Here is a 57,671-nt window from a genome sequence, read left to right as displayed (position 1 = left end):
TGATTAAACAGCTCTCTTTTGCATTCACCATTAATTCACCAGAATTGATGGTTAAAGTAAAAGATGAACCGTTACCTGTTTCTAATGTTGCAGCGGTTATGCTTGATACGCTGTATGCCTTATTAACAGAGACTCCATCATCTGCATTAAGCAACCTTCCTCTTTCTGGCTATGTTTTAGTACAGAATACAAATTCTTATCATACCGGATTATGGCTTGCACAAATCCGCGGTATTCGTGCAGGGCCTTACCTAACAGCTTAATTGGGTCACTTAATCTAATAAGATTATGATTATCTCTGTTTATCGATACAGAGGCTTTTTTCGGCGTTTCACGCCATAAATGAGAATAAAGATTTATGTTAGGTAAAATTGTAACCAAAATTTTTGGTAGTCGTAATGATCGTACAATCCGTCGTATGCGAAAAGTTGTTAATGAAATTAATAAACTAGAGCCAGAGTTTGAAAAACTCACCGACGTTGAGCTAAAAGCGAAAACAAATGAATTTCGTGAGCGTTTAAAAAACGGTGAAAAAGAAGAAGATATTTTACCAGAAGCGTTTGCGACTGTTCGTGAAGCAAGTAAACGTGTCTTTGGTATGCGCCACTTCGATGTGCAGTTAATTGGTGGTATGGTTCTAAATGAACGTTGTATTGCTGAAATGCGCACAGGTGAAGGTAAAACATTAACAGCAACATTACCTGCATACTTAAACGCGCTATCAGGTAAAGGGGTTCACGTTGTTACTGTCAATGACTATCTTGCACAACGTGACGCCGAAAATAACCGTCCTCTGTTTGAATTCTTAGGTTTAAGCGTTGGTATCAACTTGCCAAATATGGCGCCACCAGTAAAACGCGAAGCTTATAATGCTGATATCACTTATGGTACGAACAATGAATTCGGTTTCGACTATCTACGTGACAACATGGCATTTAGTCCTCAAGAGCGTGTTCAACGTAAATTACACTACGCATTAGTGGATGAGGTTGACTCAATCTTAATCGACGAAGCACGTACACCTCTGATTATTTCAGGCCCAGCAGAAGATAGCTCTGAGCTTTATATCCAAATGAACAAAGTGATCCCTCATTTGGTTTCTCAAGAAAAAGAAGATTCAGATACTTTCCAAGGCGAAGGTGATTACTCTGTTGATGAAAAAACACGTCAAGTGAATATCACAGAACGCGGTCTGGTTAAAATTGAAGGGTTATTAGCCGATGCTGGCATGATGAAAGAAGGCGAGTCTTTATACTCACCAGCTAATATTATGCTCATGCATCATGTGACAGCGGCATTGCGTGCTCATGCTCTATTTACTAAAGATGTTGACTACATCGTTAAAGATGGCGAAGTGATCATTGTTGACGAACATACTGGTCGTACAATGCAAGGCCGTCGCTGGTCCGATGGTTTACACCAAGCCGTTGAAGCAAAAGAAGGTGTGAAGATCCAAAATGAGAACCAGACATTAGCGTCAATCACATTCCAAAACTATTTCCGTTTATACGAAAAATTAGCAGGGATGACGGGTACTGCGGATACTGAAGCGTTTGAATTTAACTCTATCTATCGCTTAGAAACCATTGTTATCCCAACTAATCGTCCAATGGTGCGTAAAGATCTCCCTGACTTAGTTTATATGAATGAGCAAGGTAAATTTGCGGCCATTATTGAAGATATTCGTGAGCGTACCAAGAATGGCCAACCTGTACTTGTTGGTACTATCTCAATTGAAAAATCAGAAGAGATTTCTAAAGCGCTGACTAAAGCGAATGTTCACCATAACGTGCTGAATGCGAAATTCCACGCAATGGAAGCGGATATTATTGCTAACGCAGGTTTACCTTCAGCGGTAACTATTGCAACTAACATGGCGGGTCGTGGTACTGATATCGTGTTAGGGGGGAGTTGGCAAACTGAAGTGGCTAAACTTGAAGAGCCAACGGAAGAGCAAATCGAAGAAATCAAAGCTAAATGGAAAGAGCGCCATGATGCCGTATTAGCATCAGGTGGTTTACATATTATTGGTACTGAGCGTCATGAATCTCGTCGTATTGATAACCAGTTACGTGGTCGTGCGGGTCGTCAAGGGGATGAAGGTTCTTCTCGTTTCTATTTGTCTATGGAAGACTCTTTAATGCGTATTTTTGCTTCAGACAAAGTGTCTGGCATGATGCGTAAATTAGGCATGAATGAGACCGAAGCGATTGAGCACCCTTGGGTAACTAAAGCAATAGCAAACGCACAGCGTAAAGTAGAAAACCGCAACTTTGATATTCGTAAGCAACTGCTTGAATATGATGATGTAGCGAATGATCAGCGTCGTGCAATCTATACTCAGCGTAATGAATTACTGGATGTGGCAGATGTAAGCGAAACTATCGATAGCATTCGTCAAGACGTCTTCACTTCAATGATTGATAACTATATTCCACCTCAATCACTGGAAGAAATGTGGGATATTGAAGGTTTAACGGCATGTCTACAAAAAGACTTTGATTTAAATCTTCCAATCAAAGAGTGGTTAGATAAAGAGCCTGAATTACACGAAGAAACATTACGTGAGCGTATTTTAGAAAAATCTATCGAAGTTTATAAAGCGAAAGAAGAAATCGTTAGTGCTGAAATGATGCGTAACTTTGAAAAAGGCGTGATGTTACAAACGCTAGATTCACTGTGGAAAGAGCACTTAGCAGCAATGGATTATTTGCGTCAAGGTATCCATTTACGTGGTTATGCACAAAAAGATCCAAAACAAGAGTACAAACGTGAATCGTTCGCGATGTTTGCTAATATGTTAGAATCACTGAAATATGAAGTGATCAGCACACTAAGCAAAGTACAAGTTCGTTTACCTGAAGAAGTTGAAGAGTTAGAACGTCGTCGTCGTGAAGAAGCTGAGCGTTTAGCTAAACAGCAACAATTAAGCCATGAAGTGACAAAAGAGTCTCAAATGTCAGCAGTTGATGGTCAAGTGGCTGCAGGTAAAAAAGTGGGTCGTAATGAACCATGCCCTTGTGGATCAGGTAAGAAATTTAAACATTGTCATGGTCAGTTAGGTTAATTTATTTATCCTGATAACAAGTGTGTAATGCACGGATTAAAAAAGATCCACTCAGTCATCAGTGGGTCTTTTTTGTTATTTACAGATCGTATTCTGTTTTTTATTTTGAATTGATCTATAAAACCCGCTTATTGTAATAACAAGCGGGTTTAGTTTACAAAAGAATAGGCATTACTCTTTTATCATGTGTCTATTACTTTTCAGAAATAGACGATTTTGTATTTATTGTTTCATTAACTTTAACAGGTGATTTTAATGATAAGTCACCACCTGCAAGTTGTTTCACGAGATCAACAGCAGATGATTTCAGATCAAGATCTGCTCCGGCTTCATATTGATGGCCTTCAATATTATTTAATTGAACGCTGCTACCGCCCAAATCAACCTGGCCTTGCTCACTTTTAATTTCAGCGCCTGTAAGTTGAGTTGTACCACTTACATTTAATGAAATAGCATTTTTGCTTGTTAAGGTTGTAGTTTGGGTAACTGCATCATTATCAATATGAGAAACTTTAATATCCGCGTTCGCCGTATGGCCTTCAGCGCCTGTTACGATATTTTTGATACCATTACCTATTGTTCCAACGCCTTTATCAATTTTGGTTTTTGTTTCGCCACTGATCCCCGTTTTATCTGCGATAGCAGAAGAAAGAGAATTGTATTTATCAGAGATAACATCAGTTGCAGATTTAATACCTGAATCAATAGTTTCTTTGATAGTGTCTTCTAATAGTGATCCACCTGCTTCAGCGGTTTTATTAACTGGGCTAGATTTAGGATCATTGTTGTGGTTGTAACCAACATTTACATCAACATTAACGTGGCGATCGCTGTCTTTTTGACTCGTTACCGTAAAGTCACCGCCTACATTACCCGTTATATTATCCGCGGAAACATTTGCACCAGAAAGAGTGAGGTTTTTGTCACTATTTATAGTTAAGGAGCCAGTTTCTACGGAGGCATTTTGGTGAGTAGATTTTTGTTGATCTTCAACGTGTACTAAAACTTTGCCACCAATATTATGGATAGAGGTGGCTGGGTTTTCTTCGGTCACTTCTTTTGGCGTGGTATTGGTTTGTTTGCCATTTAAAGAGATATCTGTTCCCCAATTACTTTTGTAATCCGTGGATTGTGCTGATGTCAGTGTGGTGTCACCAGATTGAGAAGTTAATTGCGTATCTTTGCTATTAACTTTAGTTCCTTGAAGATTAACAGAGCTACCGTTAACGGTTAAATTGCCTTGATTAGCAATTGTTCCACCGTCACGAGAAACTGTTTTCTCATCTTGCTTACCAATGGCAAATTCAGCGCCACCTAACCCATTGACAGAAGAGGATTTCTCTCCCGTTTTCTGGCCAAATCCTGCTTGTAATCCGCCTGATAAGTTTTTACCTGTTTCAGTACGTTGAGATTCTGCTGCTTTGAAATCAACTTTATTCGTTGCCGTCAGAGCAACATCATTTTCACTGGTTAAATGAGTTCCTTGCAAAGTCAGATTATGACCTGAATTTAACTCAATACCTTGTGAGCCATTCACTGAACCCGCTTTCGCTATTGTCTGATCTTTTTGATGATTTGTCCCACCTGCGTTAAAGCCACCACCATAATCTTTACTGTCTGGTGTTGTACCTACTTTCAGGTTTGCACTACCATTTACATTATGTTGATTTTCAGAATGAGTATCTGTTGCTTGTGCAAGCGTTAGATCACCGCCTGCATTTATGACAGTTTTGCCATCGCGAGCGTCAAATTTAGTGCCTTCATAATGCGCATCATCACGTATATTAATATTGATATTGCCAGCTGAATTAAACTGGCTACCTTCAGCTTTTGTTGTCGTTAAACTAGTGTCAGTGGTTTTACCTTCACCTTTAATTGCTACGGTAATGTCAGAGCCTGTTTTGGTACTGACACCAACTTGACCACCTCCCGTTGTTTCATGGAAGGACTGTTGGTGTTTATTTTGCGCTGCTTCACTAGTATGAGTGTTAGCAGTTAGCGTAACATCACCTTGAGTTGATTGATAATGAGTTCCTTGGTCATGTAAGGTGTTATTGCTGTCAGTATTAATATTACTGGCAGTAATTGATGTTGAAACTGCTTGGGTATCGTTTTGTGATTTCTGGCTTCCACCACCTTTCACTCCAACTTCAACACCTACATTAGGTGCTTCTAAACTACTTAAGTTAGCAAGATTGTTAATGGCATCTTTAGCGGTGATTTTTTTATCTAAATCCGTATTACTTCCCGGTTTTGTGGTATCAATCCCGTCTTCTACAGCTTTCTTAATTGGTTTAGTAACACCACTATAATCAAGATTAACACCTACATCGATACCGATATTTAAAGTATCTGTTTTAGATGTTGCACTATCATTGGCAGCAAGGTGATTGATATTTTCACCCGATTCTTTATAAGTGCCATCAACTTTGTGTGATGCACCTTGGTGTGTTACATCATTGTTTGCAGTGATAGTTAAATCACCCGCAACTTGCGTTTCGCTACCTTTATTTTTGGTGATTTCGGTTGTTGTATGCTGTTGGTCATATTGGAAATCAGCTTTGTTACCGATTTTATCAACGCCACCGGTATAGCTAAATCCACCTGAAATGGTTCTATCTGTACTGTCAGTCTCTTTTTTGTTTTCTGTTGAAACAAAAGCAACATTGTCACCTGAAACAGTGGCATTACCTGCTGTTGTTTTTAAGTCAGAACCAGCAAAAGTGACATCTTTATCCGCTTGAACTTTAACACTGCCACCACTGAGGGTAGAACCGATTTGTTCTGTCTCTGTGCTATTGCTTTTATTGGATGTATGAGTGATATGAAAACCAGCACTATATTGTTTATCTTCGACTTCTTTAGCGTGACCAGTGATCTCTAATGATGTTTTTTCATCATTGATTTTCGTGGTTTGTTGTGCAGATTTAACGTTGATATCACCTAAAGACTCAATACCTAACTCGTCGGCACTTTTTATTAAGCTACCAATCACATTAACATCTTTGCCGCTGACCACAGTTAACTCTGCATCTGAAACTAATTCACTACCAGTTGAATGCTGTTGGTTAGTTTCATCCTTGTGGGAGTTTTTAGTGATGTTAAATGCAGTACCTGTACGTTCATCTGTTTTAGTGATGGTTTCGCTAATCGCATTATCAATAACAACATCACCTTGAGTCGTTTTAACAAATGCGCCTTGGTTGCCTTTCACTTGGCTGCCTGTAACTTTGACACTGTTATCTGCTGCAAGTAACAGTTGTCCATTAGCCGTTAATTGTGTTGAATGGCTGACTTCTTGTTTGTTGTTATTGTTCTTATTATTACCACCACCGATCCCGCCCCAAACAACATGATTGTCGGTTACGGTTTTATCATTGTTGGTATTTTGAACATTAAGATTGATGTTCTCTTTAGCGTTGACGACAACATTCTCATTAGAATGTAATTTTGCGCCTTGAGCGGTAACAGACCCTTCGGCATTTAAACCTAGTGTTTTACCTGCGGTCAGCTCACTCGCTTTTAAGGTTTCTGTTTGATGGCTATTGCTCCAACTTCCTGTCTCTAAACGAGAAGTGTGGTTACGTTTATAGCCATTTTCACTACGATTTTCTTTTTCAACTAATCCATTGATATTAATATCTTTATTGGCATTAATTGCCAGAATATTGCCTGCATTAACTTTTGCACCTTCAAGTGTGACATCACCTTTAGTCGCTGTTAATGTTGCACTATTTTTCGCCTCAATATGGCTACCAACTTGCTGTACTAGCTCTTTTTCTTTAGTGACATCATATTGCCAAGAATAGAACCAACGATTGTCGGTATCGGTGTCCTTTTGCTGTAACTGTTTGCCATCAACAGTTAAATGGGCGCCTTGTAATAAAATATCATCACCCATTAAATCAGAGGCTTTGATTTGGTTTTTATTATCAGCGACCAAAGTGATATTTTTACCTTTTAACTCTGTTTTTGTCAGAGTCTGGCTAGAACCACTGCTATTAACAGCAATTCCGCCACGGTAATTTTGATAGTTTTCACTACCCTCTTTGTCGTAACTGTCATAACGAACTTGGCTATCCGTTTGAATATTGTCTGCTCTAACACTTAATTCATTATCAGCAACAAATTTACCGGCTAATTTAACACCACTTCCTTCTGCGGTATTAATAATACGGATACGACCAGATTGCATACTTCCAAAGAAATAACTGTCTAAAGCTGACGTAGGTTTTTGTGATGAAAGAATATCAAAGCGTTGAGAGAACGTGTTTTGACCTGTTAATGCAGAAATCTCAGCTGCGGTTATTTTACCTCGGCTATCAATGCGAGGTGCAATTAAATCTAAAAGACGAGGTGCATGTAATCCATTTTTACCAATAGAAAGTAAATTTGTATTATTCAGCGTGCTATAACCTTTTAATTCACCATTTTCAAACAGTGGATTACCTACAACTAAAGAAGAGCGACTGGTATTGATAAAACCGCATCCATCACAGGTAATTCCATTTGGGTTAGAAAGTACATATTCCGCCGCTATACCAAAAACTTCTTGTTGACCTAATAAGAATGAAGGATTTCGACTAACAACTTCATTTAAAATTAAAGAAGCAGCTTGTCCATTTAAGTTACTATTGGCATTGAGTTGTCCAGCAAGCTGTGATTGCCCAGCTTCTAAGGCATTGTTAAATACGGCGCCAGGTTTGCCTACATTAAAATCTTGATATTGGTTATAAGAAATACCTTCGTTATTCGGTGTAACGATATTAATGACTTGAGTACCACCATTAACTGATGAAACATTTGGTCCTTGATTGCCCGCATCAGGAACAATACCGCCAGCATATGCATTTAGTGATACGAAAATAATCGCTAAAGATGCAGCAAGCCTACCCGAAGGAGAGAGCTTGAAGTTTTTTGATTTCATAGAGTTTTCTCCGTTTATTGCTATGAGTGTGAATCAAAATAAATATGAAAATCTAACTAACACTTGAGTAGGGTCTTTGGTTTTATTGGAATTCGTTTGGTTGTAAAGCAAATGCCCCTTAGCGACTTCGATATCGAATTGTGCTTTTTGATATTGAAGATTTAAGCCTGAACTTAGTCCATAACCACTACGCCATCCTTCATAGTTGCCATGTTGTTGAACACGACCTGCATCTAGGCCAATTCGAGGGGTGATTGAAAAGGTATTTATTCGATAAGGATAAGAAAGCGTATTGCGCAAATAGCCGCCGTTATCGCCAGAAAGTGTACTTTGATCAAAACCGCGGATCGCATTTTTATCCGTTAAACTTAGCCATTCCACTCCCGGTAAGGTGTCAGGGCTATATTGGCCAAAGAAGGCGCTATTGAATAAAAATGTAGAATTCGATATAGCAAAACGATGTTGCCAATTGGCAAAAAGCTTAACTTTTGTAAAGCGATAGTCATTACCATCGCCATTAGTAACACGAGGTGATTCGTCTGCACCAAACCAACCAATGGCTTTTTCTGCACTTAAATTCGCACTGATAACACCATTTTGAATAATATGTAAATGGTTGATACCTAGCTCTACTGTTGTAAGTGCAGGGCTACTTAAATCAAGGCGAATTTGGCTGAAATAGTTGCGTATTTGTTTATGTGTTACCTGCATATTTAAGGTATCAATCTGCTTTTGACTACGATAAAACGCGTAATCGCCCCTTAAACCAACTTGTGTTGTATCTCCAGACAAACGTACGGTACGTGTTTGTAATGCTTGATGAAATTCATACTCGGAATAGCTACCAAAAGTACTGAATGTCAATGCGCCATAAGGTAAAGAATAGAGTAGGGTGTAAGCACGATTAAAACGTGTATTGGGTTTATCAGTGGTAATGCTAGCGTTTAAGCTAACAAAATCAGATAACCCCAATGGGCTGTCTAAGCTTGCATTCGTTCGAACTAACCAGCGCCCCGAGTTTTTTTGTCCATAATTATCACTCGAAATATTTAGGTGCCATGGTGCTTGTCGCTGATTGGAGAGCTGAATAATGGAGCCACCTAATTGCGTACCAGGCAATATATCTAATTTAACTTTATTCGATTGTAAGCGGTTTGCTTGATCAAGCCCTTGATCCAATTTTGAGAGTTCAAGAGGTTCTCCTTCAATATGAGGGAAAAGTAATGCGGTGTTAACGCCTCGATCGCCACCTTCTATTTTTTCAATAAAACCTTCAATAACATACAACCCAAGTTGTTGTTCTTGATTAGGACGTAAAAATTGAATTCTGGCAGTAATATAGCCATGTTGAAGATAACGTTGAGTTAACTCTTTGATTAAACGATTAACGTCAGCACTTTTTATACATTGCTCTGGTAATGGTGTTAAGGAATCAAGATCTTTTTCATCAAGTAAAGTAATTCCTTGAACATAAACTCCATTAATAGGCAAACAATGTTCTGATTCAGTAATAAGTGTGGGGGAAGGTGAAACCTCTAATGCATTTTCTTGAAGTTGTTGATAGCGATTTTGTTCAATAAGTTGATTTATTTCACGTTGACTCTCTTGTAATGCGCGCCGCGATTCTCCCATCGAGCCTAAATAACCGGTGTCATTTGCTGTTAATCCAGTGGTTGATAATCCACTTAATAGTGTTAATAAAATAACTTTTTTTCTCATTTTACCTCAATATAAAGGTATTAATTCAAATATAAATAATATTGCTTAAATATAGAAAGATAATAATTAATGTTTTTATATTATCGTTAATTTTAGAATAATAAATACTGAGTACTCTCAATATGAAAAGAAATTAAAAATAGATGAAATAAAGATAAATTTTCATCTCTTTCGATATTAAATAGCGATATAACTAAAATGATTAACATCTCAAATTGTATTGATTAAACAAATGATTAATTTTAAGGGTGTCTAGTGTATTGATTTTCATAGTGATAATCTTCAGTGTTATTTTTCTTATTGCTTAAACTATCATCAATTCAGTAATGTTAATTAAAATTTTTTCATTTTTTATAATGAGAAGATAAATAATGAGAGGAGATTCAAAAATATAAAAATAAAGTGCTAATTAGCTTTTCATTTGTTGTTTATAAGTTTATTAATGTTTTATTTTGGAATAAATATTTCATGAATTATTATTTCATTTAAATGAATAAAATGGGGGGTTAAAAGATTAGGACTTTATTGTTAAATTACTAATCGTGTTTAACTGTTATATAAATTAGCGTGTAAATTGTACTGTTTCCTGACTATTAAGGGTTAAAGTATGTTCTCATCATTTAATGTCTTAATAATATTAAGAGGTTTCTTCAGATTGAATAAATGGTTTAATATTGATTCTCAACTCGCCTTCTTCTTTCCTGAAAAATAATCCTTTTTTATATCCATCCAAAATATATTTAATATTCTTTTTCCAGTATTATTAAAAGATAAACAAAAAGATGGAAAAGCGAAAAATCCTGTATTTATTTCTCATTTCCATTTTGACACAACAGCAGCACACGTTGAATTAAAGGTCTTGAATTCGAATATGAACCACCTGTGTTAAGACACTTTACTGCTATATTAAAACCTATCAAATAAATAATACTCCACAATAATAATGGCTCTCGTGCAATGTGATAGCTCTATCCTTATTTTAGTAAGGACTAAAAAATAGAAAATAAGTCGGTTAATAAAGAACCTTCAATTATATTGCAATTGCGTATGCAGGTACGGCTGCTTGTATCTGGGCAATTATCTGTCCTGCAGTTATGGCACTGAAAGCGCGAGATAAATTTCCCAACTCAGGCTTTAAAGTGTGGGGAGGTAAAGGATTAATTTATTCAGTTATCGCTTTTGGTGCCGTAGGGATTATTTGCCAAACATTAGCACAGTTTGGTTTGTTACCTATTTATCGTTAATTAATCAAGATAGCAAGGGAAAGAAAACCAGAGTAGCACGGTTGGATATGCGTTATAATAACACTAAGATGTTATAATGACGTTAATATTCAATAGGTTGTCTATAATGGATAAGAAGAAGCTACATATTGCTGCGGGTATTATTTGTGATCAACACAATAATGTCTTTATCACACAACGTCCTCTAAAATCGCATATGGGGGGATTTTGGGAATTTCCCGGGGGAAAATTAGAAGATAAAGAGACTCCAGAACAGGCGCTATTCCGTGAATTACAAGAAGAAATTGGTATTGATGTAACGCAATGCTCACTTTTTGAAACGGTAGAGCATGATTTTCCAGATAGACACATTACTTTATCTTTTTTCTTAGTCACGCAATGGAATAATGAGCCATATGGTAAAGAAGGACAAGAATTTAAGTGGACATCTATTGGATCGTTAAATGCTGATGATTTCCCACCTGCAAACCGCACCATTGTGGCATTATTGCAAAAGTAGAATAGTGTTAAATAAGCGTTTATAAATAAAATAGCCACTCGATTGAGTGGCTATTTTTTATGTGTAGAATTAGAAAGTTAGATGTCTTTAGGCTCATATTGCGGAGCTTCACTCCAATCATCACTATCATTAATATCACTTTGGCTTGGAATACGCTTTGATTCATCAGCCCATTCACCTAAATCAATAAGTTGGCAACGCTTACTACAAAAAGGGCGATAAGGGCTACTTTCATTCCAAACAACTTCTGTTTGACAGGTTGGACATTTTACAACTAATTCTTCGCTCATTATCTCTCCTAGATTTCATTGGTGCGATTTATGCTCATATCAATAAACATAATGTTAGCAACAAGCGATCTCAAAAGGTAGATCTAGAGGTACTGTTCCATTCTCACTATCAAGTGGTAAAAAGCGGATCGCATAGCGATTTTTGTGCCCAGAGACTTGAGGATAGATTTGGTGGTCGATGGCTATTTTAACACGTAGCAATTCAGCTTCTTCAGCACTGTCTTGATAAAAACCACGGTGACTGAGAACGGGCTTAAATGTATCTGATTGGCGAATAAGCATAAGTAAACTATTTAATGCATTTTGTAATGGCAATAACCCCGTCAGCCAGCTTTGTAATCTTTCATCACGAATTGCTTGAGGTAAGCTTAACCACAAATGTAATGCTGGTACATCAAAGTTACAACATCCACCAGGAATACTTAGGCGCTGTTTAACTAAATTGATGACTTTATCTTGTTTTAAATGTTGACCAATGCGAGGAGCTTTACTTAATACAATTGCATTTTCAGCTAATTCATCAATAATTTGAGTGACAATTGCTTTATCAACATTAGGAAATGAAAGCCATTGCTGTAATTTTTTTTGTCTTTTTTCTAATTCTTTAAGTAATTCAGCGCGGATTTCGCCACGATCAAGTACTTCAATAAATTCTGATATCGCACGGAAAAACGAGAGAGCCGTGGGTAATGAATCAATTGCACTAAAACTGTTAATTTGAATCAATGAGTTTTCAATTCTAAGCCATGAACGCATTTTTTCATTGAGGGGATGTTCGAAGATGATTGTTGTGATGTCATCACTCATGGCAATTGTCCTGTAACGCTTGTTGAGCTAATTCTAAGTAATGCTGATGAAGTTGCTTAACTTTTTCAATCATATGTTGGCTATTATCGTGATTTTCAATAATATCATCAGCGACGGCTAATCGTTCTTGTCTTTGAGCTTGAGCTTTTAAAATATTGAGAACTTGCTCTCGACTTACGCCATCTCGTTTCATGGTTCTTTCTATTTGCTCTTCCTGTGTTACATCAACAACAAGAATACGAGAGGCGAGATGCGTTAATTTATTTTCAATTAATAATGGAACAACCCAAATAAGATAGGGCGCATTAATTTGCTGTATCTGTTTTTGAGTCTCTTGCTGTATCAATGGATGGAGAAGATTGTTAACCCAATCTTTTTCTTCATTATTTTCAAAAATAATCTGGCGCAACAGCGCTCGGTTTAATGAGCCATCGGGTAGTAAAATGCAGTCACCAAAATGTTGATGCAATGCATTTAGTCCTAAGGAGTGAGGCTCTACCACTAATCGAGCAATAATATCAGCATCAACAAGAGGTACACCTAATGAGGCAAAAGCATTAGCAACGGTAGTTTTACCGCTGCCTATTCCGCCTGTAAGAGCAACCGTATAAGCCATTTGAGTTTATCTGTTTTTAATGAATTAAAATTTACTATTAGTCTAGGTATTCTAAAGCCTAATTTTGTTTTTATCACAAGATAATAACCGCAATATTTGGGTTTTATTCGGTTATTATGATAGGTGATTTTCTGCTACCCTAACATCCTACCTGATAATATGTGATAGAATTACCATCAATCAATGAGTTAGTGCAAAACATAGTAACAGCCTCTCACTCATAAAAATTGTGACTCACTGTATAGTATCACCTAACTGTAATATAGGAAGATACATAGCAATGATTAATGTACCAATAATCAATGCGATGACCGTCATAAGTATTGGCTCTAACCAAGCACTAATGGTATTTAATTGCTCATCGAGTTGATGATAAAACCAATCACTTAATTGCTGACAAAAATAGAGCAATTGCCCAGAGTTTTCTGCACAAATAATAAACTGATAACAAATAGGCGTAAAGAGTGGCTCATTTTTCATAAATAAGCTCAACGATTTACCTTGTATAATGTGATCACTCATTTTAGAAAGGAGTTGTTTATAAATAGGATGTGAAAGTTGTTCTGTTCCTATTTTTAAGCTTTGTAATAAAGGTAATCCTGCTTGTTGTGTAATACTGACTATTTGAAAAATAAGATGTAATTGCTGATATTTTAAAAGTTTACCTAAATAGGGAGTATGAAGAAGAAGAGCTTGTTCAGCGAAATAAAAGGGTGATAAAGAGTAACGAATTAAACGATAAAAAAATATTAAACCGAAGAAGATAAATGCTATCATACTGATATAATCAGTAAGCCATTGTGAAAAATTAATCAGGATTAATGTTAAATGAGGAAGTTCTGTATTAAAGGCGCTGTATAAGGACTGATATTCAGGTAAAACATAAAGCAACATAATACTGGTAATAAAAACTAATATAGTCAGTAAAAAGACAGGATATTTAAACGATTTTTTAATTTTTTTTACAATCTCTCGCTGTTTTTTTAACTGTATTATTTGCAGCGTAATTACTTCATCTAATTTTCCACTTTCTTCACCAATAAGAACAAAACGATTTAGTGAGGTCGGAAAATAAAGTGGATAGCGATTTAATTGTTTAGAAAGAGAACCTCCTTGCATTAAGTTAAAAATAATATCTTCTAATACACATTGCCAATGTGAATAACGACATTCATTTTTTAATAGTGTTAATGCAGGAAGAAGTGCCAAACCAGAATGTAGTAATAAAGCTAATTGTTCGAATAATTGAATTCGATATTGTTTATCAGCATCTTGAAATAAAACGATCTTATATAAACGAATTTTTATGGGGATTTTTTGTTGTTGAGTTAAGTTAATAAATGCTTCGTTATTCGAGGACGCAAGTATTTTTCCAGTGCATAATTCTCCTTGATAAGTTAATGCATCATAGCGATAAATTAGCTGTAATTTCATTCAATATCTCCTAGCGTTTGATAAACCTCCTCAAGTGTTGTGATCCCTTGTCTTATTAACGAAAAACCGGAATAGAATAAGTGATAAAGGGATGAATGTGTTTGTTTTGACGGCTCAAAACAGTCATAAATAGCCGTTCTTCCATTATAGCCTGAACAGCATTGCTGACAACCAACGGCTTGCCAATTTGGTAATTCGACTATTTCTTTATTGATATTAATATGCTGTTTATTGGATAAGCATATTTTACAGTGTGGACATAAACAACGAACTAATCGTTGTGAAATAATTAAACTAACACAGGAATGGATAAGATCTTTTTCAATACCTAAGTTATGTAGACGCATTATTGTAGATGAAGCCGAATTAGTATGTAAGGTTGATAATACAAGGTGCCCGGTTTGTGCTGCTTTTATTGCCATTTCGGCTGTAGATTGATCACGTATTTCACCTACCATAATAATGTCAGGATCTTGGCGTAGTAATGCTCGTAATATTGTTGTGAATGAGATCCCTGATTTTTCAGAAATTTGAATTTGATTAATCCCCTTCAAAGGTAATTCAATTGGATCTTCAACACTATTTATATTTAGGTTCTCTCTATTTAAATAGTGTAAACAACTATATAAAGTGAGTGTTTTTCCACTTCCCGTTGGCCCTGTGACTAAAATCATTCCTTGAGGTAAATTTAAATATTTTTTTAATAGCGTTAAGTGTGAAAGTTGAAAACCTAGATGATTTAATTCTGGTTGTTGTAAATTATTTATTAGTCGTAAAACAACTTTCTCACCATACAGCGTGGGAAGTGTCGCTATTCGTATTGAATATCTTTTTTCATGATAAGACCAACTAAATTGCCCATCTTGAGGTAACCGTTTTTCTGCAATATTTAAGTTAGCAAGTATCTTTAATCGAGTGACTATTTCTTCAGAGAATTCATCCGGAGGGGATGATAATAGATATAAATGATTATCTATTCTGGCGCGAACTCTTACACTGGTTTGTTGAGGCTCTATATGTAAATCAGAGACGCGTTTTAAAATACTTTCACGTAATAGATGTTCAATAAATTCTGTTGCAGAGTGTGTGATATCCATTCTTCACCTCTTTATACTTTTACTTTTTAATTTATCTGCGTTGTCTGCGATATTTAAAGTACATAATAAGAACACTCAATATGAGTGCTCTTTTATATTTAAAGCACTAATCTGATTTTAAAATTTCATTGCACTGTTTTTGCAACGTAAGATTTGTTGCTGAACATTGTATTTTCCAGACTGGAAGAAGGTCGTTAATTCTATTTTCTGGAGACATTGTAATCGTTAGACCATCAAGCTGAGATTTTCCAGTTGCACTAATCACGCCGTTTAACACATTAATATCAGACAAATATCGACTACGAAATTGTTGAGGCATAAAGGTTGAATCAGAATTGCAGTGTTGAGGCTCATTTTCATAACGACATAATTCTATTGCAGAACGATAGGGCGACAGTGTTTGCAATACATCGGTTAATGCGGCTTTTTGGATATAACCTTGATAGGCCGGAATAGCAACAGAGCTTAAAATCGAGATGATAGCAATCACAATCATAAGTTCCATAAGGGTAAAACCATTTTCATTAGAGTGATAATTAAGTACATTCATCTAGCGTCCTCCTTGAGTAATAGACACTAGAAGTATGAAAAAAAAGGACTTTATTGGCGAATAAATAAAATAAAGTTTGAGTAAAATATCGAAAAGAAAAAGGAGATATACATATTTAACCTTTATTATTGAGGGAAAGTTCGCATTTATTGATGAGTATGAGCTAATAAAGTTATTGATAATGTCTAAAACAAAATAAAAGAGGGTTGATGTGGAAATAAAACAAGGTTGGCTAATCGATGCTAGACAGGTTCCTTCACCTAATCATGATAAGAGACCTGAAGGTGAGTCTCCTTCTTTATTAATTGTTCATAATATCAGTTTGCCTCCAGGCCAATTTGGTGGGCCTTATATTGACCAACTTTTTACCAATACATTATCAGAGCAAGATCATCCTTTTTTTAGTGAAATAATCGGTTTAAGAGTATCTGCTCATTGTCTTATTCGGCGTGATGGTGAAATTGTACAATATGTGCCTTTTACAGAGAGGGCATGGCATGCTGGCGTTTCTTTATATAAAGGCAGAGAAAAATGTAATGATTTCTCAATAGGTATTGAGCTTGAAGGTACTGATGAATGCGATTTTACTCAGCAGCAATATCAGCAATTAGTGAAGATAACTCAATCGCTTATTGCTCTGTATCCTGCCATTGAAGAAAATATTACTGGGCATAGTGATGTTGCACCAAATAGAAAAACTGATCCGGGGCCTCACTTTGATTGGGCTTATTTCCGCAGTTTGTTAACAAAATAACTAGTTGAATTGAATTTTAAATCATTAATTTTAATTTTAAATTCAAAATAATATTGCTGTCACGCTTCAGTTTGACTGTTTATGTGTTTAAAAAACGTTAAAAAATTTATTTTTTGACGTTTCTGAATAATGCGATCTGGTTATCACTTTTGATGAATTTTTAAAATAATTTGTTAAAATTTGCAGGTTTTTATGATTTCGCTCAACAACTGTATGGACAGTTAGTGAATACTTTGTTACTTTATTATCCGTTATATTAAATTGGTATTACCAATTGACAACTCAATCACTAAGGTAATAGTTATCCAATAATGGCTTTCAGCAATATGGCTTATACAAAAATCCGCCAACCTAAGCTTTCTGATGTTATTGAGCAACAGCTTGAACATCTGATTTTAGAAGGTACTCTGCGTCCGGGAGAAAAACTCTTACCTGAGCGTGAACTGGCGAAGCAATTTGATGTATCTCGCCCTTCATTGCGTGAAGCAATCCAAAAATTAGAAGCTAAAGGTTTTTTACTCCGTCGCCAAGGCGGTGGTACTTTTGTTCAGCACAATCTCTGGCAAAGTTTTAGTGATCCTTTAGCTCAACTGCTTAGCGGACATCCCGAATCTCAATTTGATCTTTTAGAAACGCGCCATGCACTTGAAGGTATTGCTGCATATTATGCTGCATTACGTGGCACCGATGAAGATCTTGAACGTATCAAAGCTAGTCATGATTGCATCTTGAAAGCCCACGAAAAGGGTGATTTAGTCGCTGAATCTGAAGCGGTATTGCAATATCAATTAATTGTTACGGAAGCTGCTCATAATGTTGTTTTATTGCATCTATTACGATGCATGGTGCCAATGCTTGAGCAAAATATTCGCCAGAATTTTGAGTTTCTTTACACTCGTAAAGAGATGTTAACAGCAGTAAGTGAACATCGTAGTCAGATTTATCAGGCTATTATTAATAGAGAGCCGGAGGTAGCGCGTGAAGCTTCACATCGCCATTTGGCCTTTATTGAAGATGTTTTGTTGGATATGAGTCGTGAACATACTCGCCGTGAGCGCTCTTTGCGCCGGCTACAACAACATCCTGATTTATTTTAGTAGCACAGATCCTGACCGCTGAGTCTGTACTACCTATCGCCCTGTGATTTTCAGGGGAAGCGGTAATAACAGCAGGGCCTATCTTCCCGTCATATCAGATGGGTATAACGGGAAGATAGGCTCCCATAACCATTAAAAACAGATAACAGATAAGGAATACACCATGTCAGATATGCTGAAAAATGACGTGGATCCGATCGAAACTCGCGACTGGTTACAAGCGATCGACTCGGTCATCCGTGAAGAAGGTGTTGAGCGTGCACAGTTTCTGATTGATCAGGTATTAAAACAAGCCCGTAATGGTGGTCTTAATATCGCTTTAGGCGGTGCTGTACACAGTGATTATATCAATACCATTCCTGCTGAAGATGAACCCGCTTACCCTGGCAATCTGGAATTAGAGCGTCGTATTCGTTCTGCTATTCGCTGGAACGCAGTAATGATGGTTCTGCGTGCATCCAAAAAAGATTTGGAACTCGGCGGACACATGGCGTCATACCAGTCTTCTGCAACGTTATATGAAGTATGCTTTAATCACTTCTTCCGTGCCCATAATGACAATGATGGCGGCGACTTGGTTTATTTCCAAGGCCATATCTCCCCAGGTATCTACGCACGTGCATTCTTAGAAGGTCGTTTAACTGAAGAGCAATTAAACAACTTCCGTCAAGAAATTGGTGGTAAAGGTTTATCTTCTTATCCACACCCTAAATTAATGCCTGAATTCTGGCAGTTCCCAACTGTTTCTATGGGTCTGGGACCACTATCTGCAATTTACCAAGCTAAATTCCTGAAATATTTGAATCACCGTGGCTTAAAAGATACGACTAAACAAACGGTTTATGCGTTCTTAGGCGACGGAGAGATGGACGAGCCAGAATCTAAAGGTGCAATCACCATCGCAGTTCGCGAAAAATTAGATAACCTGTGCTTCGTTGTTAACTGTAACTTACAACGTCTTGATGGCCCAGTTACTGGTAACGGCAAAATTGTTAACGAATTAGAAGGTATCTTTGCGGGTGCTGGCTGGAACGTTATCAAAGTCATGTGGGGCGATCGTTGGGATGAGCTTCTGCGTAAAGACACCTCTGGTAAACTCATTCAATTAATGAATGAAACTCTGGATGGTGATTACCAGACATTTAAATCTCGTGATGGCGCTTATGTTCGCGAGCACTTCTTCAATCGTTACCCAGAAACTGCTGCATTAGTTAAAGATATGACTGATGATGAAATCTGGGCACTAAACCGTGGTGGTCACGATCCGAAGAAAGTCTTTGCAGCATTCCAAAAAGCAAAAGACACTCAAAACAAACCAACTGTTATTTTAGCTCAAACCATTAAAGGTTATGGTATGGGTGAAACAGCAGAAGGTAAAAACATCGCTCACCAAGTTAAAAAAATGAACATGGATGGTGTTCACCATTTCCGTGATCGTTTCAATATTCCAGTTGCTGATGAGCAAATCAAAGACCTGCCTTATATTACTTTTGATAAAGAGTCAGAAGAATACAAATATCTGCACGCACGTCGTCAGGATTTAGGCGGTTACCTACCAGCTCGTCGTCCTCGTTTTGACGAAAAACTGGATATTCCGACACTGGAAGATTTCAGCCAATTATTAGAAGAACAATCTAAAGAGATTTCTACAACTATCGCATTCGTTCGTGCACTGAACGTGATGTTGAAAAATAAATCTATCAAAGATCGTTTAGTACCTATTATTGCTGACGAAGCACGTACTTTCGGTATGGAAGGTCTGTTCCGTCAAATCGGTATTTATAGCCCGAATGGCCAACAATATACGCCTCAAGATCGTGAGCAAGTTGCTTACTATAAAGAAGACGTTAAAGGCCAAATTCTGCAAGAAGGTATCAACGAACTGGGTGCTGGCGCATCTTGGTTAGCAGCTGCAACATCTTACAGCACTAACAATCTGCCAATGATCCCCTTCTATATCTACTACTCAATGTTTGGTTTCCAACGTATTGGCGACCTATGCTGGGCAGCAGGTGACCAACAAGCTCGTGGTTTCTTAATAGGTGGTACTTCAGGCCGTACAACACTTAACGGTGAAGGTCTACAACACGAAGATGGTCATAGCCATATTCAATCGCTAACTATCCCTAACTGTATCTCTTATGATCCAGCATTCGCTTATGAAGTTGCTGTTATCATGCAGGATGGTTTAGAGCGTATGTATGGTGATAAACAAGAAAACGTTTATTACTACATCACTACACTGAATGAAAACTACCATATGCCAGCAATGCCAGCCGGTGTTGAAGAAGGTATCCGTAAAGGTATCTACAAACTAGAATCACTGGAAGGCGCGAAAGGTAAAGTTCAGTTACTGGGTTCAGGTTCTATTCTGCGTCACGTTCGTGAAGCAGCACAAATCCTGTCTACTGAATACGGTATTGGTTCTGATGTTTATAGCGTAACTTCATTCACTGAATTGGCTCGTGATGGTCAAGATTGTGAACGTTGGAACATGCTACACCCATCTGAAGCACCGCGTGTACCTTACATCGCTCAAATTATGAATGATGCACCAGCTGTAGCCTCTACTGACTATATGAAACTGTTCGCTGAACAAGTTCGTACTTATGTACCAGCAGATGATTACCGCGTATTAGGTACAGATGGTTTCGGTCGTTCTGATAGCCGTGAAAACCTGCGTCACCACTTCGAAGTTGATACTTCTTATGTGATTGTTGCTGCATTAGGTGAATTAGCTAAACGTGGTGAGATTGATGTGAAGGTTGTTGAAGAAGCAATCAATAAATACAACATCAACCCTGAAAAAGTAAACCCACGTCTGGCGTAAGAGGTAAAGTGAATGTCTATTGAAATTAAAGTCCCAGATATCGGTGCGGATGAAGTTGAAGTCACCGAAGTGATGGTGAAAGTGGGCGACCGTATTGAGGAAGAACAATCCTTAATTACTGTAGAAGGCGACAAAGCTTCTATGGAAGTCCCATCACCACAAGCGGGTGTAGTGAAAGAGATCAAAATTGCTGTGGGCGATAAAGTTCAAACCGGTTCTCTTATCATGATTTTTGAAGCAGAAGGTGCTGCGCAAGCTGCACCTGCTCAAGCTGAAGCACCTGCACCAGCCGCTGCGCCTGCGACAGCTGAATTAAAAGAAGTTCATGTACCTGATATCGGCGGTGACGAAGTTGAAGTTACCGAGGTGATGGTAAAAGTGGGTGATAGCGTTGCTGAAGAACAATCACTGATCACTGTAGAAGGTGATAAAGCTTCTATGGAAGTTCCAGCTCCATTTGCTGGTGTAGTGAAAGAAATCAAAATCGCAACGGGTGATAAAGTGAGCACAGGCTCTCTTATCATGGTGTTTGAAGTTGCAGGTAGCGCACCTGTTGCTCAGGCAGCACCAGCTCCAGCAGCATCTGCACCAGCAACATCTGCTGTGAAAGAAGTGAATGTACCAGATATCGGTGATGACGAAGTTGAAGTGACTGAAGTGATGGTTAAAGTCGGTGATTCCATCTCCGAAGAACAATCACTGATCACCGTTGAAGGTGACAAAGCTTCTATGGAAGTTCCAGCACCATTTGCAGGTGTGGTTAAAGAGATCAAAATTGCGGTGGGCGACAAAGTGAAAACTGGCTCACTGATCATGATGTTTGAAGTTGCAGGTGCAGCACCTGTTGCTCAAGCACCAGCGGCAACTGCACCAGCACCAGCAAGTTCTGCACCGGCAGCACCTGCTAAAGCACAAGCGACTGCACCAGCGGCGAAAGAAGAATTCGTTGAAAATGATGCTTACGTTCATGCAACACCGGTTATTCGTCGCTTGGCGCGTGAATTTGGTGTGAATTTAGCGAAAGTGAAAGGTACTGGTCGTAAAGGCCGTATCTTACGTGAAGACGTCCAGTCTTACGTGAAAGAGTTAATTAAACGTGCTGAATCTGCACCAGCGAATGCAGGTGGCGGATTACCAGGCATGTTACCTTGGCCGAAAGTTGACTTCAGTAAGTTCGGTGAAATTGAAGAAGTTGAATTAAGCCGTATCCAGAAAATCTCTGGTGCTAACTTAAGCCGTAACTGGGTGATGATCCCTCACGTAAATCTGTTCGATGAAGCAGATATCACTGAGGTTGAAGAATTCCGTAAACAGCAAAATAAAGAAGCAGAGAAGAAAAAACTGGATGTTAAGATCACTCCGTTAGTCTTTGTGATGAAAGCAGCAGCAAAAGCACTGGCCGATATGCCACGCTTTAACAGCTCTATCTCTGAAGATGGACAGAAACTGATCCTGAAAAAATACATCAATATTGGTATTGCTGTAGATACACCTAACGGTTTAGTTGTTCCTGTTTTCAAAGATGTTAACAAAAAAGGCATTATCGAACTGTCTTATGAGTTAGCTGAAGTTTCTAAGAAAGCACGTGCAGGTAAACTGACAGCTGCAGATATGCAAGGCGGATGTTTCACTATTTCTAGCCTTGGTGGTATCGGTACTACCGGTTTTGCACCGATCGTTAACGCACCAGAAGTTGCGATTATGGGACTTTCCCGTTCTTCTATGAAACCAGTATGGAATGGTAAAGAATTCGTACCACGCTTGATTCTACCAATGTCACTCTCTTTCGATCACCGTGTGATCGATGGTGCTGACGGTGCTCGATTCATCACTCTGATTAATCAGTACATGAGCGATTTACGTCGTTTGGTAATGTAATTATTTAAACCGGTGCTTAGCGCCGGTTTCTCTGATTACAGTGATGGATTTTACAGTCATACATCTTAGGTTGTGAGATCCGTCATGTTAGAGCGCTTTTCAGTTTATTAACATTTCTGTAAACTGCATGCGGTATGTAAGTCTCGGTGTTAAATATGGATTTTCGTCTGACTCGCCGGACAAATAAATAATGAGGTCACGATGAGTACTGAAATTAAAGCACAGGTAGTGGTTCTCGGTGCAGGCCCTGCGGGTTATTCCGCGGCGTTCCGTTGCGCTGACTTAGGTTTAGAAACAGTTTTAGTTGAACGTCACTCTACTTTAGGTGGTGTTTGTCTGAACGTGGGTTGTATCCCTTCTAAAGCGTTACTCCACGTTGCTAAAGTTATCGAAGAAGCGAAAGCATTATCTGAACACGGTGTTGTTTTTGATGCACCAAAAACAGATATCGACAAAATTCGCATCTGGAAAGACAAAGTTATTTCTCAATTAACCGGTGGCTTAGCGGGCATGGCTAAAGGCCGTAAAGTGACTGTTGTTAATGGCGAAGCACGATTCACAGGTTCTCACACATTGTCTGTTGAAGGTGGTGAAGGTACAACTACCATCACTTTTGAAAATGCAATCGTTGCTGCCGGCTCACGTCCAATCGAATTACCATTCATTCCACATGAAGACCCACGAGTATGGGATTCAACAGATGCACTGCAACTGAAAACCGTACCAGAGCGTTTACTGGTTATGGGTGGCGGTATCATTGGTCTGGAAATGGGAACGGTTTATCACTCTCTGGGTTCTCAGATTGACGTAGTTGAAATGTTTGATCAGGTTATTCCTGCTGCTGACAAAGACGTGGTTAAAGTATTTACCAAACGTATCAGCAAGAAATTTAACCTGATGCTAGAAACCAAAGTAACTGCGGTTGAAGCAAAAGAAGATGGTATCTACGTAACAATGGAAGGCAAAAAAGCGCCAGCAGAACCACAACGTTACGATGCAGTATTAGTTGCTATCGGTCGTGTGCCTAACGGTAAATTATTAGACGCAGGTAAAGCGGGCATCGAAGTTGATGATCGTGGCTTTATCCATGTTGATAAGCAAATGCGTACTAATGTACCTCACATCTTTGCTATCGGAGACATTGTTGGTCAACCAATGCTGGCTCACAAAGGTGTTCATGAAGGTCACGTTGCAGCAGAAGTTATCTCTGGTAAAAAACATTACTTCGATCCTAAAGTTATTCCATCAATCGCTTATACTGAACCAGAAGTTGCATGGGTTGGTATGACAGAAAAAGAAGCGAAAGAGAAAGGTGTTAGCTATGAAGTGGCTTCTTTCCCATGGGCTGCATCAGGCCGTGCAATCGCATCAGATTGTGCAGATGGTATGACTAAACTGATTTTCGACAAAGAAACTAACCGTGTTATCGGTGGTGCAATTGTTGGTTCTAATGGTGGTGAACTATTAGGTGAAATTGGCCTAGCAATCGAAATGGGTTGTGATGCTGAAGATATCGCATTAACTATCCACGCTCACCCAACGTTATACGAATCAATTGGTATGGCTGCGGAAGTATTTGAAGGTAGTATCACTGACCTGCCAAATCCAAAAGCGAAAAAGAAAAAATAAGCAACTTTTTTACTGAAAACAGTTTACTAAAGTAGTTTAAATGATAAGAGCTAAGTTCTTTATGGAACTTGGCTCTTTTTTTATATTTTTTATTGAATGCTTGATTGTCTTCGGTTGTGTGATGCTGGTTATTTTGTGTAATTGATGTTTATTTGACCGCAAATTTTACTTTAGTACTAATTTGGGTATGAAAAAAACTATAAAAAGTGTGGTTATTAACCAAAATCTTGGTTAAAAGTCTCTGTTATATATTTTGTTTAAGTGTTTTAATCTGAATAAGTGGATATTTGAATCTGATTAATGTTACTTTTATGTGAACGAATTAACATCGTGTTGAAGATTTGCTATGCTGATAGCCCTTAGCTGGGCATAATTTCACAACCTCTTATGTTTTATGCGAGCAAAAGATCCTCTGACCTGGCACTTTATTAATAAGGTGCAGACAGCCGGGTTATACAAAATGACAAAGAAGCGAGGAGACAGTCGTGCTAGAAGAATACCGTAAGCACGTAGCAGAGCGTGCAGCTGAAGGTGTCGTTCCAAAACCTCTCGATGCAACACAAACAGCCGCACTTGTTGAGCTATTAAAAAATCCCCCTAAAGGTGAAGAAGAATTTCTTCTTGATTTAATTGTTAACCGTGTTCCACCTGGAGTTGATGAAGCTGCCTATGTTAAGGCGGGTTTTTTAACTGCCCTCGCGAAAGGCGAAACCACATCACCTCTTATCTCGCCAGAAAAAGCCGTTGAATTATTAGGTACCATGCAAGGTGGCTATAATATTCATGCTTTAATTGAATCTCTGGATAACGATAAATTAGCCCCAATTGCAGCCAAAGCGCTTTCTCACACATTACTGATGTTCGATAACTTCTATGATGTTGAAGAAAAAGCCAAATCAGGCAACGTTTATGCTAAACAGATTATGCAATCTTGGGCTGATGCGCAGTGGTTTACTGAGCGCCCCGAATTAGCAGAAAAAATTACTGTTACCGTATTTAAAGTCACTGGTGAAACCAATACCGATGACTTATCTCCAGCTCCAGATGCTTGGTCCCGCCCAGATATCCCATTACATGCTTTAGCCATGTTAAAAAATGCGCGCGAAGGAATTGAACCTGATCAACCGGGTAGTGTTGGTCCTATCAAACAAATCGAAGCATTAAATAAAAAAGGCTTCCCTCTGGCTTATGTTGGTGACGTTGTAGGGACGGGTTCTTCTCGCAAATCAGCGACAAACTCTGTACTTTGGTTTATGGGGGATGATATTCCATTCGTTCCTAATAAACGCGGTGGCGGGGTTGTTCTCGGTGGTAAAATTGCACCTATCTTCTTTAACACAATGGAAGATGCAGGTGCATTGCCTATCGAAGTTGATGTTTCTAAATTAAATATGGGTGATGTTATTGATATTTACCCATATAAAGGTGAAATTCGTAACCATGAAACGAATGAGTTACTAGAAACCTTTGAGCTGAAAACAGAAGTATTAATTGATGAAGTTCGTGCTGGTGGTCGTATTCCATTGATCATTGGTCGTGGGTTAACGTCAAAAGCGCGTGAATCACTAGGCTTACCAGTTAGCACGCTATTCCGCCATGCTAAATCTGTTGAAGAAAGCAACCGTGGTTTCTCATTAGCTCAGAAAATGGTTGGTCGTGCTTGTGGTCGTACAGGTATTCGTCCTGGCGAATATTGTGAGCCTAAAATGACTTCAGTAGGTTCACAAGACACAACGGGTCCAATGACTCGTGATGAGCTAAAAGACTTAGCTTGCCTTGGTTTCTCTGCTGATTTAGTGATGCAATCATTCTGTCATACTGCTGCTTATCCAAAACCGGTAGACGTTACAACACATCACACTTTGCCTGACTTTATTATGAATCGTGGTGGTGTTTCATTGCGTCCGGGCGATGGTATTATCCACTCATGGTTAAACCGTATGTTATTACCTGATACTGTTGGTACGGGTGGTGACTCGCATACTCGTTTCCCTATTGGTATCTCATTCCCAGCAGGCTCTGGTCTAGTGGCTTTTGCAGCAGCAACTGGGGTTATGCCATTAGATATGCCAGAATCTGTTCTGGTACGTTTTAAAGGTGAAATGCAACCGGGTGTGACACTGCGTGATTTGGTTCATGCTATTCCTTATTATGCGATCCAAGATGGTTTACTGACAGTTGAGAAAAAAGGTAAGAAAAACATTTTCTCTGGTCGTATTCTTGAGATTGAAGGTTTACCAGAACTGAAAGTAGAACAAGCTTTTGAGCTTGCTGATGCATCAGCTGAACGTTCAGCGGCGGGTTGTACTATTAAACTGGATAAAGCGCCTATTATTGAGTACCTGCAATCTAATATCATCTTACTGAAATGGATGATTGCTGAAGGTTATGGTGATCGTCGTACGATTGAACGTCGCATCACTTCGATGGAGAACTGGCTGAAAGATCCGCAATTACTTGAAGCGGATGCTGATGCAGAATATGCCGCAGTGATCGAAATTGATTTAAATGAGATCAAAGAGCCAATTCTATGTGCGCCTAACGATCCAGATGATGCTCGCCTACTATCTGAAGTGGCAAACAGCAAAATTGATGAAGTGTTCATTGGTTCTTGTATGACTAACATTGGTCACTTCCGTGCTGCGGGTAAACTGCTTGATCAACACAAAGGTCAATTACCAACACGTTTGTGGGTTGCGCCACCAACAAAAATGGATGCGGCACAATTAACGGAAGAAGGCTATTATAGCGTCTTTGGTAAAAGTGGCGCGCGTATCGAAGTACCAGGTTGTTCACTCTGTATGGGTAACCAAGCGCGAGTGGCTGATGGTGCAACAGTTGTTTCAACTTCGACACGTAACTTCCCTAACCGCTTAGGTACAGGTGCAAATGTGTATCTTGCTTCTGCGGAGCTTGCGGCAGTGGCTTCATTACTAGGTCGTTTACCTGAGCCACAAGAGTATTTGGATTTCATGAGTAAAGTGGATGAAACTGCAGAAGATACTTATCGTTATCTAAACTTTGATCAACTAGAGCAATATACGGATAAAGCGGATCAAGTTATTTTCCAAACAACGGTATAACGGTTAATTTATTGCTTTAAAGTATTTTATGTGAACAAACGGGAGGCAAATGCCTCCCGTTTTTTGTTATTTTTGTCATAATAAGAATAAGATATTTTTTATTAAAAAAGCGAGAGCTTTATAAGGGGCGTACACCATGGATTATGAATTTCAGCGAGATCTCACTGGCGGTATACTAGCCCGTTTTTCGATGGATCATGAAGCAATAGGCTATTGGTTGAATGATGAAATTCAAGGCGATATTAGTCTGATAGATCAAATTATTGAAGAAATGGAAGGTATTAAAGGCAGTGAAAGACAGTGGGAACTTATCGGTAAAGAATACAGTCTTTCTATTGATGACGAAGAAGTGATGGTAAGAGCCAATACCTTGCATTTTGAGACAGATGAAATGGAAGAGGGTATGAGCTATTACGATAATGAAAGCATCTCCTTTTGTGGTTTAGATGATTTTGCTACTATGTTACAAAAATATCGGTTATTTATTCTGGATAATAGAAGAAATTAACAAATCCTATATATTTCTTGAATAAATCTGCCACAATATACTATTGAATTACTATTCTTTTCATTACGTTTTTAAGTTTAAAAGGTGGTCTAATGAATGATTTACCCGCTAGTTTAGATGAAGCAACAGGTTGGTTTGTCGCAAATCAGGATCTCTTTATTCAGTATGCGGTAAATATTATTGCTGCATTTTTGATACTATTTGTCGGTCTTTTTGTGGCAAAAATGATTGGTAAAGGTGTCGCCAGAGTTTTAACATTGCGCCATATTGATGCTACTGTTGTGACGTTTTTGTCTGTCCTAGTTCGTTATACCGTTGTTGCTTTTACCTTAATTGCAGTATTAGGACGATTAGGGGTTCAAACAGCGTCTGTTATCGCAGTGCTAGGTGCTGCCGGTTTAGCCGTCGGTTTAGCATTACAAGGTTCGCTGTCTAACTTTGCTGCTGGTGTATTAATTGTTATTTTCCGTCCAATTCGTACGGATGAATATGTGATGATTGGCTCTGTAGAAGGTACTGTGAAAGATGTGCAGATTTTTTCTACAACATTACGCTCAGCAGATGACAAAATTATTGTTATCCCAAATAGTAAAATTATCAGTAGTGAAGTGATCAACTTAAGTCGCGAGCCTAATCGCCGTACTCAAATTATTGTTGGTGTCGCTTATGATGCTGATATTGATAAAGTAAAACAAGTATTGGGTGACGTTGTTGCAAAAGACAAACGTATTCAACATGAACAAGACGTGACGATCCGTTTACATGAAATGGCGCCATCTTCATTAAATTTTGTGGTACGAGTTTGGACAACGAATGCTGATGCATGGCCGGTTTATTGGGATTTAATGGAAAATTTTAAACGCGCATTAGATGCAAATAATATTGGTATTCCATTCCCACAAATGGATGTTTATATGCATCAAACACAAAATACAACAGCTAAAACCGAGTAGTTTTACAGTAAATTGATGACATAAAGCCACGTTAATAACGTGGCTTTTTTTGTCTTTATCGCCATTAGTTTTTCTTATTACCGATAAGAATGATTCATTTCCTCTAATATCAAAACCCCTCTATTATTCAGCTAATATCTAACGAATAATTATTAAGGTATTTTGCATGTTTACAACTTTTTTTCAGGGTTTTTTATTAAGTGCTGCCATGATTTTACCTATAGGTGCTCAGAATGCTTTTGTTTTACAGCAAGGGAGTAAAAAACAATTTCATTTAATGAGTGCATTTTTATGCGCTTTAAGTGATGTTGTATTAATAACAGCGGGTGTTTTTGGTGGCAGTGCATTACTTAGTCAATCAGAAACGCTTTTATTATTGATCACATGGGGAGGCGTGGCATTTTTACTTTGGTATGGTTGGAATGCATTTAAAACAGCTTTTTCAAAAGATATTGAACTATCACAAAGTGAAAATCAGGTAAAAAGCCGTTGGCGTGTGATTGTGACATTAATTGCTGTAACTTGGCTTAATCCTCATGTTTATTTAGATACTTTTGTTGTGATAGGCAGTATTGGTGGACAATTAACCACAGATCTTCGCCCTTGGTTTACAATTGGTGCAGTATTTGCCTCTATAAGTTGGTTTTTCGCATTATCACTACTTGCGGCTTGGTTTTCTCCAATATTAAGCAAAACACGCTCTCAACGTATCATTAATTTGTTTGTAGGATGTGTAATGTGGTTTATTGCTGTGCAATTAGCGGCTCAAGGATGGAAAACTCTCTTTTAATCTTAAAGAACTTTACATCATATATGCTAATGTTCTTCTTAGTCCTAAAAACAGGGCATTAAAATTTATTTTGTCAGGGGGTTTTTGTGAAATTAAAAGCGATTGTATTAGCATCCGTGTTTACGTTGGGATTACCTTCCATTGCACTAGCTGCATCGGAGCCAGAAGGACCACATATTACAACATCGGGTAATGCGACAATTAAAGCAGCTCCTGATATGGCGACATTAAATATTCAGGTTAGCGAAAGAGCAAAAGATGCTGCTCAGGCTAAGAAACAAGTTGATGAGCGTGTTGCAAAATATTTTGCCTTCTTAAAAGAAAATGGTGTTGTGAAGGAAGATATCGATGCTGCTAATATTCGTACTCAACCAAACTATGAGTATGATAAAAAAGCAGAGCGTTCGGTGATTAATGGTTATACAGCAACACGTACTGTTAATGTTAAAATTAAGAAATTAGAACAGCTTAATACGCTACTTGATGGCGCATTAGCGGCGGGTTTAAATGAGATTAATAACGTTGAATTTGGTGTTAATAATCCAGAACAATATAAAGCGAAAGCACGTGAAGTGGCGATTAAAAACGCGATTGATCAAGCAAGTTCAGTTGCAAAAGGTTTTGGCGCTGATTTAGGGGCAGTCTATAGTGTAAGTTATCGAGCACCAGAGGCAACGCCTTATCCAATCGCACAAGTGCGTATGGATGCAATGACATTGAAAGCACAAGCACCTGCCGCCGTACAAGAAACTTATCAACAACAAAGTATTGAGTTTAAAGATTATGTGGATGTGGTTTTTGAATTAAAACGCACTAAATAATTGTACTGCGATAAAATAGAATAGGCTTCAATATGAAGCCTATTCTTTATGGTAACAAGATAAAATAATGTATTACTCTTCACCTTGTTTTAAAACCTTACGGCCAAAATCAATTAGTGCATCTGTTACTTTTCTCATTGTTCTACTTTCTGGTGCAAAGCGGTGCCAATAGAGCATACGTCGTTGGCAAAGTCCCGGTGTTAAATCAACCAACTCTCCACTTTTTAGTTCATTAGCAATTTGTAGATGTGGGATCATGCAACATGTCGAACCTTGTTTAGCTAATTGCACAAAGGCTTCAGAGGAGTTCACGATATGACACGGCACACTACCTGGAGATAAACCGAAATTTTGTTGTAAAAATGCCTGATGCATATCATCAAGATGGTCAAATGCGACTGCTGGCGCTTTTAATAACGACGACTTAGTTACACCATTTGCAAAATAACGCTGGGCAAAATCAGGTGAGGCCACAAATAGATAATCAAGAGCGCCTAATTGATCGACAAGGCAACTTGGTAGTGCTTGTGGTTGAATACTGATGGCACCAACGACTTCACCTCGCCTTAATCGTTCTTGAGTACGAGTTTCATCCTCTACTTGAATATTAAGACGAATAGGCAGTTGCGTTAAGACAGGGTGCAAAGCGGGTAATAACCACGTTGCCAAACTATCCGCATTCACCGCCAAAGAGAGTAAAAGAGGTGTAGAGCCGCTATTTTCATCACCTAACCATTGCTCTTCAAGCAATTCTACTTGATGCAATAGCGCTAATAATTTTTGTCCTTGCTCAGTGGGTTGAGGTGGAACAGTTCTGACTAATAGCGGCTGTCCAAATAAATTTTCTAACTGTTTGATACGCTGAGAAACGGCAGATTGTGTAATACATAACTTTTGCGCGGCTCTTTCAAAACCACGTTCTCGAATGACGGCATCAAGGGCTTGTAATGCTCGATAATCAGGGCGTTTCATTAACAGACTCTCTTCGATTTTATATTCTATTGCTTACTATGCCATATTTTTGGTTGTAATGAGTTAAAATGTTGCTTCTCAGTTTTTGATGTGTCCGGTGCTAGTTTTGAATGCAATATGCTATTCTTAATCCATTAATGTGATAAATAAGGTTTTTTAAATGACTCAGGATGAATTGAAAAAAGCAGTAGGTTGGGCAGCGCTTGAATATGTAAAACCAGGCACGATTGTGGGTGTCGGTACTGGTTCCACGGCTTCTCACTTTATTGATGCATTAGCAACAATGAAAGGTCAAATCGAAGGCACTGTTTCAAGTTCAGAAGCATCAACTGCAAAATTAAAAAGTTACGGCATTCCTGTTTTCGACTGTAATGAAGTCGATTCTTTAGATATCTATGTTGATGGTGCTGATGAAATCAACCACCATATGCAAATGATCAAAGGTGGCGGTGCTGCATTAACGCGAGAAAAAATTATTGCAGGTGTGGCAAAAACATTTATCTGTATCGTTGATGAATCTAAACAAGTCGATGTATTAGGTAAATTCCCTCTACCTGTTGAAGTTATTCCAATGGCGCGCTCTTATGTCGCTCGTGAGTTGGTTAAACTGGGTGGCTTGCCTGAATATCGTGAAAACGTGGTAACAGATAATGGAAACGTTATTTTAGACGTTCATAACTTAACAATTCTTAACCCTATTGAACTGGAAAATAAAATTAACAGTATTCCAGGTGTGGTTACAGTAGGATTATTTGCTAATCGTGGTGCAAATGTCGTTTTAATGGGAACGTCTGAAGGCGTTAAAACGATTAAGTAAGATGATTAAAAAGAGGTGGCAATGGCGACCTCTTTTTAAAATTATTTTAGAAACTGCAAATTCAGTGATATATATCACACCATAGTTATATCTCTCTTTAAAATCCTGCCTTTTTCAAAGTCAAAATCATTTTACTCGGTAGAAAATCGCTTTCTTTATCGCTTATTCTGTCATCACTGCAATCGGTTGTATTGCCACAAACTCTATTTTTGTTATGTTGTTGAGACAGGATTTTGTTTTTCATTAAATGTAACAACGATAGGGCAGGGTAAATGGTCAAAGTATCTTTGGAAAAAGAAAAGATAAAGTTTCTACTCCTTGAAGGTGTGCACCAAAGTGCAGTAGAAAATTTAAGAGCTGCGGGTTATACCAACATTGAATATCACAAAGGCGCATTATCGGACGAAGAATTAAAAGAAGCTATCCGTGATGCACGTTTTGTTGGTCTTCGTTCCCGTACTCATTTAACAGAAGAAATTTTTGCAGCCGCTGAAAAATTAGTTGCTGTAGGATGCTTCTGTATTGGGACCAATCAGGTTGATTTAGATGCTGCTGCTCGTCGCGGTATTCCTGTTTTTAACGCTCCTTTCTCAAATACTCGTTCCGTGGCTGAGATGGTGCTAGGTGAATTACTGTTATTACTGCGCCGTATTCCGGAAGCAAACGCGAAAGCCCACCGTGGTGTTTGGGATAAGCAAGCCAAAGGTTGTTTTGAAGCGCGCGGTAAAAAACTAGGTATTATTGGTTATGGTCATATTGGTACACAGTTAGGTATTTTGGCTGAAAGTGTGGGTTTAGATGTTTATTTTTATGATATTGAAAATAAACTGCCACTGGGTAATGCAACGCAAATTCGTCATCTGTCTGAACTATTGAATATGTGTGACATTGTCAGCTTACATGTACCAGAAACACCATCAACAAAGAATATGATTGGTCATGAAGAAATTCAGCGCATGAAACCAGGTTCAATTCTTATCAATGCTTCTCGAGGTACTGTGGTTGATATTCCTGCTTTAGCGCAAGCGTTAGAATCAAAACATTTATCTGGTGCTGCCGTTGACGTGTTCCCATCTGAGCCAGGTGCAAATAACGATCCTAACGATCCGTTTGTCTCTGAACTTATTAAATTCGATAACGTGATATTAACGCCTCATATCGGTGGTTCAACACAAGAAGCGCAAGAAAATATTGGTTATGAAGTTGCAGGTAAATTAGCGAAATATTCAGATAATGGCTCTACGTTATCTGCGGTTAACTTCCCAGAAGTATCACTGCCAAGCCACGGTGATGATGTAAACCGTTTACTGCATATTCATGAAAACCGCCCAGGTATGATGAATAGCATCAATAAAGTGTTTACTGAAGAAAATATTAATGTAGCCGCACAGTATTTACGTACATCAGGTAATGTAGGTTATGTTGTGATTGATATTACAACACAAACTAAAGCTCAAGCTGAGTTAGTGTTGCAGAAACTAAAAGAGTTACCAGGTACAATTCGTGCTCGTATGTTGTACTAAATAAACGATTTTAATATTAAGTATAAAGGCTCAATAATTTGAGCCTTTATTTTTATGATTCATCACTTACTATGGTTTATTGCTGTGTCTGTTGTTGCCACAATTGCTGATAAAGTGTTTTATTATTTAATAAATCTGTATGTGTACCTTCTTCTAATATACGACCTTTATCAATGACATAAATATAATCTGAAATAGAAATGGAATTAAGTCGATGAGCGATACAAATTACCGTTCTATTTTTACAAATAGCAGGAAAGGTTGCTAAGATTTCAGCTTCTGAGCCATAATCTAATGCGGATGTTGCCTCATCTAAAATAAGAATGCGCGGATTAGGTAAAAGTGCCCTTGCTAGAGCAATGCGCTGACGCTGCCCCCCTGATAAATTACTTCCTCTTTCTCCTACTTGCGTATTAAACCCATTAGGGAGTTGAGTAATAAAATTAAAAGCCCCTGCTAATTTGGTCGCTTCAATAATATCTTCTTCGTTACAATCAGGTTTTGATAAACGAATATTTTCCATAATAGTGCCACTAAATAAAAAATTATCTTGTAAAACAACACTAATCGATTGGCGTAAAGCAAGGGGATCGGCAATCGCGAGATCCATGCCATCTATATAAATTTGCCCTTGTTGTGGGGTATAAAAACGTTGAATTAAACGTGTGATGGTACTTTTCCCTGAACCTGATGGTCCTGTAATACCAATAAACTTTCCTGCAGGAATAGCGAAAGAAAGTTGTTCAATCACATCTGGAGTATTGTCTGTATACCGAAAGCGTACATGAGAAAATTCTATATTTCCTTTAATATGCGGTACAGTGGCAAGCCCTTGATGTTGATACTCTGTGGGAGTATTGAGGATCTCGCCAATACGACGTATTGAGATGCTAGTTTGTTGAACATCTTGCCAGAGTTGAGCTAAACGTAAAATAGGTTGTGTAATATGAGCGGCAAACATATTAAAAGCCACTAATTCTCCCACACTTAACTGTGCCTTCATAATTAAGTTCACACCATGCCACAAGATAATTGCCATAGTAATTTTATGAACAGCGCCAATTAATTGCTGAGCAAGTAACGCTTTTTTGGCAGCAGAAAAACGCTTAAGAATATGGTTGGTGAGCTTATATTGCCATTTTTCAATAAATTGGTTTTCTGTTGCTGTTATTTTAATGGTTTCTATACCATTGATGGCTTCAGTTAATAAGCTCGTATTATCGGCATTCGCTTGGTACTCTTGTTCAACCCAATAACGGATCATTGGGCCAAGTATCAGCCAGAGTAAAAAATAAAGTACTAATGCTGCTATGGTTATCCAAGTTAATAAAACTGAGTAAGCAAACATTACAGAAATAAACACGATAATAAAAATAAAATCCAACACCATCATCAGTGCTGAGCCAGTAATAAATTGGCGAATATGGGCAAGCTCTTGAATACGAGAGATAATTTGTCCAGATTGACGTTGATTAAAAAACTGATTTGGTAATCGAATGAGATGCTTATAAATTTTACCAGAAAATTCCGCACTTAGGGTGCAAGAAACAAAAGCATAAAGTTTATCCCGTACTAAAAGATATATAGGCTCTATAACAGCAATAAGTACAAGCACCCAACCTAAAACCTGTAAATTAGATAAGCTTCTTCCTGTTAATACCTTATCAATGATTTTTTCAAAAATGATTGGATTTACCAAGGAAAATAATTGAATAAAACAAGATAAAATAAAAATTAAACATAATGATTTTTTTTGTTTTAATAAAGAAGGAATACACCACATTAAACTAAACTTGCTTAGTTTATTTGTAAGTATCTTATTAATAATTAGCAGCGTTGGAAAAGTGATGTTTTTATTAATATGATGAATTTTTTCTGTGTTAGTACTTGGATTAATAATAATTAATTTATCATTTATTCTTTTCTTTAGAATATACCAATATCCGTTTATTTCAATAAGTGTATCAATGATACTTTCATCTTTATTATTAAGGTGAGAGAATTCGCATTTTAAATTTAGCTGTTCAGCAGCTTCAATAATATTTAACTCTGAAAGATGATTAGTATCACCTAAAAAATGAATAAGCTGCTCTTTTTTTAATGAATTCTTATTTTCTTTTGAAAAATAAATTAACCCATCAATAATTGAAGGATGAAGAGGAAGATGATTTTTAGCTATATTATTCATAGATATCTCTCTATTATTTTTCCCTTAATGCTTCATGACGATAAACTTCTATTGGGCTGAGTAAATAATCAATCACTCGACGTTTTTCAATAATTACATCAGCGACTAAAGACATCCCTGTGGCAAGCTGATATTGCTCTTCATCTTCACCAATAGCTTGTTTATCTAGTTCAATAAGGACTGGATAAACTAAGCCTAATTGTTCATGCTGTACGGAATCTTTTGCTATATTGATAATAGTTCCTTCAATGGTGCCATAACGGGTATAAGGAAAAGCATCAATTTTAATTACCGCCTTTTGTCCTGGATAGATAAAACCAATATCTTTATTGAGAATATTTACCTCTGCAACATTATGTTGATTATCTGGTACTATTACCATTACTGCTTGTGAAGGTTGTAATACGGCTCCTAGAGTATGAACAGAGAGCTCTTGGACAGTACCTGTAACAGGAGAGCGTACAATTTTTAATTGCTGACGTTTCTGAGCATGATAAAGATTTTGCTGATAAAGAAAAATTTCACTTTCATATTGTTTAAATTTGTCATACCACTCTAGATATTTTTGTTTTTCTAATCTGTCGCGTTCTTTAATATGCTTTTTTTCTTGACTGGATAAAATAATTAATTCTGATGATTTCCTCTTAATAAAACGATTAATTTCTAGTAGTTCATGTTGATTTTCCAAAAATTCCATAGTACTAATGATTTTCTTATCATAAAGTGTCTTTTTTATATTAAAGCGATTTTCAATATTCTTCTTTAATTTATTTAATGAGTCAATTTCCTGATGAGTAAGGAGTTTATTTTTATTGTTAGTTTCTATTTCAGCATTAATATTGTTGATACTGGCATCAAATTCATCTTTTTCTTTTTTATAACTTAATAAAATTGATTCTTTGTTTTTCTCATTTAATAAATTAAATTGAGGGAATGTATCAGGTAAAGTAATTTGGCTTAAGGCTTGATAACGGATTTTTAGTAATAATAGATTCTCTATTTTATTTTTTAGATTATTAATCTCTTCATCAACACCTAAAATATCGAGTGTTAATAAAGCTTCTCCTTTTGAAACCTGTTGACCATTTTTTACATGGATTGCTGTTAAGCGACTATGTTCATAAATTTGAATTTGTTGAGAGTAACCTGAAACAACTAATTTCCCTATTGCTGATGAGAGTACATCCAATTTTCCTATATATGCCCAGAGTATAAATATAATAACGCTTAATGAAATTATTATCGCAATAATACGGCTATAAGGTGTTGGTAGTTTTTCAAGCACTGCAATATGATTAGGGTAAAAATCATAGTTTTTAGGCTCTTTTTTAGCTTTAAAATAATGATTAATGAGTTGTTTGATTTTTGATTTCATTATTTTTATCCTTGTTGATGTAGCCAAAGTTTTTTATAAGAACTATCTTTTTTAATCAATTCATTATGTTTTCCTTCTTCAATTATCTGACCATTTTCTAATACAATAATGCGGTCACAGTTTTTTATTGTTGAAAGGCGATGAGCTATCATAATGACGGTTTTATTTTGTGTTATAAGAGGAAGGTTTTTTTCAATTATGGCTTGAGACTCGCCATCTAATGCACTAGTGGCTTCATCAAAAATTAAAATCTTAGGTGATGATAGTAAGGCTCTGGCAATTGCTATACGTTGGCGTTGTCCCCCAGATAAAGATCTGCCATTTTCAGCAATTAAGGTATCGTATCCCAAAGGAAGCTTTAAAATAAATTCATGAGCACCTGCTAATTTAGCAACATGAATAACTTCATCTAATGAGGCTGATGGTTGGGTTAATCGGATATTATCAAAAACGGTTAAATGAAATAAAAAATTCTCTTGTAATACAAATCCTATTTGTTGACGTAATACTGTGGGAGGAATTTCGCAAACAGGAATTCCATCAAGCTTAACTAGTCCTAATTGTGGTATATAAAGTCCTGCGATCATGCGTGCTAATGTGCTTTTTCCTGATCCAGAAGTTCCAACTATGCCAATAGTTTCATGCTTTTTAATCACAAGAGAAATTTGCTTTAAAATGGCGGGAGCATCATGTTGATAGTAAAAACTTACATTCTCAAAACTCACTTCACCTTGTAATATAATTTTCTTATGTGCTTTTTCTTGCTCTATTGGAAGATTAAGAATGTCTTGTAAATTATAAACAGCCGTTTTTGTTCTTATATACTTTCCCCAAACTTCTATTGCGGAACTTAAAGGTTGCAAACAATGAGTTAACAACATATTAAATGCTATTAGCTGACCTATGGTCATTGAGAGTGAAATCACTTCAGAAGCACCAAGACATAAAAGAGTGGCTATCGTTATTTTTTGTAAAAATGAAACAATGTATTGCGATAGGTTATCAATTTTTTGCAATTTTAAATTTTCATTAGTTAGTTGATGAATTTGCGTATTCCACTGTTGTGTAAAACGCGGTTCTAATGAAAGACTTTTTATTGTTTCTATGCCTCCTAGTGTTTCTGTTAAAAAAGCACTATTTGTTGCCGAGCATTGATAAAGTTGTTGTACTGTGTTTTCTATTTTTGGTGCAATTAATTTAGCTAATATAAAATAGAGTGGAATGGTGGTAAGAAATATTAATGTTAACTTTAATGACAAATATGCCATAACAAACAGAAAAATAAAAATAAATGAGAAGTCAACTAATAACATTAATAAGGTCTTTGTAATAAATTCTCGAATAATATCAAGTTCTTTTACACGGGTGACAATAATACCTGTTTGGCGAGATTTAAAGTAACTAATAGGTAACTTGAATAAATGATGAGTCAATTTTAAACTCAGTAACATATCAATTTTATTAGCAGTATGATGATAAATATATTCTCTTATTCCCTGAAGTACAGAGCTTGAAATAGCTACAAAAATAAGACCTATTACTAATACATCAAGTGTGGACAAAGCTCGATGTATAATAACTTTGTCCATAATTATTTGTATGACTAGAGGAGATGCAAGTGCTAGCAGCTGAAGAATCAACGAGTAAAATAAAACACTTTGAAAGAATGAACGATATTTCATAAAAGTAGGAATAAACCAAGAAATATCAAAAAAATGCTTTGTTAAAAAATCTAGATAATAATAGTGATGTGCACTGTTTTTTATTAATGTTTCTTTGTTCCATGTTTCCATTTGGTCAGTTTGTAGGTTATAAATCAGAAACTCATGATCATTATATTTTAAAATAATAAATATGTTTTCTAAATTGTCTAAAAATATAATTGGATGATTTAATTGTTTTTTAAAAACATGATGAATGCTTTTTTTTCTTAGTTTAAAAGCGTAGGTTTTTTCTAATGATGAAATAGTGTTATTACATTCATTATTAGTTAAATTTTCATTGTTTAATTGTTTTCCCGATAGATTCAGAATTATATTGATACTTTTTATAATCTTTGTGTTTTCTCTATTTTTCATCTTAGATATAGTTTGGTTAAAAATAGAGATTTAAACTAATAATGTAAGATAATGATATAAAAAAACAAAGATGGTGGAAAATAAAAATTAATATATATAAGTTAGTTATTGAAGCTCCATTTTTTATTAGGTGTAATAATTTCAGGTAATGGAACATCCCAATTAGCAACAGGAAGATAATCAACTTGTTGGAAAGTATGAGCAAGCCCCATTGGGTAAAATGATTTTTGTTGCCAGTTTTCTAGTGTTCTATCGTAAAAACCACCGCCCATACCTAATCGTTGGCCTTGGGTATCAAAAGCCACTAATGGTGTAAAAATAATATCAATATTAGAGATAGGAATAACCATATTCACATTTAAAGGGGGTTCAGAAATATTAAAGCGATTTTTGACTAATACAGTAGAAGGTGTGTAGCGTAAAAAAAGGAGGTGATGACGATGAAATGGGTGTAATACAGGTAAGCAAATCTGTTTATTTAATGCCCATAGTTGAGAGATCAAAGGTGATGTATCAATTTCACCATCAAAAGAAAGAAATAGTGCAATCGTCTGCGCTGGCTTGATTTTAGGATGAGTAAGAACTTGCTCACATAATTTATCAGCAGCCTGTTGTTGTTCGTCTAATGTCAGTAAACGTCGTTTTTGGCGAATAGTTTTGCGGATTTCATCTCTTTGTTGAAAAAGTGAAGTATGCGTCATTCATTAATCCATCAATAAGTGCTTAGTGTTAAGTGGGAATCATCATTTTTATCAATTTATCACACTTTAGAGGTAAGAAAGCGAAGAGGTTGAAGATATGAGAATAGAAGCATAAAAAAAGTTCTAAACACTAAGTAGTTATAAAATACTTAATGTTTAGAACTTTAGTAGGGTCTCCAAGATGCCGCCGCAAGCTGTAACCCTTGAACCCATGGTCCAAGGTGAACATAGTGTTGCTACCATTAGGCTGCCTGAACGAATCGGGTATGCTCACAAGCAACAGATCACCACGTTCTATGTGTTTCGAATATCGGCTCAGGGGACTGGCCCGCTGGCAAACATCTCAGAGAAATTTGGTGGGTGCGTTAAGCACCTTATCTATGAACTATTGTATTATTTTAATTGTAGAAAGCAACCTATTATCTGTGAATTTCATGGTATACGCATGCTTTCTGAACAAATCTACTTCGCAGTTGAAAAAGTGCGATCATGGTGCTTGCCTTGATCGTGTAAAGCTTGTTCAATGGATTGTTGTAGCATTTTTATCTTTTCTTCCATGTTGTAGGCATAGTCTCTGGTTTTTAACTTTTCTTCTGCCAACTCATGACTCATATTTAATGCCACGATAAAAATTAAGTGCTCTGTGTTGGAAACACCACTGCGTTCTTTGAGATCTTGTAATCGTTGTTCCAGTTCAGCAGCAGAAGCCAGTAAAGCATCTCTTTGTTCTGGTGGGCAATTGACACGTAATGAGCGCCCAAAAATTTGAAGATCAACGGGTTGTGCGGACATGATTCCTTCCTGACATAAAATCTGTGCTACGTGTTTAGTAGTGTATACGGTTATAACACTGTATTAAACGCTATTACTGCAAAAATTCCAATGATTAACATGGCTTAACTGGTACAGCGACTTCTATTGATGGTAGCATATCTTGAACTATTCCCCTAAATGCGACGTTTATTCTTATGTCAAAACAGAACACATTACCAAATTATCAAACTATTGATGCATTATTACAGCAACATACAGTACCTTTAACTGCGGCTGAAATGCATGGTTTGATTACAGGATTTATTTGCGGTGCAGTGCGCGATAGCAGTTGGAAAACCTTATTGCACGATCTGACTAATGAAGGTTTAGCCTTTCCTAAAACGCTATCAGAGCCGCTTGAAGAGCTTTATCACATCACCTATGAACAGCTTGATGACAGTGTGTTTAACTTCTTTATGTTAGTGCCTGACGAGTCGGAATCGGTTTTTTCAAGAGCTGATGCGCTTGCGGGTTGGGTTAATCATTTTCTTTTAGGATTGGGAGTTGCTCAACCTAAGTTGTCTGATCATAAAGAATTGACTGAAGTGATTACTGATTTGCGTAATATAGGTGCGCTAGGTTACGAAGAAGACGAAAACCAAGAAGAACTTGAAGATGCACTTGAAGAAGTCAGTGAATATGTAAAAGTATCCGTTCAACTTTGTTATATCACTTTTGTCGCACCAAAAGACAAAGACAATAACGAACAAAATGAGCAACGTGTACTACATTAATTTCATCATTAATTAGATAACCATAAAGATAAATGAAAGACAGGAGTGGGTATGAATAAGCAAGAATTTTTATCCCGTCGTCAGGCATTATTAGCTCAAATGAAGCCTGCGAGTGCAGCTATCTTTTTCGCTGCACCACCAGCGCAACGTAATGCCGATAGTGAGTATCCTTATCGTCAACATAGTGATTTCCTTTATCTAACGGGTTTTAGTGAGCCTGAAGCTATTCTTGTGCTGATTAAAAGTGATGAAACACATAATCATAGTGTGCTTTTTAATCGTGTTAGAGATTTAACCGCTGAAATTTGGTTTGGTCGTCGCCTTGGGCAAGAAGCTGCACCTGAAAAATTGGGCGTTGATAAGGCGCTACCTTATGAAGATGTTAATGAACAACTTTACCAATTATTAAACGGGTTAGATGTTGTTTATCATGCTCAAGGTGAATATGCGTTTGCTGATGAGATAGTCTTTAATGCATTAGAAACCTTAAGAAAAGGTTCTCGTCGTAATTTAAAAGCACCACAAATTATTATTGATTGGCGTCCAATTGTTCATGAGCAACGCCTATTTAAATCTGATTTTGAACTTGAATTACTGCGTAAAGCCGGAAAAATTACTGCATTAGCACATACGCGTGCGATGCAAAAATGTCAGCCTGGTATGTATGAATATCAACTTCAAGGTGAGATTGAACATGAGTTTGTCTCTCATGGTGCGCGTTTTCCTTCCTATAACAGTATTGTCGGCAGCGGTGAAAATGGTTGTATTTTGCACTACACCGAAAACGAAACCAAAATGCGTGATGGGGATTTAGTACTCATTGACGCAGGCTGTGAATATGAAGGTTATGCTGGTGATATCACCCGTACTTTCCCTGTCAATGGTAAATTTAGCCGTCAACAACGTGAAATTTATGACATTGTCTTAAAATCCATCAATGTGTCTTTGGAATTGTATAAACCTGGTACAAGCATCAAAGAAGTCACTGAGCATGTCGTGTATATCATGGTCGAAGGATTGGTTAAACTAGGCATTATGCACGGTGAAATCGAGCATCTTATTGAAACAAAAGCTTATCAGCGTTTCTTTATGCATAGCTTAAGCCATTGGTTAGGTCTTGATGTTCATGATGTTGGACATTATGGCACAGACCGTGACCGTATTTTAGAACCAGGCATGGTGCTGACTATCGAACCGGGGTTATATATCGCGCCAGATGCCGATGTGCCACAAGAGTATCGTGGGATTGGTATTCGTATTGAAGATGACATTGTTATCACTGAAACAGGTAATGAGAACTTAACGGCATCTGTCGTTAAAGATCCTGATGAAATTGAAGCTCTGATGGCAGGAAAAATTTAAGGCTAAAATCAGCATGAATGTGATTATTGTGGGTGGTGGAATGGCCGGTGCGACATTAGCACTTGCACTCTCTGCATTAAATAAAGGTAAGATTTCAATTTCGTTAATTGAAGCAAAAGAGCCTGAGAATGGGCATCCGGGGTTTGATGCAAGAGCGATCGCATTGGCTCATGGAACAGCGAAACGGTTAGAGCAAATCGGGCTTTGGTCAACATTAAAACCTTTTGTCACTCCCATTAATCATGTTCATGTTTCTGATAAAGGTCATTGTGGTTTTGTTAATATTGATGCACAAGACTATGATATCTCAGCTCTGGGTTATGTGATTGAGTTGCATGATGCAGGGCGGCTACTCTTTGCCAAGCTAAAAAAGCAATCTAATATCGCGCTTTATTGCCCTGCTAAAGTTGAACAAGTTCAGCGTAATATCGACTGCGTTGAGGTAACGCTTGATAATGGTACGCAAGTAACAGGTGATTTACTGATTGCAGCAGATGGTACAAATTCGCCTATAGGCCACCAATGCCATATTCAATGGCAACGAGAGCCTTATCATCAAGTCGCCGTAATTGCTAATGTCAAAACAGAAATAGACCCAGAGGGAAAAGCCTTCGAGCGTTTTACTGAATTTGGCCCATTAGCCATGTTACCGATGAGTGAAGGGCGCAGCTCATTAGTGTGGTGTCATCCGATTGAAAAATGGGATGAAATTTTACAGTGGGATGATGAAACAACCGTTGCACATTTACAGCGTGACTTTGGCTGGCGTTTAGGAAAAATAGAACATATTGGTAAACGCAATTGCTACCCTTTAGCACTACAAAAAGCCAATCAAATTATTGGTCATCGTTTAGCGTTAGTTGGCAATGCTTCGCAAACACTTCATCCTATTGCAGGGCAAGGTTTTAACCTCGGTTTACGTGATGTTATGGCACTCGCCAATACGATCACTCAAGCGATTAATGCCAATGCTGATATTGGTAGTTATCGAGTGCTCTCTCAATATCAACGGCTTCGCCAACAAGATAGAGAAAAAACAATCTCTATTACTGATGGGTTGGTGAAAGTGTTTGCAAATCGTTGTGTGCCACTGATTGTTTCTCGCAACTTAGGGTTAATGACGATGGAGTTGCTCCCAATGATGAGAGATAAATTGGCGCATCAAACACTTGGCTGGACAGACTAAATATAATCGCTTTTTAGGATACTTTTATTATGAAATCATTTGATGTTGTTATTGCTGGTGGTGGAATGGTTGGGCTTGCATTAGCCTGCGGATTACACGGGTGTGGATTACGTATAGCGATAATAGAAAATCACCCAGTAACAAAACATTTTCACCCGCAAGATGATTTTTCATTACGGGTATCTGCTATTAATACAGCCAGTGAAATGTTGCTAAAAAAATTAGGTGTTTGGGAAAGTTTACAAGCATTACGAACTGCACCTTATCAAGGTATGGAAGTTTGGGATCAAGATAGTTTTGGTCGTATTGAATTTTCGGCACAAAAAGAAGGGTTCAGCCATTTAGGCTCTATTATCGAAAATAATCTTATTCGAGAAGTGCTTTGGCAAAAATGTGAAAGCCACAGTGATATAACCTTCTATTCATCGACACAAATTGAACGTGTTGTTTGGGGGGAAAATGATGCATTTATTACCCTTAATGATGGTGAAATGTTGACGGCAAGATTAGTTGTCGGAGCCGATGGTGCTAATTCATGGTTACGCAAACATGCAGATATTCCTCTGACTTTTTGGGATTATGAACACCATGCATTAGTCGCGACTATTCGTACTGAACACCCCCACGATAATGTTGCACGTCAAGTCTTTCATGGCGAAGGTATTTTGGCATTCTTGCCTCTTTCTGATCCTTATACTTGTTCTATCGTTTGGTCTTTACCAAACAACCTCGCTGAAAGTTATAAAAACGCAGAAAAAAAACTGTTTGAGCGCACATTAGGTGTGACTTTTGATATGCGTTTAGGCCAATGTGAATTAATCAGTGATCGTATGACCATACCATTAACAGGTCGTTATGCACGCCAATTTGCAGCGCCTCGTTTAGCATTATTAGGCGATGCGGCACATACTATCCATCCTTTAGCTGGACAAGGCGTTAACCTTGGCTTTATGGATGTTGCTGAGTTAATCGGTGAGATCCGTCGCTTAAAAGCAGAAGGTAAAGATTTTGGTGAATATCTCTACTTGAGACGATTTGAGCGTCGTCGCAAACATGCTGCTGCTATTATGTTGGCAAGTATGCAGGGATTTCGTGAACTTTTTGCTGGCAACAATCCAGTTAAAAAGCTGGTTAGAGATATCGGTCTTTCGTTAGCAGATAGTTTACCGGGCGTAAAACCAAAGTTACTTGAACAAGCAATGGGGCTTTCTGATTTACCTGAATGGTTAAGTGATAAAAATTTCACTTCAGTTGAAAAAATCTAATTCCTCTCTTATTTCACATTACTTTTATTTATATCTGACTGAAGAGATAGAACTAAAAAAATCTATTTTTTCAGTCTATTCTTTGCACTAATTCCTTTTTTATAGGAATTCCTCGCTAAAAATGAGCGCTGATACGCATAATTGCAATCATTAGTTCTGCATACTCATATCTCTCTATTATGATTGAGAAACACAATACCCTATTTTAACTTATGGTTTATTTTTTCTGACAATGCTAAGTTCAAGAAGATGGTATCGTTTGCGTTGTACGTTAATTGCTCGTATTTGTTAAATCTCTGTTTAAAAATAAACTTAAACTCGTGATTAATACGCTGATTTCTAATCAAGTTTAATTTTATATTTAACAAATTGCGTTCTCTGAATAATCTAAAGTAAAAGTAGAAAGAGGGAAGAATGGCAAAACAGACTCCGTTGTATGATGAGCACGTAGCCTGCGGTGCTCGTATGGTCGATTTTCATGGTTGGATGATGCCACTGCATTATGGCTCTCAAATAGATGAACATCACAATGTACGCCGTGATGCAGGTATGTTTGATGTTTCTCATATGACCATTGTTGACTTACATGGCTCGCAAGTTAAAGATTTCCTACGTTATTTATTAGCGAATGATGTCGCTAAACTCACCGAAAAAGGTAAGGCGCTTTATACCGGTATGCTTAATGCATCAGGTGGTGTAATTGATGATCTTATCGTCTATTACTTTGATGATTCTTTCTATCGCCTTGTGGTGAACTCCGCTACTCGTGAAAAGGATCTGGCATGGATTGAGCATCATGCTTCAGATTATGTCGTTGATATCACTGTTCGTGACGATTTGGCATTAATCGCGGTTCAAGGCCCTCATGCACAAGAAAAGGTTCAACGTTTATTAACTGAACAGCAACGCCAAGTTGTTTCAGCTATGAAGCCTTTTTATGGCGTAGAGCTTGATGACTTGTTTATCGCAACAACAGGTTATACCGGTGAAGCAGGTTATGAAATTGCAATGCCAAAAGAGCAAGCTGTCGATTTTTGGAAAAAATTATTAGCGGTGGGTGTTAAACCTGCCGGATTAGGCGCAAGAGATACATTACGTTTAGAAGCGGGAATGAACTTATATAGCCAAGAGATGGATGAAACTATTAATCCACTTGAAGCGAATATGGGCTGGACGATTGCATGGGCACCTGAAGATCGTCAATTTATTGGTCGTGAAGCATTAGAAAAATTACGCGCAACAGGCACAGATAAACTTGTCGGCCTTGTCATGCGAGAGAAAGGTGTGTTGCGTGCAGGTACTGCCGTACACTTTACTGATGATTTGGGGGAATTAAGAGAAGGTGTGATTACAAGTGGTACTTTCTCGCCCACATTAGGCTTTAGTATTGCATTAGCAAGAGTTCCCGCAGGTATAAAAGATAGCGCAATTGTATTAATGCGTAATCGTGAGATGCCAGTAGAAGTGGTAAAACCTGGCTTTGTTCGTTCAGGTAAAGCATTGGTATAACACGCACAATTATTTTAAATGGAGAGTAAGGTCAATGAGTCAAATACCTAGTGAATTAAAATACGCGCAGTCTCATGAGTGGATCCGTTCAGAAGGTAATGGTGAATACACTATCGGTATTACTGAACATGCACAGGAATTATTAGGTGACATGGTGTTTGTTGATCTACCTGAAGTGGGTAGAGAAGTGGCAGCAGGTGATGATTGTGCAGTCGCGGAATCAGTAAAAGCTGCATCAGATATCTATTCACCATTATCGGGTGAAATTATCGCAGTAAATGAAGAGTTAGATGGTTCTCCAGAGCTGGTAAACAGCGCGCCTTACGGAGAAGGTTGGCTATTTCGCATTAAAGCAAATAATGAAAGTGAATTAGATGACCTACTTGATGCTGCTGGTTATCAAGAATTGGTAGATAGCGAAGAGTAAACCGAAGCGCCCCGTCAAATTAATGTCGGGGCGTTTTCATTTGTTAGCTTGTTATCGTAATGCTGTCTTAACGCGCTTTAAGCCGTGTGCTATTTACCTATCCATATCATAGTGAATTCAGGAAATTACTTGCAATGACACAGACTTTAAATCAGTTAGAGTATCGCGATGAATTTATTCGTCGCCATATTGGTTCATCACCAGAACAGATTAAAGAGATGCTCAGTGCTGTTGGCGTCTCCTCATTAAATGAATTAACTCAAAAAATTGTTCCAGATAATATTCAATTAGAAACACCACCGAATGTGGGTGCTGGGGCAACAGAGCAAGAAGCCTTAGCTGAATTGAAAGCGATCGCTAGCCAAAATAAACGCTTTACTTCTTATATTGGAATGGGGTACGCGCCTTCTGTATTACCGCCTGTGATTTTGCGTAATTTATTAGAAAATCCGGGTTGGTATACCGCTTATACACCGTATCAGCCAGAAGTATCTCAAGGTCGTTTAGAATCATTACTGAATTTCCAACAGGTGACAATCGATTATACAGGAATGGATCTCGCCTCTGCATCATTGCTAGATGAAGCAACGGCTGCAGCTGAAGCAATGGCGATGGCAAAACGTGTAAGCAAACTAAAAAATGCAGATCGTTTCTTTGTCGCTGATGATATTCATCCTCAAACCTTAGATGTTGTCAGAACTCGTGCAGATACCTTTGGCTTTGATGTTGTTGTTGATAAAGCTGAGAAAGTATTGGAACTTGAAGGTGTTTTTGGTGTGCTATTACAACAAGTCGGCACAACGGGTGAAGTTCATGATTACAGTAAGTTATTGGCTGAACTGAAAGAACGCAAAATCATTACTAGTGTTGCTGCCGATTTAATGGCGCTGGTGGTATTAACAGCACCGGGTCATCAAGGCGCTGATATCGTATTAGGTTCAGCACAACGGTTTGGTGTACCGATGGGATATGGTGGCCCTCATGCAGCATTCTTTGCTTGTCGTGATGAATATAAACGAGCAATGCCAGGGCGTATTATTGGGGTATCTCGTGATGCTGCGGGTAATCGGGCATTACGCATGGCAATGCAAACGCGTGAACAGCATATTCGTCGTGAAAAAGCCAACTCCAATATCTGTACATCTCAAGTTTTGCTTGCCAACATTGCTGCTATGTATGCGGTTTATCATGGGCCAGAAGGATTAAAAACTATCGCTCAACGTATTCATCGTTTAACGGATATTTTGGCGGCGGGTTTACAGCAAAATGGCATGGCCTTACGCCATCAAACTTGGTTTGATACCTTAACAGTTGAAACTGCAGATAAAGCCGCTGTATTACAACGTGCAAAAGACGCTGAAATTAACTTGCGCACTGATATTGTGGGTGCCGTTGGTGTCACATTAAGCGAGATTACAACTCGTGAAGATGTATTAAAGCTAGTTGAAATTATCAGTGGTAAAGCATTGGTGGGTGATATTGATACACTTGATAAACAAGTCGCTTCATCTTCAGCATCTATTCCCGCATCTATGCAACGTAAAGACACTGTGCTGACACATGAAAACTTTCATCAGTATCACAGTGAAACAGAAATGATGCGCTATATGCATCGTTTGGAAAATAAAGACTTAGCATTGAATCAAGCGATGATCCCATTAGGATCATGTACGATGAAACTTAATGCTGCAGCTGAAATGATCCCTATTACATGGCCTGAATTTACAGAGCTACATCCATTCTGCCCAGCTTATCAAGCGAAAGGTTATCAGGTCATGATTGGGCAATTGGCTAATTGGCTTGCTGCATTAACCGGTTATGATGCAATGTGTATGCAACCAAACTCGGGTGCTCAAGGTGAATATGCAGGTTTATTAGCTATTCGTCGTTATCACCAAAGTCGTGGGGAAGGAACGCGACATATCTGTTTGATCCCAAGTTCAGCTCATGGTACTAACCCTGCTTCTGCTCATATGGCGGGAATGACGGTAGTGGTGGTGGGATGTGATGATAACGGCAATATTGATATTGCAGACTTAAAAGCTAAAGCAGAAAAACATCAAGCTGAACTCTCTTGTGTAATGGTGACATACCCATCAACGCATGGTGTTTATGAAGAAGGTATTCGTGAAGTTTGTGAAATCATTCATCAATATGGCGGACAAGTTTATCTTGATGGTGCCAATATGAATGCGCAAGTGGGGATCACAACACCGGGCTTTATTGGCTCTGATGTTTCTCACTTAAACTTACATAAAACTTTCTGTATTCCTCATGGCGGTGGTGGCCCAGGTATGGGACCTATTGGTGTGAAATCACACTTAGCACCATTTGTACCGGGACATTCTGTTGTTGAAATGGAGAATGTCACCACACAAGGCGCGGTTTCTGCAGCCCAATTTGGTAGCGCTTCAATACTCCCCATTAGTTGGATGTATATTCGTATGATGGGGTCTCAAGGGCTTAAACAAGCAAGCCAAGTGGCAATCTTAAATGCGAATTATATCGCGCAACGTCTGAAAAATGACTATGACATTCTTTATGCTGGCGCTGATGGTTATGTCGCACATGAATGTATTATCGATATTCGTCCATTAAAAGCGAATTACGGTATCAGTGAAATGGATGTGGCTAAGCGTTTAATTGACTATGGATTTCACGCTCCAACCATGTCATTCCCTGTTGCGGGTACATTGATGATTGAGCCGACAGAATCAGAAAGCAAAGTGGAAATTGATCGCTTTATTGAAGCTCTGCTTTCTATTCGGGCTGAAATTGCACAGGTAGATAAAGGTGTATGGCCAATTGATGACAATCCATTAGTTAATGCACCTCATACACAATATGAATTAGTGCAAGAGTGGTCACACGGTTATAGCCGAGAGTGTGCTGTATTCCCAAGTGAAGCAACGAAACAAAACAAATATTGGCCTGCGGTTAAACGTCTGGATGATGTGTATGGCGACCGCCATTTACATTGTTCATGTGCGCCAATTAGTGATTATGAATAAGCTTTAATCTAACAATATTCCTAAATTAAATACCGATGGTTAAGTTAGCCATCGGTATTTTTTTGTTGTTACTTCAACCAGCCTTTTTTCTGCGCCTCTAATAATTGAGGGTAGAGATATTGCCAAAATTCTGGCCACTGTTTTTCAATAAACAGATTGCGCGCTAATACTTGTTCTAAGCGGATATTATTTTCTACCCAACTTTGACCTTCATTATGTAAATTCATCAGCATTGGCATGGTGCGATCAAGAATATTAGCGAACTGAGACTCGGGTGTTTCAGCAGCATCATATTCCAACCATAAATTGAGGAAATATTCACTTTGTGGGGAGGGTAATAAAGCAAAAATGCGTCTTGCCGCTTTTTGCTCGTGTTCTTTGATAGCTTCACGTGCCGCAACGTCATACACCATAACGTCGCCAGCGTCGATTTCAACGATATCGTGGACTAAAGCTAATTGAATAGCACGCCCCATATCAATATCGCCCGCATAAGGTTGGAAACTCATTGCAGCAACCGCAAAATGCCAGCTATGTTCTGCTGTATTTTCAGAACGGCTATTGTCTAATACATTATTTTTACGATAAACACGTTTAAGTTTATCTAACTCCATAATAAAGTTAATCGTATCAGAGAAGGGGCCAAATGCGCCTTTAGGTAATTGTGTCATAAAAATCCGTATTGGTTATGATAAATAAGAATTACTCTTCTTCTAAAGAATAAGGCAGTGGTTTAATGGATAAACGACTGGTGCTATCGCCTTGAACTCGAAATACACTATCGAACTCCATATCGTTATTCATAACAACTTCAGCCAAAATAGTATTATCAGCCATACGTACAGCGCTTAATACAGTGCCCGTTTTACGCCATTTATCTTCACCCAATTGCCACTCAATGCTACCTCCGATCTCAGGTAACTCAGTACCACCACCTGATAACAGATACATTGCACGTTTATTGGCGCCTCTAAATTTCGCACGAGACACCATCTCTTGCCCTGTATAACAACCTTTTTTAAAGCAGATGCTCAGTGGCAATGCTTGTAGGTTTGTTGCTTGCGGTAAGAATTGCTCAATATTTGGAGTATCAATAATAGGATATCCAGCCTCAATATCTAAAGCTAACCATTGCTCACTATTACTGGTTTCTGCTTTTAATGTTGCTACAAGATTTTTTGCTGTTTCTTCATCAGTTACGATTAAAAAGCGTTCGGTAGGTAAAGGCAGTTGAAGAATATAAGTATTATCGTGATTAACGACTTCGTTTGCTTTACGAGGGATATTTGGAAAGTAATCAGCTAATGCAAGAGCTGCACCTTGTCCAGCTAATCCTAATAAAACGCTATCTGTATTTTCAGCTAGGGTTACTTTTGAGAATACGGCATATTTTTTTAATTCGGCAAGTTGTTTTTGTGCGACATTTTTACGCAGAATATAAGCAAAACCTTCTTGCTGGTGGAATAAGCGAAGTGTGCTCCACATTTTACCTTTTGCTTCACAGTGTGCAGCCAATGTATGTGTCGTTGTTGGAAGTGCTGCAATATCCGTTGTTAATTGACCTTGTAGATACTTTTCACTGTCAGCACCTGTTGCTGTTATTAGTGACCATTCATCTAAAGAAACCAGTGTTAATGGCAAATTGATTGCTGCATGAGGGCGTTTAGCCTGAATAGAATTTTGAGTCATGATGTCACCAGCTATTAAATTAATCAGATACATCGGTTATGGTAAAAGAGTGACAAGACAATGCAAGTCATTATTATTTTTAACGCACAGAAAATGAACTTGATAAATAACAAATGAATGTGTGTTCAATAGGTTGCCTATGAGACTAAACATGCAAACTGTGATCATTTTGATGTTAAAAATTTTGCGATAAGACTATCATCAATGCTAGGAAGAAATAGTGGTATTTCTTGATTTGAACAATGTAAAGAGCAGAGTATGACTATCGATATAGAGAATAAAGCACGAATTAACTGGGCATGTCGTCGTGGAATGCGTGAACTAGATATTTCTATCATGCCTTTTTTCGAGAATGAGTACGATACGCTATCTGATAACGATAAAGCACTTTTTGTTCGTTTACTAGAGTGTGCAGATCCTGATTTATTTAACTGGTTAATGAATCATGGACGCCCTGATGATGATGAGCTCTATTATATGGTGAAATTAATTCAAGATCGCAATAAAGCTAGGATGGCGGAAATCGTTGATAAATATTAATAAAAAAAACGTATAAAATCAGCGATAGGCTAAATAATAATTTTTTGTTGATTATAAATGACGCTTTTATTATCTCATAAAGGCGTTTTTTTATTTTTATATAAAAAATAATATTATTCATGTTCTAAAATGTGATGAAATAAAAAACAGGTTTGCGATAAAAATGCGTGTTATCTCTATAAATTATCGTTTAAATGATTTTTTTTCACGATTATCTTCTGGATATTTAGTCGATCGGGTATGCTTATTTTATTAAAACAGCAATTAAAAAAGAATAAAAATTACGTACTTATTATTAAATTATGTTTTTTAAACACAGATTAAATAGAAAAATTAACAATTAATAATCAAGCTAAAATATAAGATAAACTATTTGCAAGGTTAAGAAGGAAGTTACATTATAAATAGGTTGGTTTTTTATTATCTTTAACTTATTTCTATCTATATAGAATTATAGCAGGAGTGAATATAACTCGTGATTTTATGGAAATCGCACCTCACAGTATCATGGTTCACTCAACTCTTCTCAACGGTTGCTTATGTTGCCTTTGTGATAGCTTTACTGTTGTATCCATGGCCACCTGATTTTATTTATGTTTGGGTGCCATTGTTACTTCTCCTGATAAGCAGTTGGTATTTCACACAAAAGAATATTAGCCGTATCAAAGGAGATTTTATTTTACTAAATGGCAATCGAATTCAATGGAAACTACATGAATGGCAAATAACGAAACGTCCTTGGATAAGCCGTTTTGGCACTCGAATAACATTGACTTCTATTCTAAATAAAAAGCAAATCACGTTATGGGTTGCATTTGATAGTATGACTGAAAATGAGTGGCGTAACTTCTCTCAGTTATTAATGCAATATCCAGATATTTAATATCTGGATATTAAATTTATAAGTTTTCTTCTATTTCACGTAGAATTTGCATACACCATTGTGATAAACGTTCATCAGTCTCTTCAAACTGGTTGACGTCATCTAATGCAAGACCAACAAAATGTTTGCCATCATCTGATAAAGGTTTGGGGCTGATAAATTCATATCCATCGACAGGCCAGAAACCAATAAATTTAACACCACTTGGTAATAAATGATGATAGAGCATACCCAGCGCATCAAGAAACCATTCGCTGTAATCGACTTGGTCACCCATTCCATACATGGCAATAAGTTTATTTTTTAAATTTAATGTTGGCAATGTTTCCCAAATATTGAGCCAATCTTCTTGGATCTCGCCAAAATCCCAAGTGGGAATACCTAAAATAAGGATGTCATATTGCTCCATAAGCGTGATATCACACTCTTGAACATTATGAAGATCAACGAACTCTTCACCGAGAATATCACGAATTTTTTCTGCTGCCATTTCGGTGTAACAGGTACTGGAACCGTAAAATAGACCAATTTTCATAAAGGTTTCTAGGATATTTTTGCCAATAAAGGTCACTATTGTACCAGAAAAATTTTTTTATAAGGCATAATGTAAAGGCGATAAGCTAAAGAGAGGGAGAGTCAGACTGTGTCACAAACCAAATTATCGATAAAAAAGACAACTCAGATCAATGAAGATACAGATATTATCATTGAACAATTTCTCGACAATATTTGGTTAGAGCAAGGCTTATCCGCAAATACGCTTAGCTCTTATCGCTTAGACTTGCAAGCATTAGGGCAATGGCTTGCACATCATCAATTAGATTGGTTGTCAGTCTCTACTTTGGATTTGCAATCTTTTCTCGCGACGCGTTTAGATGAAGGTTATAAAGCCAGCAGTGCAGCTCGATTACTCAGTACAATGCGTCGGTTATTCCAATATTTATATCGTGAAAAATTACGTTTAGACGATCCTAGCGCATTGCTTTCAACCCCTAAGCTTCCTAAGCGTTTACCAAAAGATTTAAGCGAGCAACAAGTTGATGATTTACTCAATGCCCCTTGTATTGATGAACCATTAGAATTACGTGATAAAGCAATGCTTGAAGTGCTTTATGCCTGTGGGCTTCGTGTGTCTGAATTAGTGGGGTTATCTCTTTCTGATATCAGCTTACGGCAAGGTGTATTAAGAGTGATCGGTAAGGGCGATAAAGAACGACTAGTCCCTTTAGGGGAAGAGGCTATTTACTGGTTAGAACAATATCTGCAATATGGAAGACCCACTTTAATGCAAGGAAAAACAGACGATATTGTTTTTCCTAGCCTAAGAGGGCAGAAAATGACACGACAAACTTTCTGGCATCGGATAAAACATTATGCTGTGATTGCTGGAATTGATACTGAAAAGTTATCACCCCATGTGTTGCGCCATGCATTTGCAACACATCTTTTAAATCATGGAGCAGACTTGCGTGTTGTACAGATGTTATTGGGGCACAGTGACCTCTCTACAACACAGATTTATACCCATGTTGCAACAGAGCGCTTGAAAGTGCTTCATCAGCAACATCATCCAAGGGGATAGCCATCAACACGCTGGCATTAAATAGGAATTTAAATGAAAAAGAAATTACGCTGGTTGCCAATACTATTAAGCATGGTGTCAATGCCTGTGCTTGCTGACAATGCTTCTATTGAAGCGCAATTGGCTAAAATGCAAATTAAAGCAGAAAGCATTCAACCAACCCCGATTGTTGGATTAAATGCGGTGTTATCAGATAAAGGTATTTTTTACATTACTGACGATGGTAAATATCTAACAGCAGGCCCTATTTATAATATCAGCAGCGGTGAGCCTGTTAGTATTGCCAATCAAGTTATTATGAAAAAAGTAGATTCACTTAAAAATGAAATGATCGTTTATAAAGCGCGTAATGAACGCCATGTGATCACCATTTTTACTGATATTAGTTGTCCTTACTGTCAAAAACTTCACCAAGAAGTCCCTGAGCTGAATAAACAGGGGATAACGGTCCGTTATTTAGCATTTCCTCGTAATGGTGTTGGCAATAATATTGTGAGTAAAGAAATGAATGCGGTGTGGTGTAGCGGTTTCCCTAATAAATCGTTAGACAGTGCATTTAAAGGTGACAAAATTATTCCCATTGATGAATGTAAAAAAATCAATATTAATGAACATTTTAAATTAGGCACCATGATAGGAATTCAAGGCACACCTGCTATTGTGTTACCTAATGCGAGTATTTATGGTGGATATATTTCTGCTCAAAACCTTATTGAATTATTAGATAAAAAAGAGAAGTAATCACGTTTTATGGTCACTATTGAACCGACACTACGTCGTCGAATTGCACAGGCAACTCAATTGCCGGATAACTTAGATCCTTTATTACGACAGATTTATGCTAATCGCGGAATAACATCCGAAGTTCAACTAGAACGATCGTTAAAAGGCTTACTTCATTACCAAACATTAACAGGAATTAAAACGGCAATTTCATTACTCATTGAGGCTTTAAAACAGCAATCTCGTATCGTGATTGTTGGTGATTTTGATGCTGATGGTGCAACCAGTACAGCATTGGCTATCAAAGCATTACGCCAAATGGGATTTAAGCAAGTAAGCTATCATATTCCTAATCGTTTTGATGATGGTTATGGCTTAAGCCCTCAAGTTGTTCATGATGTTGCAAAAAAAGGGGTTGATCTCATTATTACTGTTGATAATGGTATTTCCTCTTTTGAAGGGGTGGAAACTGCCCATGAATACGGTATTCGAGTTCTAATAACAGATCACCATTTGCCGGGACAAACATTACCTGCTGCTGATGCGATTATTAACCCTAATCTTTCTGATTGTCCTTTTTTATCTAAAGCATTAGCGGGCGTTGGTGTTACGTTCTATTTAATGACGGCATTAAGAGCTGAATTAGAAAAACAAGGTTGGTTTGAGCAACAAAACTTGCCTCGCCCCAATATGGCGGATTTTCTCGATTTAGTAGCGCTAGGTACTGTGGCAGATGTTGTTCCTCTAGATGAAAATAATCGTATTTTTGTTTATGAAGGATTACGCCGAATTAGAGCGGGTCGTTGTTGCGTAGGGATAAAGGCACTTACGGAAGTTTCTCGTAAAGAGCTCTCTCAATTGGTTAGTAGTGACTTAGGTTTTTCTTTAGGGCCTCGCTTAAACGCAGCTGGGCGTCTTGATGATATGTCTGTGGGTGTCGCTTTACTTTTAACCGATAATATTGGCTCTGCGCGTGAAATTGCTAATGAACTTGATGGCTTAAATCAAACTCGTCGTGAAATTGAAGCGGGTATGCAAGAAGAAGCCTCCACTATTTTCCGTCAATTTATGGGCACTCAACATGACTTGCCGAATGGTTTAGCAATTTATCATCCTGAATGGCATCAAGGTGTTGTGGGGATTTTAGCGTCTCGCATTAAAGAAAAATTACATCGCCCTGTTATTGCTTTTGCCCCTAGCGGGGATGGTCTATTAAAAGGCTCAGGTCGTTCAATCAGTGGGGTACATCTCAGGGATGCGTTAGAGCGATTAAATACATTAAACCCAGGTCTGATGCTCAAATTTGGTGGGCATGCAATGGCGGCAGGACTTTCACTTGAAGAAGATAAATTCCCGCTATTTCAGCGTCATTTTTCCTCTTTAATGTCTGAATTGGTTTCTGACGAGCAGTTGCAAGGTATTATTTTATCTGATGGTGAACTAACGGAAAATCAATTATCGCTACCTATCGCTGAAATGCTAAGAGAAGCAGGCCCATGGGGGCAAGCTTTTCCTGAGCCATTATTTGATGGCAAATTTACGTTATTGCAACAGCGTATTGTAGGTAGTAAGCATTTAAAAATGATGCTTCAGCCAGTAAATAGTCATCTTATGATTGATGCTATAGCATTTAATGTTGATATCAATATTTGGCCTGATAACAGTATTAAAACCGTTGAGTTAGCTTATCGATTAGATGT

General features: G+C 37.7%; 46 protein-coding genes and 1 other RNA gene (2 of these 47 running past the window's edge). 29 read left to right on the top strand and 18 right to left on the bottom strand.

From position 1 onward, the window contains the following. On the top strand, positions 1-263 hold the final stretch of the coding sequence (gene secM / locus H1225_RS10505; protein WP_006533743.1) for a secA translation cis-regulator SecM. Its footprint begins 265 nt before the window's first position; 263 of the gene's 528 nt are visible here — the last part of the coding sequence; its start codon lies off the left edge, out of view; the stop codon is at positions 261-263. A 95-nt stretch (positions 264-358) separates the two neighbouring features. Further along, a complete protein-coding gene (gene secA, locus H1225_RS10500; protein WP_072063376.1) occupies positions 359-3,067 on the top strand; it encodes a preprotein translocase subunit SecA in 2,709 nt (902 codons plus the stop codon). Between the two features lie 193 nt (positions 3,068-3,260). Here secA and hpmA read toward each other — a convergent pair whose 3' ends face one another. Continuing rightward, positions 3,261-7,994, bottom strand: coding sequence for a calcium-independent hemolysin HpmA (gene hpmA / locus H1225_RS10495; RefSeq protein ID WP_239739110.1), 4,734 nt, complete (start codon positions 7,992-7,994; stop codon positions 3,261-3,263). Between the two features lie 33 nt (positions 7,995-8,027). Then, entirely contained in the window at positions 8,028-9,713 is a 1,686-nt protein-coding gene (locus H1225_RS10490; RefSeq protein WP_115065523.1) for a ShlB/FhaC/HecB family hemolysin secretion/activation protein, read from the bottom strand. Positions 9,714-10,320: 607 nt separating this feature from the next. Here H1225_RS10490 and tnaC point away from each other — a divergent pair. The 3 genes from tnaC to mutT all read left to right on the top strand — a co-directional run bounded on the left by tnaC (position 10,321) and on the right by mutT (position 11,456). Continuing rightward, positions 10,321-10,425 carry a tryptophanase leader peptide gene (tnaC, locus tag H1225_RS18435; protein WP_161748211.1) on the top strand — a complete coding sequence of 35 codons (105 nt, stop codon included), beginning with the start codon at positions 10,321-10,323 and terminating at the stop codon, positions 10,423-10,425. A 382-nt stretch (positions 10,426-10,807) separates the two neighbouring features. Then, the gene (locus H1225_RS10485; protein WP_232240022.1) at positions 10,808-10,957 is read left to right on the top strand and encodes an aromatic amino acid transport family protein; all 150 of its coding nucleotides are present in this window, start codon (positions 10,808-10,810) and stop codon (positions 10,955-10,957) included. Between the two features lie 106 nt (positions 10,958-11,063). Next, complete coding sequence (gene mutT / locus H1225_RS10480) at positions 11,064-11,456, top strand: 8-oxo-dGTP diphosphatase MutT (RefSeq protein WP_072063371.1); 393 nt, start codon at positions 11,064-11,066, stop codon at positions 11,454-11,456. A gap of 77 nt (positions 11,457-11,533) precedes the next feature. On the opposite strand, the gene yacG is transcribed toward mutT, so the two are convergent. The 6 genes from yacG to ppdD form a co-directional block, all read right to left on the bottom strand. Then, the gene (yacG, locus tag H1225_RS10475; protein WP_006533733.1) at positions 11,534-11,746 is read right to left on the bottom strand and encodes a DNA gyrase inhibitor YacG; all 213 of its coding nucleotides are present in this window, start codon (positions 11,744-11,746) and stop codon (positions 11,534-11,536) included. A 54-nt stretch (positions 11,747-11,800) separates the two neighbouring features. After that, a complete protein-coding gene (gene zapD / locus H1225_RS10470; protein WP_006533732.1) occupies positions 11,801-12,553 on the bottom strand; it encodes a cell division protein ZapD in 753 nt (250 codons plus the stop codon). After that, positions 12,546-13,169 carry a dephospho-CoA kinase gene (coaE, locus tag H1225_RS10465; protein WP_006533731.1) on the bottom strand — a complete coding sequence of 208 codons (624 nt, stop codon included), beginning with the start codon at positions 13,167-13,169 and terminating at the stop codon, positions 12,546-12,548. The genes zapD and coaE overlap by 8 nt, the downstream gene beginning before the upstream one ends. A gap of 234 nt (positions 13,170-13,403) precedes the next feature. Next, entirely contained in the window at positions 13,404-14,603 is a 1,200-nt protein-coding gene (locus tag H1225_RS10460; RefSeq protein ID WP_161669504.1) for a type II secretion system F family protein, read from the bottom strand. Further along, the gene (locus H1225_RS10455) at positions 14,600-15,700 is read right to left on the bottom strand and encodes an ATPase, T2SS/T4P/T4SS family (protein ID WP_161724779.1); all 1,101 of its coding nucleotides are present in this window, start codon (positions 15,698-15,700) and stop codon (positions 14,600-14,602) included. Before H1225_RS10455 ends, H1225_RS10460 begins: the two co-directional genes overlap by 4 nt. Before the next feature lie 106 nt (positions 15,701-15,806). Further along, the gene (gene ppdD / locus H1225_RS10450) at positions 15,807-16,250 is read right to left on the bottom strand and encodes a prepilin peptidase-dependent pilin (RefSeq protein ID WP_006533725.1); all 444 of its coding nucleotides are present in this window, start codon (positions 16,248-16,250) and stop codon (positions 15,807-15,809) included. A 211-nt stretch (positions 16,251-16,461) separates the two neighbouring features. Here ppdD and ampD point away from each other — a divergent pair, with 211 nt between their 5' ends. From ampD to H1225_RS10400, 10 genes are all read left to right on the top strand, one after another. Beyond that, complete coding sequence (ampD, locus tag H1225_RS10445; RefSeq protein WP_006533724.1) at positions 16,462-17,004, top strand: 1,6-anhydro-N-acetylmuramyl-L-alanine amidase AmpD; 543 nt, start codon at positions 16,462-16,464, stop codon at positions 17,002-17,004. 326 nt (positions 17,005-17,330) lie between these two features. Further along, positions 17,331-18,101, top strand: coding sequence for a pyruvate dehydrogenase complex transcriptional repressor PdhR (pdhR, locus tag H1225_RS10440; RefSeq protein WP_072063494.1), 771 nt, complete (start codon positions 17,331-17,333; stop codon positions 18,099-18,101). 163 nt (positions 18,102-18,264) lie between these two features. Next, positions 18,265-20,931: a pyruvate dehydrogenase (acetyl-transferring), homodimeric type gene (gene aceE / locus H1225_RS10435; RefSeq protein WP_072063365.1), complete on the top strand. Its 2,667-nt coding sequence runs from the start codon at positions 18,265-18,267 to the stop codon at positions 20,929-20,931. Positions 20,932-20,943: 12 nt separating this feature from the next. Continuing rightward, positions 20,944-22,809: a pyruvate dehydrogenase complex dihydrolipoyllysine-residue acetyltransferase gene (gene aceF / locus H1225_RS10430; protein WP_161671289.1), complete on the top strand. Its 1,866-nt coding sequence runs from the start codon at positions 20,944-20,946 to the stop codon at positions 22,807-22,809. Positions 22,810-23,010: 201 nt separating this feature from the next. Continuing rightward, complete coding sequence (lpdA, locus tag H1225_RS10425; protein ID WP_072063363.1) at positions 23,011-24,438, top strand: dihydrolipoyl dehydrogenase; 1,428 nt, start codon at positions 23,011-23,013, stop codon at positions 24,436-24,438. 485 nt (positions 24,439-24,923) lie between these two features. Next, on the top strand, positions 24,924-27,521 hold the full coding sequence (gene acnB, locus H1225_RS10420; RefSeq protein ID WP_115065520.1) for a bifunctional aconitate hydratase 2/2-methylisocitrate dehydratase: 2,598 nt from the start codon (positions 24,924-24,926) through the stop codon (positions 27,519-27,521). A 136-nt stretch (positions 27,522-27,657) separates the two neighbouring features. Beyond that, positions 27,658-28,029, top strand: a complete 372-nt coding sequence (locus H1225_RS10415; protein WP_006533712.1) for a YacL family protein — start codon at positions 27,658-27,660, stop codon at positions 28,027-28,029. A gap of 92 nt (positions 28,030-28,121) precedes the next feature. After that, complete coding sequence (mscS, locus tag H1225_RS10410) at positions 28,122-28,982, top strand: small-conductance mechanosensitive channel MscS (RefSeq protein ID WP_006533711.1); 861 nt, start codon at positions 28,122-28,124, stop codon at positions 28,980-28,982. A 166-nt stretch (positions 28,983-29,148) separates the two neighbouring features. Continuing rightward, entirely contained in the window at positions 29,149-29,772 is a 624-nt protein-coding gene (gene argO, locus H1225_RS10405; RefSeq protein ID WP_072063360.1) for an arginine exporter ArgO, read from the top strand. 86 nt (positions 29,773-29,858) lie between these two features. After that, the gene (locus tag H1225_RS10400) at positions 29,859-30,593 is read left to right on the top strand and encodes an oxidative stress defense protein (RefSeq protein ID WP_006533709.1); all 735 of its coding nucleotides are present in this window, start codon (positions 29,859-29,861) and stop codon (positions 30,591-30,593) included. Positions 30,594-30,665: 72 nt separating this feature from the next. Here H1225_RS10400 and H1225_RS10395 read toward each other — a convergent pair whose 3' ends face one another. Next, positions 30,666-31,565, bottom strand: coding sequence for a LysR family transcriptional regulator ArgP (locus H1225_RS10395; protein ID WP_109407438.1), 900 nt, complete (start codon positions 31,563-31,565; stop codon positions 30,666-30,668). Between the two features lie 160 nt (positions 31,566-31,725). Between H1225_RS10395 and rpiA the strand changes: the two genes are divergently transcribed. Next, on the top strand, positions 31,726-32,382 hold the full coding sequence (gene rpiA / locus H1225_RS10390; RefSeq protein WP_072063358.1) for a ribose-5-phosphate isomerase RpiA: 657 nt from the start codon (positions 31,726-31,728) through the stop codon (positions 32,380-32,382). 272 nt (positions 32,383-32,654) lie between these two features. After that, positions 32,655-33,905, top strand: coding sequence for a phosphoglycerate dehydrogenase (gene serA, locus H1225_RS10385; protein ID WP_006533704.1), 1,251 nt, complete (start codon positions 32,655-32,657; stop codon positions 33,903-33,905). A gap of 76 nt (positions 33,906-33,981) precedes the next feature. Here the strand turns inward: serA and H1225_RS10380 are convergent, their stop codons facing one another. The 6 genes from H1225_RS10380 to zapA all read right to left on the bottom strand — a co-directional run bounded on the left by H1225_RS10380 (position 33,982) and on the right by zapA (position 41,039). Further along, positions 33,982-36,093: a type I secretion system permease/ATPase gene (locus H1225_RS10380; protein WP_109847782.1), complete on the bottom strand. Its 2,112-nt coding sequence runs from the start codon at positions 36,091-36,093 to the stop codon at positions 33,982-33,984. Between the two features lie 13 nt (positions 36,094-36,106). Continuing rightward, positions 36,107-37,468: an HlyD family type I secretion periplasmic adaptor subunit gene (locus H1225_RS10375; protein ID WP_202608235.1), complete on the bottom strand. Its 1,362-nt coding sequence runs from the start codon at positions 37,466-37,468 to the stop codon at positions 36,107-36,109. A 5-nt stretch (positions 37,469-37,473) separates the two neighbouring features. After that, entirely contained in the window at positions 37,474-39,546 is a 2,073-nt protein-coding gene (locus H1225_RS10370) for a peptidase domain-containing ABC transporter (RefSeq protein ID WP_161724788.1), read from the bottom strand. A 101-nt stretch (positions 39,547-39,647) separates the two neighbouring features. Next, on the bottom strand, positions 39,648-40,247 hold the full coding sequence (locus H1225_RS10365; RefSeq protein WP_072063354.1) for a 5-formyltetrahydrofolate cyclo-ligase: 600 nt from the start codon (positions 40,245-40,247) through the stop codon (positions 39,648-39,650). A 169-nt stretch (positions 40,248-40,416) separates the two neighbouring features. Beyond that, positions 40,417-40,600, bottom strand: a non-coding RNA gene (gene ssrS / locus H1225_RS10360) — 6S RNA. A 109-nt stretch (positions 40,601-40,709) separates the two neighbouring features. Then, entirely contained in the window at positions 40,710-41,039 is a 330-nt protein-coding gene (gene zapA / locus H1225_RS10355) for a cell division protein ZapA (RefSeq protein WP_023581530.1), read from the bottom strand. Between the two features lie 176 nt (positions 41,040-41,215). Here zapA and H1225_RS10350 point away from each other — a divergent pair, with 176 nt between their 5' ends. The 7 genes from H1225_RS10350 to gcvP all read left to right on the top strand — a co-directional run bounded on the left by H1225_RS10350 (position 41,216) and on the right by gcvP (position 50,554). After that, positions 41,216-41,794, top strand: a complete 579-nt coding sequence (locus H1225_RS10350; protein ID WP_109847779.1) for a YecA/YgfB family protein — start codon at positions 41,216-41,218, stop codon at positions 41,792-41,794. 51 nt (positions 41,795-41,845) lie between these two features. Further along, complete coding sequence (gene pepP / locus H1225_RS10345; RefSeq protein WP_115065518.1) at positions 41,846-43,156, top strand: Xaa-Pro aminopeptidase; 1,311 nt, start codon at positions 41,846-41,848, stop codon at positions 43,154-43,156. 13 nt (positions 43,157-43,169) lie between these two features. Continuing rightward, positions 43,170-44,342 (top strand): 2-octaprenyl-6-methoxyphenyl hydroxylase, encoded by a 1,173-nt coding sequence (ubiH, locus tag H1225_RS10340; RefSeq protein ID WP_161769829.1) that lies wholly within the window; start codon positions 43,170-43,172, stop codon positions 44,340-44,342. A gap of 29 nt (positions 44,343-44,371) precedes the next feature. After that, entirely contained in the window at positions 44,372-45,607 is a 1,236-nt protein-coding gene (gene ubiI, locus H1225_RS10335) for an FAD-dependent 2-octaprenylphenol hydroxylase (RefSeq protein ID WP_072063349.1), read from the top strand. A 414-nt stretch (positions 45,608-46,021) separates the two neighbouring features. After that, a complete protein-coding gene (gene gcvT / locus H1225_RS10330) occupies positions 46,022-47,116 on the top strand; it encodes a glycine cleavage system aminomethyltransferase GcvT (protein ID WP_072063348.1) in 1,095 nt (364 codons plus the stop codon). A 34-nt stretch (positions 47,117-47,150) separates the two neighbouring features. Next, complete coding sequence (gene gcvH, locus H1225_RS10325; protein WP_006533681.1) at positions 47,151-47,543, top strand: glycine cleavage system protein GcvH; 393 nt, start codon at positions 47,151-47,153, stop codon at positions 47,541-47,543. Positions 47,544-47,677: 134 nt separating this feature from the next. After that, positions 47,678-50,554, top strand: a complete 2,877-nt coding sequence (gene gcvP / locus H1225_RS10320) for an aminomethyl-transferring glycine dehydrogenase (protein ID WP_109847775.1) — start codon at positions 47,678-47,680, stop codon at positions 50,552-50,554. 68 nt (positions 50,555-50,622) lie between these two features. Here the strand turns inward: gcvP and H1225_RS10315 are convergent, their stop codons facing one another. Next, positions 50,623-51,225, bottom strand: a complete 603-nt coding sequence (locus H1225_RS10315) for an HD domain-containing protein (protein WP_109399790.1) — start codon at positions 51,223-51,225, stop codon at positions 50,623-50,625. 31 nt (positions 51,226-51,256) lie between these two features. Further along, entirely contained in the window at positions 51,257-52,243 is a 987-nt protein-coding gene (ygfZ, locus tag H1225_RS10310; protein ID WP_161669506.1) for a tRNA-modifying protein YgfZ, read from the bottom strand. 264 nt (positions 52,244-52,507) lie between these two features. Here ygfZ and sdhE point away from each other — a divergent pair, with 264 nt between their 5' ends. Then, positions 52,508-52,783, top strand: a complete 276-nt coding sequence (sdhE, locus tag H1225_RS10305) for an FAD assembly factor SdhE (RefSeq protein ID WP_072063493.1) — start codon at positions 52,508-52,510, stop codon at positions 52,781-52,783. A 475-nt stretch (positions 52,784-53,258) separates the two neighbouring features. Beyond that, the gene (locus tag H1225_RS10300; protein WP_109847773.1) at positions 53,259-53,666 is read left to right on the top strand and encodes a protein YgfX; all 408 of its coding nucleotides are present in this window, start codon (positions 53,259-53,261) and stop codon (positions 53,664-53,666) included. Between the two features lie 16 nt (positions 53,667-53,682). On the opposite strand, the gene fldB is transcribed toward H1225_RS10300, so the two are convergent. After that, positions 53,683-54,201, bottom strand: a complete 519-nt coding sequence (fldB, locus tag H1225_RS10295) for a flavodoxin FldB (RefSeq protein WP_072063492.1) — start codon at positions 54,199-54,201, stop codon at positions 53,683-53,685. 108 nt (positions 54,202-54,309) lie between these two features. Here fldB and xerD point away from each other — a divergent pair, with 108 nt between their 5' ends. The 3 genes in view from xerD to recJ are tightly spaced (at most 33 nt apart) and all read left to right on the top strand, a layout consistent with a single transcriptional unit that may run on beyond the window. Beyond that, positions 54,310-55,248 carry a site-specific tyrosine recombinase XerD gene (gene xerD, locus H1225_RS10290; RefSeq protein WP_006533672.1) on the top strand — a complete coding sequence of 313 codons (939 nt, stop codon included), beginning with the start codon at positions 54,310-54,312 and terminating at the stop codon, positions 55,246-55,248. Positions 55,249-55,281: 33 nt separating this feature from the next. After that, complete coding sequence (gene dsbC / locus H1225_RS10285; RefSeq protein ID WP_109847772.1) at positions 55,282-55,989, top strand: bifunctional protein-disulfide isomerase/oxidoreductase DsbC; 708 nt, start codon at positions 55,282-55,284, stop codon at positions 55,987-55,989. Between the two features lie 9 nt (positions 55,990-55,998). Next, a protein-coding gene (gene recJ / locus H1225_RS10280) for a single-stranded-DNA-specific exonuclease RecJ (RefSeq protein ID WP_239739109.1) crosses the window boundary here: on the top strand, positions 55,999-57,671 show its 5' portion. It continues 61 nt past the right edge of the window; only the first 1,673 of its 1,734 coding nucleotides appear in the window; it begins with the start codon at positions 55,999-56,001; its stop codon lies beyond the right edge, outside the window.

This window comes from Proteus penneri (assembly GCF_022369495.1).
Taxonomy (GTDB): Bacteria; Pseudomonadota; Gammaproteobacteria; order Enterobacterales; family Enterobacteriaceae; genus Proteus; species Proteus penneri.
The sequence above is the reverse complement of the archived record's forward strand: the minus strand, read 5'-3'. Positions and strand labels throughout refer to the sequence as shown.

Bases quoted from the DNA above. Each gene is read 5' to 3' on its own strand.
- secA (WP_072063376.1), top strand. From the start codon at position 359: ATGTTAGGTAAAATTGTAACCAAAATTTTTGGTAGTCGTAATGATCGT.
- hpmA (WP_239739110.1), bottom strand. From the start codon at position 7,994: ATGAAATCAAAAAACTTCAAGCTCTCTCCTTCGGGTAGGCTTGCTGCA.
- H1225_RS10490 (WP_115065523.1), bottom strand. From the start codon at position 9,713: ATGAGAAAAAAAGTTATTTTATTAACACTATTAAGTGGATTATCAACC.
- tnaC (WP_161748211.1), top strand. From the start codon at position 10,321: ATGTTCTCATCATTTAATGTCTTAATAATATTAAGAGGTTTCTTCAGA.
- H1225_RS10485 (WP_232240022.1), top strand. From the start codon at position 10,808: ATGGCACTGAAAGCGCGAGATAAATTTCCCAACTCAGGCTTTAAAGTG.
- mutT (WP_072063371.1), top strand. From the start codon at position 11,064: ATGGATAAGAAGAAGCTACATATTGCTGCGGGTATTATTTGTGATCAA.
- yacG (WP_006533733.1), bottom strand. From the start codon at position 11,746: ATGAGCGAAGAATTAGTTGTAAAATGTCCAACCTGTCAAACAGAAGTT.
- zapD (WP_006533732.1), bottom strand. From the start codon at position 12,553: ATGAGTGATGACATCACAACAATCATCTTCGAACATCCCCTCAATGAA.
- coaE (WP_006533731.1), bottom strand. From the start codon at position 13,169: ATGGCTTATACGGTTGCTCTTACAGGCGGAATAGGCAGCGGTAAAACT.
- H1225_RS10460 (WP_161669504.1), bottom strand. From the start codon at position 14,603: ATGAAATTACAGCTAATTTATCGCTATGATGCATTAACTTATCAAGGA.
- H1225_RS10455 (WP_161724779.1), bottom strand. From the start codon at position 15,700: ATGGATATCACACACTCTGCAACAGAATTTATTGAACATCTATTACGT.
- ppdD (WP_006533725.1), bottom strand. From the start codon at position 16,250: ATGAATGTACTTAATTATCACTCTAATGAAAATGGTTTTACCCTTATG.
- pdhR (WP_072063494.1), top strand. From the start codon at position 17,331: ATGGCTTATACAAAAATCCGCCAACCTAAGCTTTCTGATGTTATTGAG.
- aceE (WP_072063365.1), top strand. From the start codon at position 18,265: ATGTCAGATATGCTGAAAAATGACGTGGATCCGATCGAAACTCGCGAC.
- aceF (WP_161671289.1), top strand. From the start codon at position 20,944: ATGTCTATTGAAATTAAAGTCCCAGATATCGGTGCGGATGAAGTTGAA.
- lpdA (WP_072063363.1), top strand. From the start codon at position 23,011: ATGAGTACTGAAATTAAAGCACAGGTAGTGGTTCTCGGTGCAGGCCCT.
- H1225_RS10415 (WP_006533712.1), top strand. From the start codon at position 27,658: ATGGATTATGAATTTCAGCGAGATCTCACTGGCGGTATACTAGCCCGT.
- mscS (WP_006533711.1), top strand. From the start codon at position 28,122: ATGAATGATTTACCCGCTAGTTTAGATGAAGCAACAGGTTGGTTTGTC.
- argO (WP_072063360.1), top strand. From the start codon at position 29,149: ATGTTTACAACTTTTTTTCAGGGTTTTTTATTAAGTGCTGCCATGATT.
- H1225_RS10395 (WP_109407438.1), bottom strand. From the start codon at position 31,565: ATGAAACGCCCTGATTATCGAGCATTACAAGCCCTTGATGCCGTCATT.
- rpiA (WP_072063358.1), top strand. From the start codon at position 31,726: ATGACTCAGGATGAATTGAAAAAAGCAGTAGGTTGGGCAGCGCTTGAA.
- serA (WP_006533704.1), top strand. From the start codon at position 32,655: ATGGTCAAAGTATCTTTGGAAAAAGAAAAGATAAAGTTTCTACTCCTT.
- H1225_RS10380 (WP_109847782.1), bottom strand. From the start codon at position 36,093: ATGAATAATATAGCTAAAAATCATCTTCCTCTTCATCCTTCAATTATT.
- H1225_RS10375 (WP_202608235.1), bottom strand. From the start codon at position 37,468: ATGAAATCAAAAATCAAACAACTCATTAATCATTATTTTAAAGCTAAA.
- H1225_RS10370 (WP_161724788.1), bottom strand. From the start codon at position 39,546: ATGAAAAATAGAGAAAACACAAAGATTATAAAAAGTATCAATATAATT.
- H1225_RS10365 (WP_072063354.1), bottom strand. From the start codon at position 40,247: ATGACGCATACTTCACTTTTTCAACAAAGAGATGAAATCCGCAAAACT.
- zapA (WP_023581530.1), bottom strand. From the start codon at position 41,039: ATGTCCGCACAACCCGTTGATCTTCAAATTTTTGGGCGCTCATTACGT.
- H1225_RS10350 (WP_109847779.1), top strand. From the start codon at position 41,216: ATGTCAAAACAGAACACATTACCAAATTATCAAACTATTGATGCATTA.
- pepP (WP_115065518.1), top strand. From the start codon at position 41,846: ATGAATAAGCAAGAATTTTTATCCCGTCGTCAGGCATTATTAGCTCAA.
- ubiH (WP_161769829.1), top strand. From the start codon at position 43,170: ATGAATGTGATTATTGTGGGTGGTGGAATGGCCGGTGCGACATTAGCA.
- ubiI (WP_072063349.1), top strand. From the start codon at position 44,372: ATGAAATCATTTGATGTTGTTATTGCTGGTGGTGGAATGGTTGGGCTT.
- gcvT (WP_072063348.1), top strand. From the start codon at position 46,022: ATGGCAAAACAGACTCCGTTGTATGATGAGCACGTAGCCTGCGGTGCT.
- gcvH (WP_006533681.1), top strand. From the start codon at position 47,151: ATGAGTCAAATACCTAGTGAATTAAAATACGCGCAGTCTCATGAGTGG.
- gcvP (WP_109847775.1), top strand. From the start codon at position 47,678: ATGACACAGACTTTAAATCAGTTAGAGTATCGCGATGAATTTATTCGT.
- H1225_RS10315 (WP_109399790.1), bottom strand. From the start codon at position 51,225: ATGACACAATTACCTAAAGGCGCATTTGGCCCCTTCTCTGATACGATT.
- ygfZ (WP_161669506.1), bottom strand. From the start codon at position 52,243: ATGACTCAAAATTCTATTCAGGCTAAACGCCCTCATGCAGCAATCAAT.
- fldB (WP_072063492.1), bottom strand. From the start codon at position 54,201: ATGAAAATTGGTCTATTTTACGGTTCCAGTACCTGTTACACCGAAATG.
- dsbC (WP_109847772.1), top strand. From the start codon at position 55,282: ATGAAAAAGAAATTACGCTGGTTGCCAATACTATTAAGCATGGTGTCA.